This is a genomic window from Nostoc sp. JL23, assembly GCF_017115065.1.
In the GTDB taxonomy this organism is placed as follows: Bacteria; Cyanobacteriota; Cyanobacteriia; order Cyanobacteriales; family Nostocaceae; genus Nostoc; species Nostoc punctiforme_A.
Genome location: NZ_JABXKN010000155.1, coordinates 1 through 57671 on the forward strand (window position 1 = coordinate 1; position 57671 = coordinate 57671).

The 57671-nt window shown below is 42.1% G+C and carries 52 protein-coding genes, 1 tRNA gene and 1 CRISPR repeat array; of the genes, 22 read left to right on the forward strand and 31 right to left on the reverse strand.

Annotated features, from left to right (window positions below):
* From HWQ42_RS34630 to HWQ42_RS34650, 5 genes are all read right to left on the reverse strand, one after another.
* Positions 1 to 455, reverse strand: a 455-nt coding sequence (locus tag HWQ42_RS34630; RefSeq protein ID WP_292820503.1) for a restriction endonuclease subunit S, incomplete at its 3' end; no start/stop codon positions are given.
* On the reverse strand, positions 448 to 1515 hold the full coding sequence (locus HWQ42_RS34635; RefSeq protein ID WP_292820506.1) for a hypothetical protein: 1068 nt from the start codon (positions 1513 to 1515) through the stop codon (positions 448 to 450). The genes HWQ42_RS34635 and HWQ42_RS34630, both read right to left, overlap by 8 nt.
* The gene (locus HWQ42_RS34640; RefSeq protein WP_292820646.1) at positions 1516 to 2094 is read right to left on the reverse strand and encodes a Uma2 family endonuclease; all 579 of its coding nucleotides are present in this window, start codon (positions 2092 to 2094) and stop codon (positions 1516 to 1518) included.
* Positions 2094 to 3629 carry a class I SAM-dependent DNA methyltransferase gene (locus HWQ42_RS34645; RefSeq protein ID WP_292820509.1) on the reverse strand — a complete coding sequence of 512 codons (1536 nt, stop codon included), beginning with the start codon at positions 3627 to 3629 and terminating at the stop codon, positions 2094 to 2096. The genes HWQ42_RS34640 and HWQ42_RS34645 overlap by 1 nt, the downstream gene beginning before the upstream one ends.
* Positions 3630 to 3719: 90 nt before the next feature.
* On the reverse strand, positions 3720 to 4145 hold the full coding sequence (locus HWQ42_RS34650; RefSeq protein WP_292820512.1) for a MerR family transcriptional regulator: 426 nt from the start codon (positions 4143 to 4145) through the stop codon (positions 3720 to 3722).
* An 11-nt stretch (positions 4146 to 4156) separates the two neighbouring features.
* Here HWQ42_RS34650 and HWQ42_RS35685 point away from each other — a divergent pair, with 11 nt between their 5' ends.
* On the forward strand, positions 4157 to 4369 hold the full coding sequence (locus HWQ42_RS35685) for a hypothetical protein (protein ID WP_334812925.1): 213 nt from the start codon (positions 4157 to 4159) through the stop codon (positions 4367 to 4369).
* 36 nt (positions 4370 to 4405) lie between these two features.
* Positions 4406 to 6136, forward strand: coding sequence for a type V CRISPR-associated protein Cas12k (gene cas12k, locus HWQ42_RS34655; protein WP_334955285.1), 1731 nt, complete (start codon positions 4406 to 4408; stop codon positions 6134 to 6136).
* A gap of 459 nt (positions 6137 to 6595) precedes the next feature.
* Positions 6596 to 6927: a CRISPR direct-repeat array (repeat unit 38 nt; unit sequence AGTTTCAACACCCCTCCCAGCTAGAGGCGGGTTGAAAG).
* 464 nt (positions 6928 to 7391) lie between these two features.
* Here the strand turns inward: cas12k and HWQ42_RS34660 are convergent.
* The 7 genes from HWQ42_RS34660 to HWQ42_RS34690 form a co-directional block, all read right to left on the reverse strand.
* Positions 7392 to 7463, reverse strand: a tRNA-Lys gene (locus HWQ42_RS34660).
* A 63-nt stretch (positions 7464 to 7526) separates the two neighbouring features.
* A complete protein-coding gene (locus HWQ42_RS34665) occupies positions 7527 to 9665 on the reverse strand; it encodes a GAF domain-containing protein (RefSeq protein WP_292820515.1) in 2139 nt (712 codons plus the stop codon).
* 351 nt (positions 9666 to 10016) lie between these two features.
* Entirely contained in the window at positions 10017 to 10580 is a 564-nt protein-coding gene (locus HWQ42_RS34670; protein ID WP_292820518.1) for a hypothetical protein, read from the reverse strand.
* Positions 10580 to 11818: a glycoside hydrolase family 10 protein gene (locus HWQ42_RS34675; protein WP_292820521.1), complete on the reverse strand. Its 1239-nt coding sequence runs from the start codon at positions 11816 to 11818 to the stop codon at positions 10580 to 10582. The genes HWQ42_RS34670 and HWQ42_RS34675 overlap by 1 nt, the downstream gene beginning before the upstream one ends.
* Positions 11819 to 12060: 242 nt before the next feature.
* Entirely contained in the window at positions 12061 to 13533 is a 1473-nt protein-coding gene (glcD, locus tag HWQ42_RS34680; protein ID WP_292820524.1) for a glycolate oxidase subunit GlcD, read from the reverse strand.
* Between the two features lie 331 nt (positions 13534 to 13864).
* Positions 13865 to 14812 (reverse strand): WG repeat-containing protein, encoded by a 948-nt coding sequence (locus HWQ42_RS34685; protein WP_292820649.1) that lies wholly within the window; start codon positions 14810 to 14812, stop codon positions 13865 to 13867.
* Positions 14813 to 15700, reverse strand: coding sequence for a serine/threonine-protein kinase (locus HWQ42_RS34690; protein WP_292820527.1), 888 nt, complete (start codon positions 15698 to 15700; stop codon positions 14813 to 14815).
* Positions 15701 to 15828: 128 nt separating this feature from the next.
* Between HWQ42_RS34690 and HWQ42_RS34695 the strand changes: the two genes are divergently transcribed.
* On the forward strand, positions 15829 to 16536 hold the full coding sequence (locus tag HWQ42_RS34695; RefSeq protein ID WP_292820530.1) for a Uma2 family endonuclease: 708 nt from the start codon (positions 15829 to 15831) through the stop codon (positions 16534 to 16536).
* A gap of 55 nt (positions 16537 to 16591) precedes the next feature.
* Here HWQ42_RS34695 and miaA read toward each other — a convergent pair whose 3' ends face one another.
* Positions 16592 to 17497, reverse strand: coding sequence for a tRNA (adenosine(37)-N6)-dimethylallyltransferase MiaA (miaA, locus tag HWQ42_RS34700; RefSeq protein ID WP_292820533.1), 906 nt, complete (start codon positions 17495 to 17497; stop codon positions 16592 to 16594).
* Positions 17498 to 17748: 251 nt separating this feature from the next.
* Here miaA and gyrB point away from each other — a divergent pair, with 251 nt between their 5' ends.
* From gyrB to rpoD, 3 genes are all read left to right on the forward strand, one after another.
* Entirely contained in the window at positions 17749 to 19686 is a 1938-nt protein-coding gene (gene gyrB / locus HWQ42_RS34705) for a DNA topoisomerase (ATP-hydrolyzing) subunit B (RefSeq protein WP_099101209.1), read from the forward strand.
* Between the two features lie 297 nt (positions 19687 to 19983).
* Complete coding sequence (locus HWQ42_RS34710) at positions 19984 to 20613, forward strand: fasciclin domain-containing protein (RefSeq protein WP_292820539.1); 630 nt, start codon at positions 19984 to 19986, stop codon at positions 20611 to 20613.
* A 1523-nt stretch (positions 20614 to 22136) separates the two neighbouring features.
* Positions 22137 to 23306 carry an RNA polymerase sigma factor RpoD gene (gene rpoD / locus HWQ42_RS34715; protein WP_069073375.1) on the forward strand — a complete coding sequence of 390 codons (1170 nt, stop codon included), beginning with the start codon at positions 22137 to 22139 and terminating at the stop codon, positions 23304 to 23306.
* 131 nt (positions 23307 to 23437) lie between these two features.
* On the opposite strand, the gene HWQ42_RS34720 is transcribed toward rpoD, so the two are convergent.
* The 4 genes from HWQ42_RS34720 to gyrA form a co-directional block, all read right to left on the reverse strand.
* Entirely contained in the window at positions 23438 to 23623 is a 186-nt protein-coding gene (locus HWQ42_RS34720) for a chlorophyll a/b-binding protein (protein ID WP_292734986.1), read from the reverse strand.
* A 306-nt stretch (positions 23624 to 23929) separates the two neighbouring features.
* The gene (locus HWQ42_RS34725) at positions 23930 to 24238 is read right to left on the reverse strand and encodes a GNAT family N-acetyltransferase (RefSeq protein ID WP_292820544.1); all 309 of its coding nucleotides are present in this window, start codon (positions 24236 to 24238) and stop codon (positions 23930 to 23932) included.
* Complete coding sequence (locus HWQ42_RS34730; protein ID WP_292820547.1) at positions 24213 to 24395, reverse strand: hypothetical protein; 183 nt, start codon at positions 24393 to 24395, stop codon at positions 24213 to 24215. Before HWQ42_RS34730 ends, HWQ42_RS34725 begins: the two co-directional genes overlap by 26 nt.
* Positions 24396 to 24404: 9 nt before the next feature.
* A complete protein-coding gene (gene gyrA / locus HWQ42_RS34735; protein WP_292820550.1) occupies positions 24405 to 26915 on the reverse strand; it encodes a DNA gyrase subunit A in 2511 nt (836 codons plus the stop codon).
* A gap of 285 nt (positions 26916 to 27200) precedes the next feature.
* On the opposite strand from gyrA, the gene HWQ42_RS34740 reads away from it, so the two are divergent.
* The gene (locus HWQ42_RS34740) at positions 27201 to 27605 is read left to right on the forward strand and encodes a response regulator (RefSeq protein ID WP_289796406.1); all 405 of its coding nucleotides are present in this window, start codon (positions 27201 to 27203) and stop codon (positions 27603 to 27605) included.
* A gap of 184 nt (positions 27606 to 27789) precedes the next feature.
* Here the strand turns inward: HWQ42_RS34740 and HWQ42_RS34745 are convergent, their stop codons facing one another.
* A complete protein-coding gene (locus tag HWQ42_RS34745) occupies positions 27790 to 28683 on the reverse strand; it encodes a tetratricopeptide repeat protein (protein WP_292734998.1) in 894 nt (297 codons plus the stop codon).
* Positions 28684 to 28828: 145 nt separating this feature from the next.
* On the opposite strand from HWQ42_RS34745, the gene HWQ42_RS34750 reads away from it, so the two are divergent.
* The 6 genes from HWQ42_RS34750 to HWQ42_RS34775 all read left to right on the forward strand — a co-directional run bounded on the left by HWQ42_RS34750 (position 28829) and on the right by HWQ42_RS34775 (position 35821).
* Positions 28829 to 29455 (forward strand): TetR/AcrR family transcriptional regulator, encoded by a 627-nt coding sequence (locus HWQ42_RS34750; RefSeq protein ID WP_292820553.1) that lies wholly within the window; start codon positions 28829 to 28831, stop codon positions 29453 to 29455.
* Between the two features lie 366 nt (positions 29456 to 29821).
* The gene (locus HWQ42_RS34755) at positions 29822 to 30445 is read left to right on the forward strand and encodes a hypothetical protein (RefSeq protein ID WP_292735004.1); all 624 of its coding nucleotides are present in this window, start codon (positions 29822 to 29824) and stop codon (positions 30443 to 30445) included.
* Positions 30446 to 30543: 98 nt separating this feature from the next.
* Complete coding sequence (locus HWQ42_RS34760; protein WP_292820555.1) at positions 30544 to 32139, forward strand: efflux RND transporter periplasmic adaptor subunit; 1596 nt, start codon at positions 30544 to 30546, stop codon at positions 32137 to 32139.
* 155 nt (positions 32140 to 32294) lie between these two features.
* Entirely contained in the window at positions 32295 to 33575 is a 1281-nt protein-coding gene (locus HWQ42_RS34765) for an ABC transporter permease (protein WP_292735009.1), read from the forward strand.
* A gap of 44 nt (positions 33576 to 33619) precedes the next feature.
* A complete protein-coding gene (locus HWQ42_RS34770; protein WP_292725985.1) occupies positions 33620 to 34291 on the forward strand; it encodes an ABC transporter ATP-binding protein in 672 nt (223 codons plus the stop codon).
* Positions 34292 to 34408: 117 nt separating this feature from the next.
* Positions 34409 to 35821: a TolC family protein gene (locus HWQ42_RS34775; protein ID WP_292820558.1), complete on the forward strand. Its 1413-nt coding sequence runs from the start codon at positions 34409 to 34411 to the stop codon at positions 35819 to 35821.
* A gap of 277 nt (positions 35822 to 36098) precedes the next feature.
* Here HWQ42_RS34775 and HWQ42_RS34780 read toward each other — a convergent pair whose 3' ends face one another.
* Together HWQ42_RS34780 and HWQ42_RS34785 are read right to left on the reverse strand one after the other, a co-directional pair.
* Positions 36099 to 38363 carry a cation:proton antiporter gene (locus HWQ42_RS34780; RefSeq protein WP_292820561.1) on the reverse strand — a complete coding sequence of 755 codons (2265 nt, stop codon included), beginning with the start codon at positions 38361 to 38363 and terminating at the stop codon, positions 36099 to 36101.
* Positions 38364 to 38535: 172 nt separating this feature from the next.
* Entirely contained in the window at positions 38536 to 39354 is an 819-nt protein-coding gene (locus tag HWQ42_RS34785) for a class I SAM-dependent methyltransferase (RefSeq protein WP_292820565.1), read from the reverse strand.
* A 6-nt stretch (positions 39355 to 39360) separates the two neighbouring features.
* On the opposite strand from HWQ42_RS34785, the gene HWQ42_RS34790 reads away from it, so the two are divergent.
* Positions 39361 to 40122: a methyltransferase domain-containing protein gene (locus HWQ42_RS34790; protein ID WP_292820568.1), complete on the forward strand. Its 762-nt coding sequence runs from the start codon at positions 39361 to 39363 to the stop codon at positions 40120 to 40122.
* A gap of 76 nt (positions 40123 to 40198) precedes the next feature.
* Positions 40199 to 40879, forward strand: coding sequence for a Uma2 family endonuclease (locus HWQ42_RS34795; RefSeq protein ID WP_292820570.1), 681 nt, complete (start codon positions 40199 to 40201; stop codon positions 40877 to 40879).
* A gap of 92 nt (positions 40880 to 40971) precedes the next feature.
* On the opposite strand, the gene HWQ42_RS34800 is transcribed toward HWQ42_RS34795, so the two are convergent.
* Both HWQ42_RS34800 and HWQ42_RS34805 read right to left on the reverse strand, forming a co-directional pair.
* Positions 40972 to 41268: a hypothetical protein gene (locus tag HWQ42_RS34800; RefSeq protein WP_292820573.1), complete on the reverse strand. Its 297-nt coding sequence runs from the start codon at positions 41266 to 41268 to the stop codon at positions 40972 to 40974.
* Between the two features lie 187 nt (positions 41269 to 41455).
* The gene (locus HWQ42_RS34805) at positions 41456 to 41923 is read right to left on the reverse strand and encodes a VOC family protein (RefSeq protein WP_292820576.1); all 468 of its coding nucleotides are present in this window, start codon (positions 41921 to 41923) and stop codon (positions 41456 to 41458) included.
* A gap of 75 nt (positions 41924 to 41998) precedes the next feature.
* Here HWQ42_RS34805 and HWQ42_RS34810 point away from each other — a divergent pair, with 75 nt between their 5' ends.
* A complete protein-coding gene (locus tag HWQ42_RS34810; RefSeq protein ID WP_292820579.1) occupies positions 41999 to 42472 on the forward strand; it encodes a DUF4385 domain-containing protein in 474 nt (157 codons plus the stop codon).
* An 18-nt stretch (positions 42473 to 42490) separates the two neighbouring features.
* Here the strand turns inward: HWQ42_RS34810 and HWQ42_RS34815 are convergent, their stop codons facing one another.
* Positions 42491 to 42826, reverse strand: coding sequence for a hypothetical protein (locus HWQ42_RS34815; protein ID WP_292820582.1), 336 nt, complete (start codon positions 42824 to 42826; stop codon positions 42491 to 42493).
* Between the two features lie 224 nt (positions 42827 to 43050).
* Between HWQ42_RS34815 and HWQ42_RS34820 the strand changes: the two genes are divergently transcribed.
* On the forward strand, positions 43051 to 43245 hold the full coding sequence (locus HWQ42_RS34820) for a DUF433 domain-containing protein (RefSeq protein WP_292820585.1): 195 nt from the start codon (positions 43051 to 43053) through the stop codon (positions 43243 to 43245).
* A gap of 39 nt (positions 43246 to 43284) precedes the next feature.
* Here the strand turns inward: HWQ42_RS34820 and HWQ42_RS34825 are convergent, their stop codons facing one another.
* The 4 genes from HWQ42_RS34825 to HWQ42_RS34840 form a co-directional block, all read right to left on the reverse strand.
* Entirely contained in the window at positions 43285 to 45873 is a 2589-nt protein-coding gene (locus HWQ42_RS34825; RefSeq protein WP_292820588.1) for a tetratricopeptide repeat protein, read from the reverse strand.
* An 81-nt stretch (positions 45874 to 45954) separates the two neighbouring features.
* A complete protein-coding gene (locus HWQ42_RS34830) occupies positions 45955 to 46974 on the reverse strand; it encodes an aldo/keto reductase (RefSeq protein WP_292820590.1) in 1020 nt (339 codons plus the stop codon).
* Positions 46975 to 47085: 111 nt separating this feature from the next.
* Positions 47086 to 47421 carry a cytochrome c6 PetJ gene (petJ, locus tag HWQ42_RS34835; protein ID WP_292820593.1) on the reverse strand — a complete coding sequence of 112 codons (336 nt, stop codon included), beginning with the start codon at positions 47419 to 47421 and terminating at the stop codon, positions 47086 to 47088.
* A 55-nt stretch (positions 47422 to 47476) separates the two neighbouring features.
* Entirely contained in the window at positions 47477 to 47701 is a 225-nt protein-coding gene (locus HWQ42_RS34840) for a hypothetical protein (protein ID WP_292820596.1), read from the reverse strand.
* Positions 47702 to 47892: 191 nt separating this feature from the next.
* Between HWQ42_RS34840 and HWQ42_RS34845 the strand changes: the two genes are divergently transcribed.
* A complete protein-coding gene (locus HWQ42_RS34845) occupies positions 47893 to 48693 on the forward strand; it encodes a histidine kinase (RefSeq protein WP_292735058.1) in 801 nt (266 codons plus the stop codon).
* 174 nt (positions 48694 to 48867) lie between these two features.
* Here the strand turns inward: HWQ42_RS34845 and HWQ42_RS34850 are convergent, their stop codons facing one another.
* From HWQ42_RS34850 to HWQ42_RS34860, 3 genes are all read right to left on the reverse strand, one after another.
* A complete protein-coding gene (locus HWQ42_RS34850) occupies positions 48868 to 49227 on the reverse strand; it encodes a hypothetical protein (protein WP_292820599.1) in 360 nt (119 codons plus the stop codon).
* Complete coding sequence (locus HWQ42_RS34855; protein WP_292820604.1) at positions 49224 to 50249, reverse strand: GGDEF domain-containing protein; 1026 nt, start codon at positions 50247 to 50249, stop codon at positions 49224 to 49226. The genes HWQ42_RS34850 and HWQ42_RS34855 overlap by 4 nt, the downstream gene beginning before the upstream one ends.
* 962 nt (positions 50250 to 51211) lie before the next feature.
* On the reverse strand, positions 51212 to 51412 hold the full coding sequence (locus tag HWQ42_RS34860; RefSeq protein ID WP_292820607.1) for a heavy-metal-associated domain-containing protein: 201 nt from the start codon (positions 51410 to 51412) through the stop codon (positions 51212 to 51214).
* A gap of 258 nt (positions 51413 to 51670) precedes the next feature.
* On the opposite strand from HWQ42_RS34860, the gene alaS reads away from it, so the two are divergent.
* On the forward strand, positions 51671 to 54313 hold the full coding sequence (gene alaS, locus HWQ42_RS34865; protein ID WP_292820610.1) for an alanine--tRNA ligase: 2643 nt from the start codon (positions 51671 to 51673) through the stop codon (positions 54311 to 54313).
* A 75-nt stretch (positions 54314 to 54388) separates the two neighbouring features.
* Here alaS and HWQ42_RS34870 read toward each other — a convergent pair whose 3' ends face one another.
* Positions 54389 to 54631 carry a hypothetical protein gene (locus tag HWQ42_RS34870; RefSeq protein ID WP_292820613.1) on the reverse strand — a complete coding sequence of 81 codons (243 nt, stop codon included), beginning with the start codon at positions 54629 to 54631 and terminating at the stop codon, positions 54389 to 54391.
* Between the two features lie 139 nt (positions 54632 to 54770).
* On the opposite strand from HWQ42_RS34870, the gene trpB reads away from it, so the two are divergent.
* From trpB to HWQ42_RS34885, 3 genes are all read left to right on the forward strand, one after another.
* The gene (gene trpB / locus HWQ42_RS34875; RefSeq protein WP_292820616.1) at positions 54771 to 56006 is read left to right on the forward strand and encodes a tryptophan synthase subunit beta; all 1236 of its coding nucleotides are present in this window, start codon (positions 54771 to 54773) and stop codon (positions 56004 to 56006) included.
* 28 nt (positions 56007 to 56034) lie between these two features.
* Entirely contained in the window at positions 56035 to 57195 is a 1161-nt protein-coding gene (locus tag HWQ42_RS34880) for a class I SAM-dependent methyltransferase (RefSeq protein ID WP_292820619.1), read from the forward strand.
* Positions 57196 to 57294: 99 nt separating this feature from the next.
* Positions 57295 to 57576, forward strand: coding sequence for a hypothetical protein (locus HWQ42_RS34885; RefSeq protein ID WP_292820622.1), 282 nt, complete (start codon positions 57295 to 57297; stop codon positions 57574 to 57576).
* Positions 57577 to 57671 lie beyond the last annotated feature (95 nt).

The window sequence follows — 57671 nt, forward strand, 5'->3', positions numbered from 1 at the left end:
TTAGAGTTAGTGTAACTATCTATGTAAAGTTTTGTATCAGTATTCAACATTTCTGAATCTAGATTGAGATAGTAAAAAAGAAAATCTCTATTAACTTGGTTTCTATTGTAGTCAACCAAAAAAAAGTTATTGTGAAACACACCCTCAACGCCAGTAATAATTTTTCCAGTAGCTCCTGTTCTCGTTACTAAAACATCATCTTGATGGCAAATAACTCTATCACCTGGAGATTCTATAAAATCTAATAGGTTAGAATTACCAAGGTTATTTAAATATTCAACTGTAATATAAATATATCTACCATGTTTATAATCTTTAAACCTGTTGGAAATAGCAATTTGAAGACCTTGCCTGACTGTTGAAATTTCTTGAAATGTTACAATTTCCCAATCCTTCGGAATTCTCCCCAAAGGCAAATCCTTAAACTCTTCATTCTTAAGCAAAACCTCACGCATACCCCAACCCCTGCAAAAACTCATTCAACTTCTTCACTGCTGCATCCCGTTCCGCCTCAATATCTTGCAACGTCACCCGATATTTATCCCACCAATTCTCTACCGCCGCAATTACCTGCTGACGATGTGCGGTAACATATCGCTCTAATTCAGCAATTAACCCATCTTTAAAAATTCCTAACACCAAATCCTGACAATCTTCATCAGTCAATGCAGCCCGCGCAGCTTCCAAACGCTTCACCAACTCATTCTTTAATGTCTTTAATTCTGCTTTTTCTTCCCTCAACTGCTTACCAATTTCCTTATAGGGTTCCAGTTGGGCTTCTATTTCGGCAATTTCCGCTTCATTCTCTTCAATGAAAACCTCAAGTTCAGCAATTTTATCTTTATTTAATAAAGGTGTCTTCTTTAAAATCTTGAGTTCTTTCTTCGGCTCTTTAATCGAATTTTTTATATACTTAAGGTCTTTCTCTAAATCCTTGACAATATTAACCGCTTCTGATTCTTCACCTTCTTCAGCATCTGCCTCAGCTTCCTCTCCCTGCTCAAAAGCTGACTTTTGCTGTTCTAACTCCGCAATTTTCGCCTCAGCTTCAGCAATGTCTTGTAAATAATCCGGCATCAACCGCCCGACCAATTTATGATTTAGAGGGTCAAATTTTGCCTGCTTTTTCTTCTCGTCATCATCTTGCTCTAAAGCATCTTTAATCGTATCTACCCAACTATCAACTAAACCACCAAAACCTGACTCTGATAAACTTCTCAGTTCATACCTCTGTTCATTCCACCAACTAGCAACCACACCCGCCACTTTAAAGCGGTCAAGTAATCCCACAGGTTGCAAACTATCCACAAAAGAACTAAAAAACTCAGCGCGGAGTTCCATCACCTTTTTAGTTTTTGGCAACTCACCCAAACTAGTCGAGTGTACTTGCCACCAAGCAGCAAATACACTATAAAGTTTGCCTTCTTGCTGCTGCACACCAGCATCAGATTCTATAAAAGTTTTAATTTGAGAACGTTCTGTAATTGTAGAAATAAAATCAAGATAATCATTCATCTATGTAAAAATCTGCTGTAAATTTAATACAAAACCAGGGAGAACATCTTCACCCGATAGACTCGTAGGAGATTGTAAAACTTCTGGTGCAAGATTTGGGCGATAAATGATTACTTGTTTATCTTTAGGATTAATTAACCAACCCAGTTGTAAGCCATTTGCTAAGTATTCCTGCATCTTAGCTTTAGTATCTTCCACATCATCAGTTTCAGAAACTAATTCCACTGCAAAATCAGGACACAAAGGGATAAATTTCTTTCTTTGTTCTGGGGTAAGAGCATTCCATTTTTCTATCCTTACCCAAGAAGCATCAGGCGAACGAGTTGCCCCATTTGGCAGTTTAAACCCAGTAGAAGAATCAAAAGCTTTTCCGAGGTTATTTTGATTGCTCCAAAACCATATCTGACCTAATAAATCAAAATTACGGTTTCCCGTTTCTCCCCCAGTGGGTGACATGATAATTAATTCCCCTTCAGCAGTTAACTCTAGTCGTAATTCTTTGTTCACAGCGACAATTTGTGCAAATTCCTCATCAGTAAATTGCAGGTTAGGAGGTAATTGTAAGGTTACAGTCATAATTAATTGCGCTCCACAAAAATCCTAGTTGCATCAAACCCATGTGCAGCTAATAGCGAAGATTTAGCCTCTACCTCTACTTTAGGAATTCCCCCCAACAAATGCGCCCGTACATCGTGCGGTTCTGGCGGTGGCGCGTTGTCAGCATAGCGGCGGATATTGCAGTTGTAATCGTTATCGCTTAATCCTTCTTTAGTTACTACTGCTGAATATCCTGGTAAAGACAGAAAATTTTCAAACACCCAGGAAATTTTTTCAATATGCTCAGGACGCAAATAATTTTGAGCGCGACCTGCATAATATTCAGCATCAGCATTAATAAACAAAACTTTTCCGTGGCGTTCAACAGGTTTTGCCCCTTGTGGACACATCACCAAAATACAGGCGGGGATACCTGTGCCATAAAACAAATTGGGTGGTAAGCCAATCACCGCCTCTAATTGATCGTTTTTAATAAAACTCTCCCGAATTTTCTTTTCTTCTCCGCCGCGAAACAGCACCCCATGCGGCATTACCGTCGCCATCATCCCATCAGTTTTGAGAACAGCTAACATGTGCTGGGCAAACATCAAATCTGCTTTTTTACCCGTCTCAGGACAATAACCATGCGTAAAGCGTCCAGAAAATTGCATTCCCTCGCGGCTATAGTTTTGAGAAAAAGGCGGATTACTGATTACTCTGTCAAAGCGAATTAGTTCACCGTCAGCAATATGCAAGGGATTAAACAGAGTATCGTCATTATGTATATCTGCATCTCGAATGCCGTGCAGCAGCATATTAATTTTGCAAATTGCCCATACGCCACCGTTATTATCCTGGCCATATAATGCTAAATTTCTGGCATCACGACGGCATTCTTCTACATATTGCTTGGACTGAATTAACATTCCCCCAGAACCACAACAGGGATCGTAAACTGACATCCCAGGTTGAGGTTTTAACAGACGCACCATCAACTGCACTACTTCACGCGGCGTATAAAACTCGCCCCCTTTTTTCCCGGCTGAATCTGCAAACTCTTTAATCAGGTACTCGTAAGCCGCACCCAGCAAATCAGGAAATACAAAATCCTCATTTCGCAAACGATATTTATTGAAGTGTTTAATCAGTTCGCGCAATTTGACATCAGGAATCCGATTTTTACCAGCTTGACGATTAAAATCAATATGTTTTAATACACCTGTCACCGCTTCGTTACTTTCCTCAAATGCCGCCAAAGCATCATTTAGCCCTTGTCCAACGTTTTTATGTAGCTCATCACGAATATATGCCCACCGCGCTTTTTCTGGTACAAAAAAGGTTTCTTTGTAAGTGGTGGGGTTTTCTGCCCTCATGTTTGCTTCTTCTTGTGTCCGTCCCCTTTGCAAATTCTGCTGCAAAATCTGCTCATACTGCGGCTCAAATACATCCGAGGCGCGTTTTAAAAAAAGCATCCCGAAGATGTATTCTTTGAAGTCCGAAGCATCCATTTTTCCCCGCAGAATATCAGCAGCAGAAAAAAGATGACGTTCTAGTTGCGGCAGCGTGAGTTTGCCCATAGTAGATGCTGAGATTGCGACACTAATGCTTTGCCAGTATATCTCTTGTTGAGAGACACTCCAACACACTTCCAAATTGCTGAAGTCAAATCATTTCAATTTGCTGGCTATACCCTCGTATATGGTATCCAACCATACTGGAATTACAGGTTGACCTGCTTTTATTTGGGCGATGGCTTGTTCTAATTCAAATTCTACAAGTTCGAGCGATCGCTTGTGATTGTCTCGTTGGAGCATCCACCGCGTACCTTTCCCAGATTCAAATAATTCTGGTTCCTTGTCTTTCAATGTTCTAAGCGTAGTATTAGCAACATCAAAATTTAGTCCCATAGACAAAAAATATAACATTGCTGCCAGTTCCATCAAATTCGGCTTTGAGTAATAAATACTACGCCCTATTCCAGTTTCACCGATAACAGGCATAACTACACCTTTTTCTCGCCAGTATTGGAGCTGGCGCAGAGTGCAGCCTGTGATTTCAGCAGCTTGTTTACTCGTAAAAAAAGTTTCCTGCATGAAATCATTTTATGCACAGCATTTCACTAGACATATATGGTATTATTGAACATAATATGTTTTTAGATTTAAAATCGATGAGTCAAAACACGATTCAGTGTCGTCTTGTCGCTAGTGTTGTTACTCGCCAACAGCTATGGAAGCTCATGGCAGATAACAACACTCCACTGATTAATGAATTACTGCTTCAAGTAGCTCATGATCCTGATTTTGAAACCTGGTGACAAAAGGGAAAAATACCTACTGGGATAGTCAAGCAACTGTGTGCAGTACTCAAAACCGACTCTCGCTTTATTGGTCAACCAGGACGGTTTTACACGAGTGCGATCGCTAGAGTTAACTACATCTACAAATCTTGGTTAGCACTGATGAAAAGGTTGCAGTACCAACTGGATGGTAAAAATCGCTGGTTGGAAATGCTCAAAAGTGATACTGAATTAGTAGAAGTCAGTGGTGTTAACTTAGAAAGCCTTCGTCTCAAAGCTGCTGAAATTCTGGCTCAAGTTACACCCCAGTCAGATACGGTTGAACGACAACCAGCCAAAGGAAAGAAACGGCAAAAAAATAAAAAACCAAAAGATTCGGATAGCGATCGCACTGTCTCCAAGAGCCTATTTGAGGCTTACAGCAACACAGAAGATAACCTAACTCGTTGCGCTATCAGCTATTTGCTTAAAAATAGATGCAAAGTGAGTGAGAAAGAAGAAGACCTAAAAAAGTTTGCCCAGCGTCGGCGCAAAGTAGAAATTCAAATTGAACGTCTCACGGAACAGCTAGCTGCTCGAATTCCTAAAGGAAGAGATTTAACCGATACGAAATGGTTAGAAACTCTCATTATTGCCACTCAAAAAGTTCCTAGCAATGAAGCTGAGGCGAAATCATGGCAAGACAATTTATTAAAAAAACCTAGTAGAGTACCTTTTCCAGTTGCTTTTGAGACCAATGAAGATATGACTTGGTTCAAAAACAAAGATGGGCGTATCTGTGTAAAATTCAATGGTTTTAGTGAACATACTTTCCAAATATATTGTGACTCTCGTCAACTCCATTGGTTTCAACGTTTCTATGAAGACCAGCAAATCAAACGAATCGGTAAAAAACAGCACTCCAGTAGCCTATTCACTCTCCGAAGTGGACTTATTGCTTGGCAAGAAGAGGAAGGCAAAGGCGATCCTTGGGATGTTAACCATTTAATTCTCTACTGTTCTGTAGATACTCGTCTGTGGACAGATGAAGGAACAAACCTAGTCAGAGAAGAAAAAGCAGAAGAAATTGCTAAAATTCTCACCAAAATTAAAGCCAAGGACGACCTCAATGACAAACAGCTAGCTTATATAAAAAGGAAAAACTCCACATTAGCCAGAATTAATAACCCTTTTCCTCGTCCCAACAAACCCTTATATAAAGGTCGCTCTCATATTCTTGTTGGTGTTAGCTTTGGTCTAGAAAAGCCTACAACAGTAGCAGTAGTTGATGGCTCTACAGGTGAAGTGCTTATTCACCGGAGTATTAAACAAATACTTGGTGATAATTACAGACTGCTTAATAGACAGCGACAACAAAAGCACTCCTTATCTCATCAACGCCAAATAGCTCAAACGCTTGCTGCACCAAATCAATTCGGAGAATCAGAGTTAGGGCAGTATGTAGACAGATTGATAGCTAAAGAAATTCTAGCGATCGCACAAACATATAAAGCTGGTAGTATTGTCCTCCCTAAGTTGGGCGATATGCGAGAACAAGTTCAAAGTGAGGTTCAAGCCAAAGCTGAACAAAAATCAGACTTAATAGAAGTTCAAAAAAAGTATGCCAAACAGTATCGAGTTAGTGTTCATCAGTGGAGTTATGGCAGATTGATTACAAGCATTCAAAATCAAGCAAAAAAAGCTGGGATTGTTGTAGAAGAGGCAAAACAGTCAGTTAAAGGAAGCCCGCAGGAGAAAGCGAAAGAATTAGCGATCGCAGCTTACCATTCCCGCAAAATAAACTGATTGACAAAATACCGAACCTTGATAATAGAATAAGAAAATTCAACAGCGCCGCAGTTCATGCTTGTTACAAGCCTCTGTGCTGTGTAAATTTGGGTTAGTTTGACTGTTGTCAAATAGTCTTGCTTTCTGACCCTGGTAGCTGCCCACCTTGATGCTGCTGTCCCTTGCGGACAGGAATAAGGTGCGCCCCCAGTAATAGAGGTGCGGGTTTACCGCAGTGGTGGCTACCGAATCACCTCCGACCAAGGAGGAACCCACCTTAATTATTTTTTGGCATGGTAAAGCGGGAGCGATTTTCCTGGGGTTGCTGCCAAAAGTTTAAATCGCTTGTTTAATAAGGTTTATAGCCTTTAAGGTGTCAGTTGATTTACTTTTTTAAGTGTTAACTGACGGGCGATTTTGGGAGACGTGACAAAAATGCCTTCATAACTATTGGTAAATCAAGGGTTTGAAGCGCAGAGTTTCAACACCCCTCCCAGCTAGAGGCGGGTTGAAAGGAACTTCTGCTTAATCAGTTACGACTTTACCTATAAGTTTCAACACCCCTCCCAGCTAGAGGCGGGTTGAAAGGGGCAAGGAGCGGGTTCGCCAAATTCAATATCAAGTTTCAACACCCCTCCCAGCTAGAGGCGGGTTGAAAGCCAAAAGTTAACTGTAAGGAATTGTATGATTTGCTTGTAGTTTCAACACCCCTCTCAGCTAGAGGCGGGTTGAAAATTAACATACTGCCACCAGTCGTTACCTTGCCCATCACGCTTTCAACACCCCTTCTAGCTTGAGACGGGTTGAAAAAAGTCATTCACAATCGGATTGAGAAGTGAAGATCGATTTCAACACCCCTTTGGATAGAGACGACGGGTTAAAAGATTAAAAGATTTATATCTTATTTTTCAGATTAGCTACAAAAGTTTTGTTAAAAAGGGTGGGTTGAAAGGACTCTTAATCTATTGGTCGTAAATGTTTTGGAGAAAAAATATTTTCTAACAAGGTGAGATTAAACGCATAGTACGTTATGAATTCTTCCTGCAATCGCCAACTGTGGGTATCTTGCAAAAGCATTGTAGGCGGTTTCTTTAAAGTGAGATATAGGTGGAATAATATTATAGGAAAGTTACATCCTAGTTCTCTAAAGTGCCATTAATTTCTCAGAGAGGATATTAATCTCTTAACAATGACATTAATTAGTTAAAAGTGACAATAATCTGTTAACAGTGACAAATAATTAGTTAATGTACATCTGAAGGGCTGAAGAGAGTGGGTGACGAGGGAATCGAACCCGCAACCAATAGATTAAGAGTCTACTGCTCTACCGTTGAGCTAGTCACCCACACGAATAACAATCGTAGCATAACCTCTGATAATTTAGCTAGTGCTATGCCCAAAAAAGTAATTAAAAGGGGAATTTGACGGTGAAGGTGGTTTCACCTGCCGCACTCTCTACATCAATTGAGCCGCCTAAATGTCTGACCATTTTTTGCACTAATGCCAATTCCAGCCCCGTGCCGCTATGTTTCCAAGGATCGTGTTTGGAAAGGTGATAGAAAGGTTCAAAAATCCGCGAGAGTTCATTGCTGGTAAGCTCTATTCCCGAATTGGTAATATTAAGCTCGACTGTATCCCCGATCAACTGAGCAGAGACTGCGATCGCTTCCCCAGCAGGAGTGTATTTACAGGCATGGTTGAGCAGTTCGGTGACAATCCGCTCCAAATCAGTGATATCTGTCTCCAAAGGGGGCAGCGCCCGATCTACAGTCAAGCTTAACTGCTGTCGCTGGCAGATGGTGAGGTCTCGAAAAGACTCTATAATCGGGTGAAGCCAGCTTTGAAAGTCAATGGCAATCAAGGTTGGGGGATCGGGTTCGGCTTCGAGATATGTGAGTGTAAGTAGGTCGTTAATTAACTTGCTTTCTCGCCCACACTCGTTATGCAGAATCTGCAAGAGTTGCGGCACTATTTCTATCTCTGATATTTCTGCTGGTGTGAGGACACTTTCGAGAGTTTGGACTGCAAGGCTAATGCTTGTTATTGGTGTCCGCAGTTCTTGGGATAGGGTTCTGAGAAATTGGTTTTTGAGCCGATCGCTTTTTTCTAGTTCTTTTACCTGTGCCTGGTTTTGTTTGTAAAGCTGGGCTTGACGAATGGCGATCGCACATTCATTTGCTACCTGTTGCATTAGCTCAATTTCAAATTCGTCAAAAGCCTCTTGTGATGGTCTTGTCAACCAAATATTTCCCAAAATCCCTTGAGTATCAAAAATTGGACAAGCCATCTGGGACATAACTAGCAACTTTGGTTCCCATCCCGGTACAATTTCCAAAAATTGCAATGGTTGTTTTTGCAACAGCGACTGATAAACTTCAAGATGGTCGGCAATCTGTTTAGTTAATCCTTGGCACTGAGATAAATTAATACTGTATTCGTAAGCAATAGTAACTAGAGTTTGACAGGTACTATAGAGTTCAATTTGGCAACGGTCAAGGTTCAGTAACTTTGCTAATTCCTGGGTAAGTGTCTGCAATACCTGAGTTTGATCCAGACTGTCGCGGATTTGTTCGGTCATACGTCGCACCAAGGCTTCAAAGTTGCGCACCTGCTGCAACTGACTAATGTGCTTCTGCTTCTGTAACTCCATCTTGGCTTTGAGATCCTGGAGTTGCTGATGCAGTTCTGCCTGTTGGACTGCAATGCCGATTTGAGTAGCTAACTGCTTGAGTAAGTCAGTTTCTGTTTGCTGCCATTGACGCGATTCACGGCAATCCTGGGCAATCAACAGCCCCCACATATCTTGCTTTTGGAAAATTGGCACGACGAGATTGGCTCTTATCTGCAAAGATGTCAGGAAATCTATATGGCAAGGATGCAATCCGGCTGCATAAATATCTTCGACAACTTGAATGCAACCTCGCCCGTGGTGTTCTCGATGTTTGCCATTCAAGCAGGGATCGGTGATGTTTTTGCCCAACAGTGAATCGCTAGCTATAGTTGATTCGGCAATGATTACTCCACTGCCATCAGCCTCGAAGCGATAAATCAACACGCGATCGCAATTCAAAAATTGCCGCAGTTCAATTGTAGTCTGATGCAGAATTGTCTCTAATTCTACAGATTGGTGAATCCGTCCAGCGATCGCTTCTAGCAGTTGTTCTCGTTCAACCTGGAGTCCAACTGCTTGTTCTGCTTGCTTCACAGGGGTAATATTAGTACTAGTACCAATCAATCGATAAACCTTGGAGTTAGCATCTTTTAGTGGGGTGAGAGTCGTACTCCACCAAGTGGGAACTCCCTGGAATTGCAAACATTGTTCGTAAGAAATAGTTGTGCCAAATTGCACGCAGTCCACATAATGTTGACGCACCTTTGCAGCATCAATAGCAGAGAGAATATCCTCTGGCTTTTTGCCCCGGAGATCGTACATGCTTAGTAGAAACTGCTCGCTACTACTTTTTTCATCTACTTCTGTGCCAAAAAGAATTTGAGGTGGTGATAATTTTGTCAACTCCATAGTTGATTCCACTGGATTTATATTCATGCGAGAGTCCCACTCTTATATTACTGACTCTTCTAGGCGCTCTCTTGTCGTTAAGCTTGTAGTAGATGCACTATTAGCGCCTATAGCAAAGTATTGTCAGCTGTTGCTCATCGAAATTTTGATCTTTCTCTACTTCTTGTCAGAAATCTAGGAAAGCTAATAGGAGTCAGCTTAACAAAATCCTGCTTTTTGAAGGTGAAAATACATTTGCAGGTTAGGGCAAACTTACTGAAATTTTTTAACGGTTTTTCAAGATTTTTGCATATATCTAAGTGCAAACTTCAGTATACATGAATTAAAGTTATAATTCTTAATAATAAGAGAGACGCGATCGCTCGCGTCTGTGGCAACTTACAATCGCAATTTGTGAGCATTAATTCCTGTGAGGATACCAACTAGTAGCCAAGTGATGCCTAAGCCGATGACTTCACCTAAAAATAACTGGCTTAAGTAGCGCCAGATCGTTCCCACAGCAGAACCCACAGGGACAGCAACAGCCCAACTTGCCGCAGAGACAAATATCCATCGCCACGCTATAGGCTGGGGAATTGCTAACCATTGTGCCAATCCGATCCCCAAGCCGCCAAATGCTCCATAAACTGCCCCTGACAGGATTCTCAGAGGAAGAATCTGAGTGCTAGGTACAATCCAACCCACAGCACCAATACCGATCGCAGTAATAATACTCCAACCCAAAAGACTTGACAAAATCCACCTGATACAAAATATAGGTTGTTTGAGTAGACAACCTTGAGGAAGTGCGATCGCAAATCCGCCAATAGCAGCCTCTACCACCCCAATATCTGGCTTTTCGCCGACTTCAATTAAGAGTAAACTCAATAAAAATCCGCCAAAAGTAGCTAAAGTCCACAGCAACGTAAAGCCAAATCTAGTATTTTTAGGCGCGAATGGCATCAAAGTTTCTTTGTTTGTAATAGTCTGACAGTTTTTGCATTAAACATCTCAAAAAAACCTTTGCGTCGCTGTTGGGGTGATTCCGGTACGATGTAACCCCACAGACTCTCCCAGTAGAAAAAGGAGATACCATCAAAATTGCGATCGCGTACTACCTGAACCTGTTCTCTAACTTGTGCCATTTTTACCGGATTACCTACCGTTCCTGTTGATATCCCAATACCTACAGGAATTAGACTTTGAGCCAATTTTATCGATGGTAGTTCTAGTTGAGCGATAAAAGACTTTTTGTCATTTCGATACACCTGCAAAATTAACTCATTAACTAAACCTTTTTTTACCCAATTTTCCCAATCTTGCAAATAGTATTTATAAGCAAAAGCTTGATAGTTGGGAGACAGAGATATTTTGATTTTGGGCTTAACTGCCTTCACAGCTTGATAGATTTCTGCCATAAAATCAGTAATTTTATCTGCCCGCCACCGCATCCATTCTGGGTTAAAAGGGTCATTAGGGGGAGTTTTACCTTGATGTTCTTGCTGGTATAGTTCAATAGTGAAGCGATCGTAGCCGAACTGTACAGGCATCCCAAAATGGTCGTCAAGTTGAATACCATCCACATCGTAATCCCTGACTACTTCTAAAATTAACCCTTGGATAAACTCTTGTACTTGTGGATGTAAGGGATTGAGCCAAGCTTGTTTAGTGATTAAAAGATTGTCGATTTCTTCTGGTGGGGCATCTTGAATAGAGTTAATACCTTCTTGCCCAATTGTCAACCAGTCAGGATAACGCCTGGCTAATTGTGAATAATGCGGCGTCATGAATCCGTATTCAAACCAGGGAATGACTCTCAAATCTTTATTTTTGGCAAGTGTTACTATCTTTGCTAAAACATCCTGTCCACCGTGCATGAAGTTGAGCAAAGGTTGAGTTTCTGAACCTGTAGTTATTTTGGCTACAGCACTTTTGTAAAAAGTATGTCCTCGGTTCCAAACTACAGGATAAATTGTATTAAAGTTGAGAGTCGATAATTGATTTATGGCACGGTTAATACCCCAAGGGACAAATAGTACACCACTAGCAACATTAGTAAGCCAGACGCCGCGAATTTCTGTAGTTAAAGGACTAGTTTTTTGGGAATAAACTGGCAGTGAAGAGGGTAAAAAACCTGTTAAAGCGACTACTAATCCCAAACACAGCAAGTAAGCAACACAACGGCGAGCAACCCGATTCATTTGTAAGCGTGACCTAGTGCGATCGGAATATATATATAACTACAAAATAAAGTTGTAATCCTCCGGATGATGTAAAGAAATGATGATTCAAAATTCAGAAGTCAGGAGTCAGAATATTTGAAAGAATACGGAGCCAGTTTTGGTAATGAATATACTTAACGATACCAAAACCTAATAACTAACTTATGACTCCAAACTCCAAACTCCAAACTCCTGAATTCTGACTCCTGAATTCTTTCTTCTTAAAATCTTTCCACACCTTCAAATTGCTTGAGTGCCGATGCATTTGCTGCTTCACCACAAGTCCGTGGTGTGGGGAATATCTTTTCAGGATTTGCTAACCCTTTAGGATTAAAAACTTGCCGCACCCATTGCATAGTTTCTAAATCAACTTGGCTAAACATCTTTGGCATATAGCACCTTTTCTCTGCACCGATGCCATGTTCACCAGAAATACTACCACCGACTTGAACACAAAGGGTAAGAATTTTTCCACCCATTTCTTCTACTTGCTCTAATGCACCAGACACAGAATTATCATAAAGAATTAGCGGATGAAGATTGCCATCTCCAGCATGAAACACATTAGCAACACGATAACCATATTGTTTACTTAATGCCTCAATCTCATGTAAAACATAAGGCAACTGAGTCCGGGGAATTACACCATCTTGTACATAATAATCTGGACTTAAATGCCCCGCCGCAGCAAAAGCAGCTTTGCGTCCTTTCCATAATTTTAACCGAGTTTCTGGGTCAGTAGCAGAAGTGACATTCCGCGCACCATTCTTTTTACAAATTTTAGTAACTCGCTGTTTATTCCCTGCAACTTCCACTTCTAAACCGTCAATTTCTATTAGTAAAATAGCAGTAGCATCGCGGGGGTAACAATTAGTTGCTACAACATCTTCAACTGCATTGATGCTGAAGTTATCCATCATTTCCATACCACCAGGAATAATGCCAGCGCTGATGATGTCAGAAACAGTTGCCCCGGCAGCTTCAATACTGGTAAAATCTGCCAATAGTACACAAATTGATTCTGCACTTTTGAGAATTCGCAAAGTAATTTCTGTAGCAATACCTAAAGTACCTTCGGAACCAACAAAAACACCTGTTAAATCATAACCAGGCATTTCTGGGATTTGTCCACCTAAATCAATGATTTCACCTTCCGGCGTAACAATTTTTAATCCTAAAACGTGGTTAGTAGTAACACCGTATTTAAGACAATGTACGCCACCAGAATTTTCGGCAATGTTGCCTCCAATAGAGCAGATAATTTGACTGGAAGGATCAGGAGCGTAGTAAAATCCAGCACCACTAACGGCTTGTGTTACCCAACTATTAATCACCCCTGGTTGTACAACTGTCCGTTGATTTTCTAAATCAATGCTGAGGATTTGCCGCATTAATGAAGTGACAATTAAAACAGAATCTTCCACTGGTAAAGCGCCACCAGATAGACCAGTACCAGAGCCGCGTGCTATGAAAGGTATAGAATATTGATTGCATATCTTCACCACTTGGGCAACTTGTTCTGTAGTTCTGGGTAAAACCACCACAGCAGGACGTTGGCGATAGCCAGTTAAACCATCGCATTCATAAGTAATAAGTTCTTCGCGGCGTTGCACCACGCCATTTTTGCCAAGCACAGCCTCGAATGCTTTGAGAATGGGTTTCCAGTTACGTTGTTTTTTATCTTGGGTAAGCATAGTTTTTTAAAGTTCAAGGTAGATGTTGCAGGCTGGTTAGTATAGCTGTAATTACTATTGTTGCAAGAATAGCAGTCAAGGGTGAGTAAAAGGCGATCGCTACCTGTCTTCTGAATTCAGTTTAAGGAGTCGGAGGCGATCGCATTGCTTGTATTTATTTGTTTAGGGTACGGACTAAGGTGAGGTAGGATAACTGAGCGGTTACAATTAGCCCTTACAACGTCATATAGGAATCTTGTTTGATTCCTGAATAAGATTTCAGATAAAGCCCTGATAAAACGGGCTTTTCAGTCTCAGTATTTTTTCAAAAATACAATCAGATTTCTATATATTAATAAACAAACTTTCCTATCTTGTTTATATAATGCTCTCGTCCACCAATCGAAACCCATGCCATTCCTTCAGAAAAATCATTAACGCCATCAAACTGGACTGAGATTACTATCTTTCCTGTCTTATCAATATAGCCCCACTTTTTACCAATCTTAATCCGTGCCAGCCCTTCAGAAAAATCCTCAGCTTCATCAAACTGGGCTGAGATTATTAGCTGCCCTCTTTTGTCGATATAGCCAAATTTATTACCCATCTTAAACCGTGCCAGCCCTCCACAAAAGTTATGAGCTTTATCAAACTGGGGTGGGATGACTAGCTGCCCTATCTTATTTATATACCCCCGTTTGTCAGCAATCTGAACTAACGCCAATCCTTCAGAAAATTCCCAAGCATCTTGAAATTTAATTGGGATAACTAGCTGACCACTCTTACCGATGTAGCCTAACTTATCGCCCATCTTAACTATTGCCAACCCTTCGGAAAAGCCCCAACTATCATCATACTTGGGCTGGATAACAATTTGTCCATTTTTATTGACATAACCAAATTTACCGTCAAATTTGACTTTTGCTAAACCTTCATAAAAGTCATCAGCATCATCAAATTGAAGTGGGATAACTAGCTGCCCTGTTTTGTCAATATAGCCAATTTTGTTGTCAATCTTGACTACTGCCAATCCTTGGGAAAAGTACCAAGCATCATCAAATTGAAGTGGGATAACTAGCTGCCCTGTTTTGTCAATATAGCCAATTTTGTTGTCAATCTTGACTACTGCCAATCCTTGGGAAAAGTACCAAGCATCATCAAATTGAAGTGGGATAACTAGCTGCCCTGTTTTGTCAATATAGCCAAATTTGTTGTCAATCTTGACTAATGCCAATCCTTTAAAAAAGTCCCAAGCAGTATCAAATTGGGGTGTGATGGCTATCCGCCCCGTTTGGTCAATCTAACCATACTTTTTATCAATCTTTATCCGTTTTAATGAGATAATAAGTGATGATGAAAGTAAGCCAACATGCTTTAAGGCTTGCAAAGCCTCACCTGCATTTGAGTAGCGCTGGTGAGAACTATACCGCACCATTTTAGTCAAAATTTCTACCAGTGTGTTGCTTACTTGGGCTTGTTCTTGCCAAATCACCTCTAATGTATCCGAATCTATTCGTAATTCCTGCGGCGATACTCCAGTTAAGGCTTGAATTGCCGTCATTCCCAGTGCGTAAATATCACTGCATAACTTGGGATGCCCATGAAGCTGCTCACTTGGCATATAGCCGCGAGTACCAATTGGAATTGTGCTGCTGATTTTACCTTGAGCATTCACCCCCAAAGTGCTAATTTCTTTGACAATCCCAAAGTCTATTAAAACAAGCTTGTTATCTAAATATCGCCGCATCAAATTTAATGGCTTAATATCTCGGTGAATCACATTATGTTGATGGACAAAAGCTAACACCTCCAAAATTTCTTGTAAAAGTTGAATTACATCAGCTTCACTTTGCGGTTTTCCTGAAATGATTTCATTACTCAGGTCATGCCCTTCAATGAATTCCTGGACAATATAAAATTCTCTATTTTCCTCGAAGAAGTCATACAGTTCAGGAATTTGCGGATGTTCTTTACCCAATTTGAACAGAATTGCTGCTTCTTTCTTAAACCTTTCTTCTGTATCTAAGTCTGGCGTCGGGGGTCTGGTCAGCCGTTTGATGACACATTTATACTTGGGGTTGACAGGTAAATCCTGTGGGTATTCAGCCAAATAGGTTTCCCCAAATCCACCCGCTCCTAATTTTTGGATAATTTTGTAACGCTGTTGCAGTATGTATCCAATCATCATGCTAATGCTAAAGACCTTTATCTGTAGATTTTGACACAACCTAACCGTTATTGTAGGTAAACGACTACGCACTCTCTCATGCCCAATCAATTAACCTAGAGATAACGCTTTTAATACTGAATAAAGTCATGGTTCAGCAAGTTCTAATCAATGATGATGATTACTATGTGCCAGATGCCAACCAGCTAGTCACTGAAGATGATACACCTGTGGACAATTTTGCTTCTGAAAAACAACAACGCCTCTTAGTTGGTTCTCTTTACAGTTCTCTACAGCAGCAAAGTTTTTTAGCAGCAGCGAATGTTGGCATCTACCATACAGATGGTCAACCCGCAATTGTACCCGACGTTTTTCTCAGCTTAGATGTGCAAGTACCTCAAAATTGGTGGGAAAAACAAAATCGTTGTTATATGGTTTGGCGTTTTGGCAAACCTCCAGAAGTTGTCCTCGAAATTGTCTCTAATAAAGAAGGTGATGAACTTGGTAAAAAGCTGAAAATTTATGAACAAATGCGGGCTAGTTACTACATCGTATATGACCAGAATCAGCAATTAGGAGAAAAACTACTACGCGTTTATGAACTTAGAGGAAGGCGCTACTTTGAAACTTCAGAAAATTGGTTAGAACAAGTTGGTTTAGGTGTAACTTTGTGGGAAGGGAAATTTGAAGATAGACAAGATACTTGGTTACGCTGGTGCTACCAAGATGGTACTGTTTTGCTGACTGGAGATGAACGCGCCGAACAGGAACGACAACGTGCCGAACAAGCAGAACAACGTACCCAACTACTAGCAGATAGGCTACGGGCTATGGGCGTAAATCCCGACAATCTGTAGAACACTCACTGTAAAGGCGCAAAGTTTTTTGCGTCTTTGCATGAGTTTATAATTCTCACGAACTTGTGCAGCTTATAAACTCATTTATCCGATACCAAACCTTCTCTAATAAATCAGGATCATCCGCATCAAACCATTCAATTTGTGGATATGCTCGAAACCAGGTACGTTGTCGCTTGGCAAATTGTCGGGTATGCAAAACTGTTAATTCTTTAGCTTCATCTAAAGAAATATCCCCAGCCAAATATTGTTTAATTTCTTGATAGCCCAAAGTATTCAACAAAGACAAATCAGCGCCATATTTTTGACAAAGATACTCCACTTCAGCAACCAAACCATTTGCTATCATTTGCTCAGTACGCTGTTGAATACGAGCAAGCAACTTTTCGACATCGCAATCTAAGCCAAGTTGCAAAATTGGATAGTTCGGTGGATTCTCCCCTTGCTGTTCCGAAATTGGATGCCCAGTCACGTAAAATACCTCTAATGCTCGTAAAGTCCGCACTAAATCGTTACCATGAATCTTTTGTGCGGCAATCGGGTCAACTTGTTGTAACATTGCGTAGAGTTGTGGTTGACCTAGAGATTCAAGCTGCGATCGCAATTCCGTTTGTGGTGCAACTCTCGGAATTTTCATTCCTTGGACAATGGAACGGATATATAAACCAGTACCACCAACTAGCAACAGTGGTGTAACATCAACAGAAGCAATTAACGCTTGTGTTTGTTCCTGGTAGTCTGCTACTGTCATCGTGTCTGTTGGAGCGCAGATATCTATTAGATAGTGCGGCACCAATTTTTGTTCAGCTATAGTTGGTTTTGCCGTCCCAATATCAAACTCACGATAAACTTGACGAGAATCAGCACTGAGAATTACAGAACCCAACCGCATTGCCAAAGCCAAAGCCAAACCAGATTTACCCGTTGCCGTCGCCCCACAAATCACAATTAATTTAGTCATTAGTCATTAGTCATTAGTCATTTGTTATGGGGCATTGGGTTAAGGTATTGATTATTCTTTCTCCCGCTACTCCCCCTGCTCCCATGCCCCTCTGCTTCTTTGCCCCTCTTGCACGGTAGTGCAACCCCAGTATAAACTTCTCTTGAAAATGCCCTACAGACGCCAGCAAGGCTTTTGTGTTACAATTTTGGAGTGTTTTTACTTTTATTTGCCTTTAGGCGATTTTAACCCCACGCATCAGGAGAGTTTACATGACGAGCAGTTACAGTGCCGATCAGATTCAAGTTCTGGAAGGTCTGGAAGCCGTCCGCAAAAGACCAGGAATGTACATCGGTACCACTGGGCCGCGAGGACTCCACCATTTAGTTTACGAGGTGGTGGACAATTCAATCGATGAGGCTTTGGCGGGTCATTGCACTCATATAGAAGTGGATATCAACGCTGATGGTTCGGTGACTGTAACAGATGATGGTCGCGGTATTCCCGTCGATACTCACTCGCGCACCGGAAAATCGGCTTTGGAAACCGTAATGACGGTACTGCACGCCGGTGGTAAGTTTGGCGGCGGTGGTTACAAAGTTTCTGGAGGATTGCACGGGGTTGGTATTTCTGTTGTTAATGCCCTCTCTGAAGTTGTAGAAGTTACGGTTTGGCGAGATAAAAAGGTTTATCTCCAACGCTATGAACGCGGTATCCCAGTTACTGAACTGCAAACCAAGGCTTACAAAGAAGCTAGAACTGGAACTTCTGTCACCTTCAAGCCAGATACCCAAATCTTTACAACTAGCATTGAGTTTGATTACATTACTTTATCAGGTCGCCTACGGGAATTGGCGTATCTGAATGCAGGTGTCAAAATTACCTTTACTGACCACCGTCTAGAACTACTAAAAAGCGATACACCGAAAGTAGAATCCTACAATTACAAGGGTGGCATTAAAGAATATATCGCGTACATGAACCGCGAGAAGCAACCACTGCATGAAGAAATTATCTATGTGCAGGGAGAACGCAACAACGTACAAGTGGAAGTTTCCTTGCAATGGTGTACTGATGCTTACACGGATAATGTTCTAGGTTTTGCTAACAATATTCGCACGGTGGATGGTGGTACGCACTTAGAAGGGTTGAAAGCAGTTCTGACGCGGACTTTAAATGCGATCGCCCGCAAGCGCAATAAAATTAAAGAGAATGAACCTAACCTCAGTGGCGAACACGTCCGTGAAGGTTTGACAGCCGTAATTTCCGTTAAAGTCCCCGACCCAGAATTTGAAGGACAAACCAAGACTAAACTCGGTAACACCGAAGTACGGGGAATTGTGGATTCTTTAGTGGGAGAAGTCCTCACTGAGTATCTAGAATTTCATCCTGCGATCGCAGATTCAATTTTAGATAAAGCTATCCAAGCTTTCAAAGCCGCAGAAGCAGCGCGTCATGCACGGGAATTAGTTCGACGCAAATCCGTACTAGAATCTTCGCCATTACCTGGTAAGTTGGCAGATTGCAGTTCTCGTGACCCTAGCGAATCTGAGATATTCATCGTGGAAGGGGACTCAGCAGGTGGGAGTGCAAAACAAGGACGCGATCGCCGTACTCAAGCAATCTTGCCTCTACGCGGTAAAATTCTTAACATTGAAAAAACCGACGACGCTAAAATCTATAAAAATAACGAAGTTCAATCGTTAATTACAGCACTTGGTTTAGGTGTTAAAGGTGATGAATTCGATTCCACCCAACTGCGTTATCACCGCATAGTCATCATGACGGATGCTGACGTAGATGGAGCGCACATCCGGACTTTATTGTTAACATTCTTCTATCGATATCAACGAGCGCTCATCGAACAAGGCTTTATTTATATTGCTTGTCCGCCGCTGTTTAAAGTAGAACGGGGACGTAATCATGAGTATTGCTATAGCGATCGCGAAAAGAATCAAGCGATCGCCAAATTTCCGGCTAACGCCAACTATACCATCCAACGCTTCAAAGGATTGGGTGAAATGATGCCACAACAACTCTGGGACACCACTATGAACCCAGAAACTCGTAAAATGAAGCAAGTCGAAATTGAGGATGCCGCCGAAGCCGATCGCATCTTTACAATTTTAATGGGCGATCGGGTTGCACCCAGACGAGAATTCATCGAAACCTATGGCTCTAAACTCAACTTCACCGATCTAGATATCTAATATCAGCAGTCCTAAATCATTCCTAAAAAACAAGATCCCCGATTTTTCAAAGAAGTTGGGGATCTTTAACTTTGAAATATTACTTGACATTCCTGCAAAAGATTTTGCTAAAGAATTTATATCCAAAATTTCTGTAAAAACTACCTCTTTTGGATGATGACAAGCTATGTAATTTATAAATTTATTGTATTAATATTTTTGATGCTACAAATTATGTCGTTAGAGTAAGTGACTATATCTACAAATTCATTAACTATTATTAATAATTCCTTATTTAACTGGATTCTACACAAAGCTATGAAAGCGAGCAAAGGCATAGTAGGAAAAGCATTGTTCAATATTATTGGCATCGGTAGCTTAGTTGCTCTGTCTGCCTGCGCTCAACCTGTTGCAGAAACTCCTACAGCAACTGTCCCTTCAACAACTGTCCCGCCGGTCACGCCAACTCCTACTGCCACTATTGCCACCCAAAATTTAGCAGAATTGGCAAAGTCAGCAGCTAGTCAAGGACAGTTCAAAACTCTCATCCAAGCAGTGCAAGCTGCCGGATTAACTGAACAATTGGCTGCACCAGGCCCTTATACAGTATTTGCACCTACTGACGCTGCGTTCTCTGCTTTACCAAAAGCTACTCTAGACCAACTCTTACAACCAGCAAACAAAAAACAATTAGTCAAGCTTCTGTCCTACCACGTCATACCTGGGGGAATTACCTCCCAGCAATTGACATCTGGAGAAGTTAAAACAGTTGAGGGTAGTCCCGTTAAAATCACAGTCGATCGTGCCAGCAACTCAATCACAGTCAACAACGCTAAAGTGAGTCAGCCAGATATCCCAGCTAGCAACGGCATTGTGCATGTAGTTGACCAGGTACTTCTGCCACCTAATTTCTCTGCAAGTCTAAACACCACCCCAACACCACGGTAGTTCAGCAAAGTTCATAGTCTCCAGTTTTCAACTTTGAAAGCCACCGTGATTTTGAACTAGTTGCTAACAATCAATTAAAAATTTAAGTTGACTTATCACTTGTGTGACAAGTCAACACTACAAAAAATACAAATATTCCAAGTTTATCGCTTGATTAACCATATAATTTGCTGATTGTCAAGATTGTCGAAACAATCGAGCATTGATTGTTAGCAAAACTACCAACTTTATTGGAAAGTTAGTTCAGATAATACTCTTTACTCTGACTCGCTGATTAATTTGAACCACCAGCTAGAAACACATTTGTTATGCTTTAAGAAAATAACTGAATATCATCTATCTAACAGCAATTAATAAGTACTTTGAGGATTTATCATCACAAGATGACAGAAACTTACCGAAATAAAAGTATTGAAATTTACAATTGATTTACGCAAAAAAGCTTTGTAGCTAAATCATCAGGTAATTTGCTGGGTTCTCTGTGTTCGAGGTAATAGCTGTTGGAAATACACACCATAAGCCTGAAAACTTGTTAATATCTTCATGTAGTGCCGTGGCGATCGCGATCGTATCGTATGTATCTAATGTACTTTTGCCTAATATAAGATGAGATTGGCAAGTTCACAGGACAAATTGTTTTTGAATTGATTAAAATATCCTTGTATACAATAAGAAAAGTTTGTCAAGTTTCATAGGGCTGAAATCGCCACAGTGCGCTAACGTGTGAATAAGACCGAATTAGTAAACCTAAATTGATCTCCGATCAGGTCGATTCTGCCACCGCCTCAACTCCTCAGTTAAGGTAGTTAGTACGCAGAAGGTTAACTGCTTTTAGGCAAGCACCACCACCGTTGTTGTATTTACCCAAGGACAAGACCCGTTTTAGTCTAAGGGATGCTTAATTTATGAAGGAAATGTAAAAATGGGTAGGTTAAGACTAATAGTCTGAGTTAACATAAAATGCACTCTTTCTCAGTAATTAATGTTGTGTAAAATACATGAGATTCCGCAGGAGCAAGCGTACTTACTTCCTAATGTAATAAGAGCGTCACTGCGATTCCGAAAAGTGGAGAAAAAATTTCAGGGTATAAATCCCGTTTTCAATGTCTTTTTGGTGAAAGTAGCTAAAAGTTACTTAATGAATTCATGATTAATACACAAAAAGAGTGCAATTTCTGTGAAACAGGCTACAATCGGAAGAGTCTTTATACGAAAATCTGCCAATAGTCTGAACTCATTTGTATAGAGTGGCAATTTTTTTGATAAAGGCAAGTATTTTTTTTGACCAGTTAGTTGAAAGCAATATGTGATAGCAACACATATAACATTTACTAAAGTGAGCAAGTCACCTTTAGTATTTGCTTAAACTAAAGTAAAAACCCTCCTACGGAGGTGTAAAATGTCCGAAAATATCTCTGGCAAATCTGCCAAAAAACTTATTTTCGGTTGGCAATTGGCTCGTTTAAAAGAGCAGTAAACACATCTTGAGTAATTGATTCTGCAAGGAGCATGAGGAACGCGGCATGAACCAGGCTAACAACGTACTCGAAAGCATATATCAGCCTGACCTAGAAATAATAAATCAGCCTGAGCTCGAGTTAGAAGAACTCTTAATAGACGACGAAGAGGACTTGCTGATCATCGATGAAGGTGACGAGGAATTTTTAGAGCCTCAGTCTGATGAGGACGACGCAAAGTCTGGAAAAGCCGCTAAATCGCGTCGTCGGACACAAAGCAAGAAAAAGCACTATACCGAAGATTCAATTCGGCTTTACTTGCAAGAAATTGGTAGAATTCGTCTGTTGCGGGCAGACGAAGAAATTGAATTGGCTCGTAAAATAGCCGATTTGCTGGAATTAGAGAGAGTCCGCGAAAGACTCTGTGAGCAATTAGATCGCGATCCTCGAGATAGTGAATGGGCAGAAGCAGTACAACTGCCACTACCAGCCTTTCGTTATCGCCTCCATGTTGGTCGTCGGGCGAAAGACAAGATGGTGCAATCTAACCTCCGTCTTGTAGTTTCAATTGCTAAGAAGTACATGAATCGTGGTTTGTCGTTCCAGGACTTAATTCAGGAAGGCAGTCTCGGTTTGATTCGTGCCGCTGAAAAGTTTGACCACGAAAAAGGTTATAAGTTTTCTACATACGCTACATGGTGGATTCGTCAAGCAATTACCCGCGCGATCGCAGATCAATCCCGCACAATTCGTCTTCCAGTTCACCTTTACGAAACCATTTCTCGGATTAAGAAAACTACCAAGTTGCTATCTCAAGAAATGGGTCGCAAACCCACTGAAGAAGAAATCGCCACTCGGATGGAAATGACCATTGAGAAGTTGCGGTTCATTGCTAAATCTGCCCAGTTACCTATCTCATTAGAAACGCCTATTGGTAAAGAAGAAGATTCTCGATTGGGCGATTTTATTGAATCCGATGGTGAGACACCAGAAGACCAAGTTTCCAAAAATCTTCTGCGCGAAGACCTTGAAAAAGTCCTCGACAGTCTCAGCCCGCGCGAACGCGATGTTCTCAGACTACGTTACGGCTTGGATGATGGTCGGATGAAAACCCTTGAGGAAATCGGCCAGATTTTCAACGTCACCCGCGAACGGATTCGTCAAATTGAGGCGAAAGCACTTCGCAAGTTACGCCACCCAAATCGTAACAGCGTTCTCAAGGAATATATTCGGTAGTCAATTAGTCAATAGTCATTAGTGAATAAACAACTGACAAATGACAACTGACGAATGACAAAAAAATGAAACCTGGTAGTGAATTAGCACTCCAGGTTTTTTTATTTATAGGTCATCTTGAATATTAAAACTTACAGGATGCCCCAAAAATGTAGGAAGCCTTGACCAGAAAAAACTTCAACCAAAACGGCAGCTGAAAAGCCAATCATTGCCAACCGACCGTTCCAAATTTCTGCTTGTGGGGTAAAGCCCCAACGCCAAGCGTTGCGATCTTCAATTACAGGAGTAGTGACTTTTGTTGTGCTTGCATTTGTCATGGTTAGAACTCCAAACTTAATTCTTAAGGTTTATTGCCTTATGTAAACTAATATAACAAATATTTTGAGAAAGGAAACATTTTTTATACTTTTGTTTCCATACCTTGACATGAATAAAAATAACTATTTATACAGATTAAAACATCAGCCTTCAGTGAGATTTACTGACGTAAAAGAAATGTTATTTAAACTTTTAGCTTTATAATCATCTCATACTGTTGAAATTAATTATCAACTATTTTAGCTAAACTGCTTGTTTTTAAATATATTTTGCATTTAAAAATAAAAAATTCCTGATAATTAAAGTCAATACCAAACAATTTCCATTTCTTTTGCAGTCGAGACAAAACTAAGCTTCTCGTAGACGCGTTTACCATCCTCGGTGGCGTGAAGCCAGAGGCGTTTTGCCTCAGTTGCTCTCACAAAGCTGATAATTTCCTTTAATAATGCTGTTGCAATTCCCTGTCCTCGCCACATGGGAATTGTATAAACGTTCATAACGTAGGCTTCTAAGCCTGAGAGATTGCCATTGTAAGGGGGTCGTTGAAAAAATACCAAGCCGGTAGTGGCAATAATTTGACTATCCACTTCAGCTACCCAAGCTAAAACACTCACCCGACGGCATTTTTTCGCTAAGATATTTTCGAGTTGCTTCAGCTAGGTTTGTAGTGTCAGAGTCTCCTTTAATCTCGCCAGCCTCCCGCAAGAGTTCGAGACGCAGCTCGATTAGCGCCTCTAAATCCTGCAAGTTGGCTTGTCGCAAGTTAAACATCACCCTAATTTACGATCGCACTTCAGCAACCGTAATGATTTTTTCATCGCGGTTGAGTTGGAGGATGCTTTCACCTTTAACATCTCTACCTAAGAGCGGCACTGTTTCCACAGGTATTCGCACTACCCGCTCTTTATTCGTCACTAAAGCTACTTCGCCAGATGCGATCGCCATGACCATACCAGCTAAGTTGTCAGTTTTGCTGGCAAACTTCAGCGTTTGCGTCCCCAAATCACCGCGATTAGCCGCTCTCAACTGACTCGCAGCCATCCGCTTGGCATATCCTTCTTGAGTAACTAGCAGCAGTTGGTCATCTTTACCGACAGTCACACAGCCAACCATTTGCTGATTTTTCAATAAGCGAAATGCTTGTAAACCCATCGCTGTGCGACCCATGACCGGCAATTGTTCATCATTGACTGCAAAGCGCAACATTCGCCCACCAGAACTAGCTAAAATCAGATGCGCTCCTGGAGCGGTGAACTGGGTAAATGACAATTCATCATCGTCTTTAAGCTTCAAAATCGTGATGCCGCGCCGAGTCAGGTTAGTGAATTCTCCCAAAGACAGACGCTTGATTCGTCCTTGTTTTGTTAAGAGAATCATCTGTCTAGTTTCGAGATTTTCCGGTAGCAAAAAGCGGCTGACCACAGCTTCTTGAGCGCCTTGAGCAGTATTACTGAGCATGGTAATCAAAGGTTTTCCCCGTGGAGAACGCCCAGTAGTTGGGGGAATTTCTCCCACATTCACCGGATACACTTTGCCGCCACCAGTTAGTATTAGCAAGTCTTTCCCTGTGTCAGTTAAAACAGTTTGGATAATAAAGTCATTATCGTGTAGACCATTTTCAGCTTTTGACTTTCTCCCAGATGGCTGAGTGCGGCGGACATAACCCCGTTGGGTAAATTCTAAAATTGCTTCTTCTACTGGTTCCGAAGATTTAAATTCCTCCTCCTCTGCCCCTCTGCCCCTCTGCCCCTCTGCCCCTCTGCCCTTCTGCTCCTCTCCCTTAGACTTCTGCTCCTCTCCGATTTTCGTTCGCCGGGGATCGTTGTACTTGCGCTTGAGCGATCGCAAATCTTTTTTCAGCGCCTTGAGTAATTCGCGGCGATCGTTGAGTAATTGCTCCAATAAGCTAATTTGTCCACTGATCTGCTCAAATTCTTGCTGCAAATTTTGCTGTTCTAAACTAGTGAGGCGGCGCAATGGCATAGCGAGAATTGCATCTCCTTGTACCTCACTCAAATCCAGTTGGCTACAAAGATTAATTTTTGCCGTACTTCCATCGGGAGCTTGGCGCAAAATTTGAATTACCTCATCCAAATTAGACAGCGCTTTCAGCAAACCTTCTACCAAATGCACACGACTTTGGGCCTTAGCCAACTCGTAATTGTAGCGACGGTTCAGCGTCTCTTCCCGGAATTTCAAAAACTCCTGCAACAGTTGACGCAAACTTAACTGGCGGGGTTGTCCATCCACTATGGCGAGGAGAATTGCCCCAAAAGTCATTTGTAAAGCAGTTTGGTGATATAAATGCTGGAGAACTTCTTGGGGATTGGTATCGCGTTTGAGTTCAATTACCACCCGCATCCCTTCGCGATCGCTCTCATCCCGAAGATCGGAAATTCCTTGCAAGCGTCCTTGATTTACTAAGTCCGCGACCTTCTCAATCCAGGCAGCCTTATTCACTTGATAAGGCAATTCTGTAATGATAATTGCCGTCCGGCGCTTGCTTCCCCTAGCGGCTGGAATTTCTTCCAGAGTTGCGACTCCCCGCAACAGAATTCCACCTTTACCTGTGGTGTATGCTTCCCGAATTCCCGCTTCACCAACTATTTCCCCACCAGTGGGAAAATCTGGCCCTGGAATTAGCTCAAATAATTTTTCATCTGGCAAATCTGGGTTGTCGATTAGGGCAATTAACCCATCGACAACTTCCCCCAAGTTGTGGGGTGGAACATTCGTCGCCATTCCCACGGCAATCCCAGAACAGCCATTGAGTAACAGAAACGGCAACTGAGCAGGTAAAACCGTTGGTTCTTGCTGGGAATTATCGAAGTTCCCGACAAATTCCACAGTTTCTTCACCAATTTCTGTCAGCATTCCCTCATGGCTGATGGGTGCAAGGCGCGTTTCTGTGTAGCGCATCGCCGCTGGCGGGTCATTATCGACACTGCCAAAGTTACCATGTCCTGCTAGCAAGGGATAGCGGCTAGAAAAATCCTGCACCAGCCTGACTAAAGCATCGTAAACTGATTGGTCGCCGTGGGGATGGTATTTACCCAACACATCACCCACTACACGGGCACATTTTCGATAGGGTCTATCTGGTACTAAACCGAGTTCGTGCATTGCATACAAAATGCGCCGATGCACTGGTTTTAAGCCATCACGCACGTCTGGTAGCGCTCGCCCGACAATCACGCTCATGGCATATTCTAGATAAGACCGTTGCATCTCGGTGTGCAGGGCTGTTGGAATTACCTGTCCCGTTGAGAGAAGGTTTAACTGTTTTGCCATGAGTTTTTTCCCTGAAATTTAACTACACAAAAGCCGATGGAACTCAACACTGCGGCAACCACAGCATAACGGATTAAATGATATTCATAACAAAATTTTGATAGTCACAGAAGAAAAAGCAGTAGTATCATCCTTGATGACTAAAATGCACATTGACTATTAAAAAGGATGCACACGAGTATAATCTACATAAACTTAGTAGCCATGATACTTACCATGATTGCAAATCTTTAATTTTGTATTCTGGAATTCTTGAATCTCCTCACCTCTATAACTAAAATTCTCATGAAAACTGTTTTAATTGTCGAAGACGATCTAATTAATGCTCGTGTTTTTTCCAAAATTTTGTCCAAGCGTGGTGGCTTGGGTGTAAAACACACTGAAAATGTCGAAGAAGTCATCAAAATTGCCCAATCAGGAGAAGCCGACCTGATTTTGATGGATGTTTCTCTCTCCAGAAGTGTTTACCAAGGCAAATCCGTTGATGGAATCAAGATTACACAAATGTTAAAATCCGATCCAAAAACAGCAAACTTACCTGTGATTCTGGTGACAGCACATGCTATGGAAGGCGATCGCGAGAATTTTCTCAAGCAAAGCGGTGCTGATGGCTACATTTCTAAGCCAGTTGTTGACCATCAACAGTTCGTTGACCAAATCATCGCACTTCTACCCACAGACGAGAACTAAGAATTAACGACTATTTCAGGAATACTCGCCCGCCAATGTTTTTGGGCGACTAGTTCCTGTATTTATCTAGTATAGATGTACTACGAAAAGATACTATTAGGCAAGTGGCAATAAGAGAGTTAGGAGTTATGAGTTGAAATATTTAACTCCCAACTCCTAACTTTTAACTCCTAACTCCCCACTCCTATTGAGTAGGCTGTTTTCTAGGCGTAGGCGCTGATGATGAGTTTTCTCGTTGCTGTATGGCTGCTTGAATACGTGGTAATTCTAGGAATTTTTTCGTATCAGACAGTAGACGATCGCCCCAGAGATTTTCTTTGAGGAAATTTAAATTAGCATAGCGCGAATCGATACGGAGTGCAGTTTCTCCCAAGGTTAGTCCTTGTTGGCGATCGCCTTTAGTATACAGTGCCACGGCTAAGGCCAATAAAGGTTCTGCGGCTTGTTTATCAAGGGTTACAGCAGATTGCCATCGCTTAATCGCTTCGGGGATATTACCTTGTTCGTAGTTGATTAAGCCAATATTGTTGAGTGCGGGCCAGAATTTTTTATCTTGGGAGACAGCTTTATCGTACTGTGCGATCGCATCTGGCAATTTACCCAGTAAAAAGTAAGCATTACCCAAATCAAATAAACCCTCTGGATCGTTGGGTTTTAATTTCAAACCATCTTGATAATTGACAACAGCAGCCTGGTAATTTTTCTGCTGAAAATTAGCTGAACCCAAAGCAAACAGAATATCACCATTTTTAGGGTTGATAGATTGTGCTTTTTTCAGACTAGCGATCGCTCCGTCAAACTCTTTCGTTTGCAGTTGCAATCCACCTAAGAGCAACCATACTTTATCATTCCCAGGAGCCAGTTGACTAGCCAGCCGCGCTCGTGGCAAAGCTAATTCAACCTGTTGAAACTGAGCTAGTTGAGCCGCCTCTTGTGCCAAGCTCAACCCCTGCTTCTCTAACTTTGTCGCATCTAGTTGCAGTGTATGGGGTATTAATGCCTGCGCGTTAGCGGCTTTTGGCATACTCCACAAACTACAGACCATTAAAAGAGAAATCAAACGAACATGTTTAGGCACATTACCGCCTTTAAGCCACTAATCAAAGAATCTTTCAGCTAGCTTAAACGATCTGCGCTCTTGACGGTAGCAAAATCTTACGTCATTAGTTCTTGACATACCCATAATCAAACCAATAAATTAATAAGTAATCACTCACTTATTTATGGCTCGGATACCCAGAATCACCAATCAGCAAATCTTAGAAGCCGCTCGACAAGTTTTCCTACAACAAGGATTTGGTGCTTCAACATTAGAAATTGCTCACCAGGCTGGTATTTCTGAAGCTTCAATTTTTAAGCGATTTTCAACGAAAGAAGAATTATTTTTTGCAGCGATGGGAATTCCAGAAAAACCCCTCTGGGTGAGCGAGTTGGAATCTCTTTGTGGTAAAGGCGATCTCAAAGAAAACCTCATCAAGGTTTGTCTCCAGATTATGGAATTCCATCGTGAGGTGTTGCCTCTGATCGTAATGCTGCGATCGCGAGGGAATGCACTCCCAGAATTTGGAGGTAAAGAACCAAGACCCATGCAAGATGTCAAAGCACTGACTGCTTTCCTAGAGCGTGAGATCAACCAAGATCGGCTTCGCCCTTGCGATCCCCAGACAGTGGCTCATATCTTACTAGGATCGCTGATGAACTACGTTTTTGTAGAGCAGATATCGTCTCAAGTCAGTATACCAACTACCGAATTACCATTAAATTCTGGCGATCGTGCCACAGAAGTATCAACATTTGTCCAGAATCTTGTGGATATTGTTTGGCAAGGAATTGCACCAAGCCAAGCTTAAGTGGGGATGAGGGAGCAGGGGAGCAGAATTATTGATTAATTCCCAATGCCCAATGCCCAATACCCAATACTTCTCTACTAGATGCTACGCGTAGCTTGCTTCCCCGGAGGGGTACGCTCAGTACAAGTGCCCAATGCCCCACTCCCTATTCAAAAAACTTATGACTTTGGTCATACATCAGTCTGGAATTACTAATGACTTTGGTCATACATCGGTTTAAAGATTTTGAGCAATAATTGTAATGTATGAATTTATACGATGAGGTAAATATTAGACATCTTGATGCCAAAACAAAAGCAACTGTCTAAATTGCTGAATTTGAACCTAATCATAATAGAACTTTAATCTAAATAAGGAATCAATTCCATGTTGAAATCAAATCGTTTATCGATAGTTTTAGCTGCTACTGCTGCCCTGCTCGTTGTTCCCACTCTCTTGACTGCGCCTGCAAATGCTGAGACGAAAGCCCACGTTGTTGCTCAAAGCGATCAAGGTCGGGATCGCGACGGCAGATCCAACTATAGAGAAGACAGAAACGCTGGAGACAGGGGCAATTGGAACCGCGATGGCAGATCCAACAATACTGTAGAAATCAGAAATTCTAGAGACAGGGGCAATTGGAACCGCGACGGCAGATCCACCAATACTGTAGAAATCAGAAACCCTAGAGATCGGGATAATTGGAACCGCGATGGCAGATCCAACAATACTGTAGAAATCAGAAACCCTAGAGATCAGGATAATTGGAACCGTGACAACCAATCCTATAACAGAGTAGTCAGACTTGGTAATGGTGATATCAGATATCCCAATGGGCAAATTATTCCTGCTAGATCCATAGCCCGATTGCGTAATCAAGGTTACTTCCGACTTCCCAACGGGGATATTCTTCTTCCTAATCAGGAAATTGTTCCGGCTGGGAGATTAGTTAGAGTGCGTGATGATTACTTCAGACTTCCTAGTGGATTGGTACTGCAAATAAACCTTTAAAACACTAAAAACTCAAAATCATTGTCGGTATAAGGCTACCAGGCTATATTAGCCGTGAATAACTAGCTCGGTAGCCGTTCCTTATAGATAAAATGGATATGAAAATTGATACACCAAATACCGTAGATTCCTCAGTTTTAGTTCCAGAGGTAAAGAAAAAAAAGGGCAGACGTAATTGGCTCTCTTGGCTAATTGCTTTTTGCCTTTTGGGTGGAATTGGCTATGCCGTTTATTACCAAGCAACGGTTGTTTCCCGTCAACAAGCTAGCCGTCGGGTGCTGACAAAGCCTGTAGAAAGACAGAGTTTAACAATCACAGTTTCAGCGAACGGAACGATAAAACCTGAGCGGTCAATTAACCTCAGCCCAAAAAATTCCGGCATCTTGAAAAGCCTGCTGGCGAAAGAAGGAGATATCGTCAAACAAGGACAGATTGTCGCTTACATGGATGATTCCAACCTGCGGGGGCAACTTACCTCTGCTCAAGGACAATTGGCACAAGCCGAGGCGAATTTGCAAAAAGCGATCGCAGGCAATCGTCCTCAAGATATTGCTCAAGCACAAGGAGTATTAGACGAAGCCCAGGCGAATTTACAAAAGGTACAAGCAGGTAATCGCTCTCAAGATATTGCCCAAGCACAGGCACGTTTGCAAAGCGCTCAAGCCGCCCTTCGCCAAGCAGAAGATGATTTTGTCCGCAATCAGCAACTTTACAATGCAGGCGGTATTTCCCTTCAGACTCTTAACCAAAACCGTTCCAATCGTGACAGCGCCCAAGCTAACGTAAATGAAGCACAGCAAGCACTGGGGTTGCAAAAGGCCGGGTCACGTCCAGAAGACATCGAGCAAGCACAAGCTGTAGTGAAGCAGAGACAGCAAGCTTTGGCACTTCTGAAAGCCGGAACGCGCCAAGAAGATATTAATGCAGCCCGCGCCCAGGTAACATCGGCTCGTGGTTCGCTGCAAAACATCCAAGCCGAAATCAATGACACGATCATTCGCGCACCCTTTGATGGGGTAGTGACAAAGAAATTTGCCGATCCCGGCGCTTTTGTGACACCTACAACTGCTAGTAGTGAAGTAGCTTCTTCTTCTTCTTCTTCAATCTTGTCTTTAGCTTCCACAAATGAAGTCGTCGCCAATTTAGCGGAAACAAATATTTCCAAAATCAGCCTTGGTCAAAAAGTCTCGATTAAAGCAGATGCCTACCCAGGAAAGACCTTTGAAGGTAAAGTCAGCCAAATTGCTGCCCAAGCAATAGTAGAGCAAAACGTCACCAGTTTTGAAGTGAGAGTATCACTTTCAGATCCTCAAAGACTACTGCGGTCTGGGATGAATGCAGAAGTAGATTTTCAAGTCGGTCAAGTTCAAAATGTTCTAGTAGTGCCAACAGCCTCAGTGGTGCGCCAACAAAATGCCACAGGTGTATATGTGGCTGGAGCAGATAACAAACCTATCTTTACTCGCATTGAGACTGGCGTTACCGCGAATAACTTTACTGAAGTTAAGTCTGGATTGACAGGAAACGAGAGAGTATTGCTCAGTTTCCCACCAGGATCGCGCCCGCAATCAACACCACGAGGAGGAGTTCTGCCTGGTCTTGGAGGAGGCGGTGGCGGTGGCGGTGGCGGTGGCGGTGGTCGTTCAGGCGGTGGTGGCGGTGGTGGTAGTCGTTCAGGCGGTGGTTCCCCTTAAAGTGAGTTTTAACAATAAAGAATTCAGGAGTCAGGAGTCAGAATTCAGCATGAATTCAAGTTTGACTGGCGGGTAAATATGTGGGTTTAATTCCTCCACTAATTGATTCTGAATTCTGGATTCTGAATTCTGCATTCTTCTTTAAATAAAACATTATGTTTAAGAGATTTAAGGGCTTTTACAAAGCTAAGAATACCCGCACAGTACCATTGCTGGAAATCTTGACAATGGCGGCAGAGACTTTGTGGAGTAACAAATTACGCACAGGTCTAACTATGTTGGGTGTGATTATTGGGATTTCTTCAGTCATTGCCATTACTTCTGTCGGTCAGGGAGTGCAAAAGGGTGTAGAGCAACAGATACAAGCATTGGGTACAGATGTGATCCAAATCTTGGCTGGTGCGGCAAGAAGCGGGAATGTCCGTCAAGGAGTAGGTTCTAGCAGTACCTTAACTTGGGAAGATGCCAAGGCGATCGCTACACAAGCGCCATCAGCACAGATGGTTTCTGCTTATCTCCAACGGACTGCTCAAGTTGTCTATGCAGGACAAAACACCTCAACAACTATTTATGGCACTGATTTGAACTACCCAGAAGTCAGAAATACTCACCCCCAACAAGGGAGATATTTTACCCAAGAAGAACTAGATACTGCCGCACAGCTTGCCATTCTTGGCCCTACAGTTCAAAAAACACTCTTTGCACAGGGTGTAAATCCGATCGGTGAGAAAATTCGGATTCAGGGAGAGGCTTATGAAGTAATTGGGGTGATGGAACCTAAAGGCGCTCAGGGGCCGATGGATCGAGATGACCAGATTTTTATTCCTCTAACTAGTATGTCGAAGAGACTTGTTGGGAATAATGCTTTGGTGGGCGTTTCTGTAAGTGGAATTTTAGTCAAAGGCGCTAATCAGGAGCAGTTAGAAGCCGCTCAGTTTCAAGTTACCAATCTCTTACGGTTGCGTCATAACATTTATCCGCCACAAGCTGATGATTTTCGACTGACCAATCAAGCTGATATTGTTAGTACCTTTACTAGTATTGTGGGTTTATTTACAGTAATGGTGGTAGCGATCGCAGGAATTTCCTTAGTGGTTGGTGGAATCGGTATTGCTAACATTATGCTAGTTTCCGTGGTTGAGCGGACGCGAGAAATTGGGATTCGCAAAGCCGTAGGAGCCACCAATTCGGCAATACTTAATCAATTTTTAGCCGAAGCGATCGTGATTTCCATTGTTGGCGGATGTATTGGGATGGCAACTGGCGTTTTATTAGCCTTTATAGCTGCAAACAGTTTCAAATTTCCCTTTGTAATTTCTTTCTGGTCGATCATTGCTGGCTTTGGACTCTCATTGAGCGTTGGCTTAGTCGCTGGGGTGATTCCAGCACGGAATGCATCTAAATTAGATCCAATCAACGCTTTAAGAAGCGACTAAATAATTCGTAATTCGTAATTCGTAATTCGTAATTCCTAACTCTTATGCCAACAATGATTTGGATGGAATCTATTACAAAAACCTACTACTTAGGAGAAGTTAGTGTTCCGATCCTCAAGGGAATTGAACTCTCTATTGAGGAAGGGGAATATGTCTCAATTATGGGTGCGTCAGGTTCAGGTAAATCCACGCTGATGAATATTTTGGGATGTCTGGATCGTCCGACAACTGGAGACTATATTTTTGAAGGCAGAAACCTGACGACTTTTGATGATGATGAATTAGCCTATATCCGTAACCAAAGGATTGGTTTTGTTTTCCAACAATTTAACCTATTGGCGCGGGCAACAGCGTTGGAAAACGTCATGTTGCCAATGGTTTACGCTAACTTGCCCAAGCCAAAACGCCGGGAAAGGGCATTAGAAGCCTTAGAAAAGGTGGGATTAGGGGGACGCATCGCTAACCGTCCCAGTCAACTCTCTGGCGGACAACAACAACGGGTTGCGATCGCTCGTGCTTTGGTCAACCGACCTGCATTAGTTTTGGCAGATGAGCCAACAGGAGCTTTAGATACTGAAACCTCCCATGAGGTAATGAGTTTACTGACTGAACTTAATAACCAAGGGATCACAATTGTGATTGTCACTCATGAACCTGATATTGCTGCTCAAACCCAAAGGATTATCCGAGTTCAGGATGGTTTGATTGTCGGCTAATTTGTTAAGATCAACCCTTTGAGGAGGAATTTAAGATTAAAATCTCTGTAGGTCAATCAGGATGAAAACTTTTGATTATATCCTCAAAAAAACCTAATTAATTACTATATCTAGATTATGAATTTCAGCTTATTCTTCGTGCATTTTACCTGGGTTTCTGTCGCGCTCACGATTCTTTTTCCAAATGCAGCAAGTGCAGCAACTCCGCTAAAAGCACAGAATTCCTCAAGCTCTGTACAAGTTCCCGATCGCCTCAACCCCAGTCCCAATCCTCTGCAATTTCCGACTAAACCGGAGGAAGTAAGGATTCAGGGAACTGTACCAATCAGTTTGGCACAAGCTTTAGAACTCGCAAAACGCAACAATCGAGACTTACAGGTAGCTATATTACAGCTAGAACGCACTCGCTCGGCGCTACGCGAGTCTCAAGCTGCCTTATATCCTACTCTTGGTATTAACAGTAGTGTGACTAATAGTGGTAATGGTTTTAGTAACAACTCATCTCAAGGCAGCACCTCTTTTAATGGTTCAGCACAACTGAATTATAATCTCTATAGTTCTGGGAACACAGTAGCGGCTATCAGAGCCGCAGAGGAACAGCTACGGATAGATGAATTAAATGTTGAAAGTCAGTCTTTGATAATTAGGTTGAATGCCACCACTCAATACTACGATTTGCAACAAGCAGATGAACAAGTCAGAATTAATCGATCTGCTGTGCAAAATGCCCAGGCTAGTTTGCGGGATACTCAAGCTAGAGAACAGGCTGGAGTGGGGACGCGGTTCGATGTGCTGCAAGCTCAGGTGAATTTAGCAAATGCCCAACAACTACTTACTAATGCGATCTCACAACAGCAAATTGCCCGTCGTCAGCTTGCCACGTTGTTAAGTTTATCGCAGTCAGCTGAAATCAGTGCCTCAGATCCCGTACAATTAGCGGGTCTTTGGCAGCAGACGGTAGAACAAAGTATTGTCCAAGCGTTTCAAAATCGTCCAGAGTTGCAACAGTATTTGGGACAACGTAATATTTACGAGCAACAGCGACGGCAGGCACTTTCACAGCTAGGACCGCAAGTTAGTTTAGCAGCCAACTACAACCTGTCAGATCGGTATAATGATGGCATCAGCATTACTGATGGCTATTCATTGGGACTTAACGGAAATCTCACTTTGTTTGATGGCGGAGCAGCAAGAGCAAGGGCGGCTCAGTCGAGAGCTAATATTGCGATCGCAGAGACTCAATTTGCTAACCAGCGCGACCTAATTCGCTTTGATGTAGAACAGTATTATGCTCAATTGCAATCCAATTTAAATAATGTGCAAACTTCTAGTGTGGCTTTAAATCAAGCCAGGGAAGCTCTGAATTTAGCAAGATTGAGGTTCCAAGCTGGTGTAGGCACTCAAACAGAGGTAATTGATGCTGAAAATGATCTGACAAGAGCAGAAGGTAATCGCGTCGCAGCTATTTTGGATTACAATCGCGCTCTAGCTAATTTGCAAAGATCGGTAACATCTAGGGCTTCGCGCTAAGACCAAATTATTAGACATCTGGTGAAATTAAATATGCGTTATCCAGAACTTTTGTAGAGACATAGCACTGCTACGTCTCTACATTCTTTTTTGCAATGTCTATGAAATAAATGTATAGCTGTAGTCAGATATGTTAGGACAGTGTTGATTGCTCAAAGCTTTAAAGCAACTGGGTTTATACTCAGAACTTAGCACTCAGAACTCAGCAATGGCTCAACGCCCCGCTACCGCTAACAGAACTCAGAACTCAGCACTCATTACTCATCACTCAGCAATCTTATGGCGCAGTAATTACTGCTACTGGGCAATGGGCTTTACTCAGAATTGCATCGACTCTATGACCGAAGAAAACGCGACCTGTAACCATGCGGATATTACTCCCTAGAATAATTAGGTCAACCTCCTGAGTTTTGGCAAACTTGAGGATTTCCCTTTCTGGGCTGGTTCCTTGAAGAATATAGGTTTTGACATCAGCACCCAGATTGCGGCCAATGGCTGCTTGCTGTTCGAGCATATCGTGAGCAATTTCCTTCACTGGAGCTAGCGATCGCTGTTCGTAAAGAATATACTCAACCTGTGGCAAATTAATCACGTTAACGATCATCACTAATGCCCCGGTTTGAGCTGCGATCGTACTTGCCATTTCTACGGCATTTTTACTATATTCTGTCCCCACCGTTGGCACCAAAATCTTTTTCAGCTGTTGTTGAGGAATTTTGCATATCTCGTCTTTCGGTTGGGGTAGATGCGACTTCACCACCATCGTTGCACAAGGCGCTTCTTGGACAACCCGATCGACAAGCAAATTAAACAATGCTTTCTGGGGGCGGATCTGTTCCGAAGCTCCCAGTACAATTAAGTCATAGTTTTTGTTTGCTTCATTCAAAATTACCTCCGCTTTATTACGCCCCGACTCCGTTTTTGTTTGCAAGGTGGTATCAGCAGGTAGCTGCATTTCCTCAGTGACAGCAGCTAGAGCTTGCTCGGCAGCAGTATCTTTAACCTGGGTTGCCTCCATCCGGCGTGCTTTGCTTTGAGGTTGCTTATCACTCAGGGCATATAAAGATGTAACTTCTATTGAGTTTTGGTGAGCCATGTAACCGACTAGTTGCGCCGCCAGTTGGATGTTGGGACCACCACTAGTAGGTATTAAGATACGGTGAATCTGCTTGATAAAGCTGCGGCTATCCTGTTCTTCTTGTTCCAAACGTCGAGCTTCCTCTTCACCCATAACCACTTTTGATAAAGTCCAGCGCAGCAGGGGTGGAGCCATTAGGGAAGTGACGATCGCTACCATGACAATAATCGAATACATCTGGGGATTCAGCACTCCCAAAGATAAACCAATGGTGGCAACGACGATTTCCATCGCCCCGCGAGCATTCATCCCGGAACCCATCGCCAAACCTTCCCAATGACTCAAGCCACCCGCACGAGAACCAAGGTAAGCACCTGTAAATTTACCAACACAAGCGACAGCGAGAACAATCAAGCCAAATATCAACGTTTGAGGGACTAACAGAGCTAGCAAATTAACTTTCAAGCCGGCTGAAGCAAAGAAAATTGGCGCTAGAAAGGCTGCTGTGAAGACTTCTAGCATGTGTCCAGCTTCATTGCTAAAGCGGCGGGATTGGCCTGCTAGAATCCCCATTACAAAAGCACCTAATGCCGCTTCTAGACCTAATCCGTGGGTAAGTGCTGCTGCCGAGAGCGCAAGAATCAGCACAACCGACATACTAGCGGCGATGCCGCCAACGTAGTCATCAACCCAGCGCAAAATCTGGTCTACAATGGTACGCCCAATTGTAAAGGCGATCGCTAAAAATAATATGGCCGCGCTTACAGAGTGGAAAATTGTCCCCAGGTCAAATTTGCCACTACTAGCTAAACCTGAAACCACAGAAAGTAAAATCCAGCCGATGGTGTCATCAGTCATCCCAGCGGCTAAGGTAACTTGACCAATGTCACGGCGAATCAGATTTAAGTCCATCAGCACCTTTGCAATCACTGGGACTGCCGAAATACTCATTGCTGTGGCGATAAACAGACTAAATACCAGTCGCTTTTTTGGGTCGGCTAAAAAACTATCTGGTAATAGCCAGCCCAGCCCAAATCCAGTGATAAAGGGGATAATAATTCCGCCCAGTGAAATCAAAAGAGCCGTTTTACCCTTACGAAGAATCAGCTTGAGATCCGTCTCCAACCCAGTCACAATCAGCAAAAATAACACACCTAACCAAGAAATCACCGAAAGTAAATTAGACTGTTCTTGACTTTTGGGAAAGATGTGCGCCTGTAAGTCTGGAAGGAGCAAACCAAATAGAGAAGGGCCAAGCAGCACACCCGCCAGTAATTCTCCAACAACAGGCGGTAGGTTAATTCGGCGCATCAACTCACCTAATCCCCGCGCTACGAAAAGCAACAGTGACAGTTGTACTAGCACCAACAGCAGTTCATGATGACCGAGAGGTTTAATTACACCGTCACCTACTACTTTCTGTGCAGCGAGTACAGGCACTAATATCAGGGACAGGTTTTGCATATAAGCGTCCAAAGGTTGGATTACAAATTTTTTAAGAGGCTGTTTAAGTAAATCCTGAAAATATTTACTTCCACATCGGTCTAGAAGCTTAAACTGTGATTGTCATTATTAACCGCAAGATTATCATGCGCGATCGCCCGAAGCTGTCAGTTCAGGAACAAAGCTCATCAACTTATTTTCGAGCGCGAACAAAGAACTTTGTAGTGTCTATCCAAAGACCTCGATCGGTTGCTAGTTTCTCAATTTCTGCTTTGTACTCAACTTGCAATTGATTTAGTTGTTCTGGTGATAATTTTGACAACAGAGGATTGCCTTTAAAATTTATATTAATTACTGTCATTGATAATCTGTTATCACTAAGAGGGTGATAACGTCCTGATGGTTCAATCTTAATTTCGATATCTCTAAAACCTGCCTGATTAAGCAATTTCCGACATTTTTCTGGAGTTCCCAGTGGTTCAAGGATATGTGGTAGCGATACACCCAAAACTCTAGCGCAGATCCTCTGCTGAAGAGATGCCATAATAGCAGTTTCGGGAGGACAGGTAAATGCCACATACCCTCCTGTTTTCAAGTAGCCGTACCACTTTTGCAAAGTAGCAAGGATATCAGGAAAAAGTACAATTGCCTCACAGCAAAAGACAACATCAAAACTACTATCAGTAAAGTTGAAATATTCTGCATCTGCCTCAATCAACTCGATATTTTGTAATCTTGCTGCTGCAATCTTAAGTCTTGCTTGATGCAACATTCCAGGGGTCATATCAATCCCAATAACGGAGCCATCTGAACCAACTTTTTCAGCAGCGGGTATCGCAACTAAACCTGTTCCAGTCGCCACATCAAGGATTTTCTGTCCCGAATGTAGTGGAACAAATTCAAGTAGAAGCTTGGCTTCTAGAGGATGGCGAGTGTCTTTCTCATGGTCATAAGTCGTTCTACTACCATAAAATTCTTTTAGTTGCTGCTTATAACTATCTTGATCAGTCATAACCAAATGTCAAATTTTCTCCACTTTATAGTAACTCTTGTTGCGATCTTGAGTTGTTCGCTGCTGAACCCAACCCTGACAGCACAAGCCGCATCTTCATCCACCACTGTTTACGAACAACGGATAATCCACAGTCCAGATGGTATTGGCAAATACTACATGGGGCGCGAAATCGCCCAAGTTATGGGATACACTGGCGCCGGCTGGCTAGAACGTCCCAGTCGAGAGCGAGAAGAACAGCCAAGTAAGGTAGTCAGCCTCCTCAATCTGAAACCTAATGATGTGGTGGCGGATATTGGCGCTGGTACAGGTTACTTAAGCTTTCGTATCGCGCCGTTATTAACAGCAGGTAAGGTGTTGGCTGTAGATGTTCAGCCTGAAATGTTGGAAATTATTGAGTTATTCAAAAAAGAGAAAAATATCACCAATGTTGAGCCGATTTTAGCCACTTTTACTGACCCTAACTTACCATCTGAAAGTATCGATTTAGCCTTGATGGTAGATGCTTATCATGAACTTGAGTATCCCCAAGAAGTGATGCAAGGAATTGTGAAAGCACTTAAACCAGGTGGCCGGGTGGTACTGGTTGAGTACCGGGGTGAAAATCCCTTTATTATGATTAAAGGTCTGCACAAGATGACTCAAAAGCAAGTCCGTAAAGAAATGCAAGCTGTTGGTTTGGTTTGGCGGGAAACTAAAAACTTGTTACCTCAACAGCATTTAATGGTATTTGAGAAACTTGATTCTAGCGATTTATTAACAAAATGAGGCTTGGGTAGTATTTCCGTAGAAGAATATGTACCAAGCCATAATAAAGCAAGACTCTTTGCCAGAGCAGAAAATCATGGTCAACCTATCACTCAAGCAACGAATTCCTCCTTTAGAAAATGGCGATCGCCTGACTCGCTACGAATTTGAGCGACGCTATCAAGCAATGCCCCGTCATCAAAAGGCAGAATTAATTGAAGGAGTTGTATATTTGGCATCCCCATTACGCTTTGAAAGTCATGCTGAACCACATGGTCATCTAATAGGTTGGCTGGGAGTTTATGAAGCATTAACTCCTAGTGTGAAATTGGGAATTAAGCCAACAGTCCGATTAGATCGAGACAATGAACCGCAACCTGATGGAGTGCTATTAATCACACCAGCATCTCAAGGACAATCTCGTTTGAGTAATGATGATTACATCGAAGGTGCGCCAGAACTCGTAATAGAGATAGCGGCTAGCAGTGTTGCTATTGATTTACATGATAAGAAAAAAGTCTATGGTCGTAATGCGGTAAAAGAATACATTGTTTGGCAAATATTTGAAAACAAATTAGATTGGTTTCGCCTGCAACAAGGAGAATATGTCTCTTTAGAAGTGGACGCAGATGGAATTATCAAAAGTCAAGTATTTCCTGGTTTGTGGTTATCAATGCCCGATTTACTTGCTGGCAATATGCAGCAAGTCTTGGCTGTGTTGCAGTTGGGATTAAATTCGCCAGAATATCAAAGATTTGTGCAGCAGTTGTCTAGTTAGAATTTAGGAGTCAGAATGGGTTACGCCCCGCTGCGCTAACAGGAGTCAGAATAGTTCAAGAATCAGGAAAAAATTTGATGACTATTTTGGCATCAGTCTATTTTTTGGGGAATAAGACTGGCGCTTTTGGTTACACTATCCCAAACAATCCAGTTAAAAGAATTATCTAAATCATCAGGGCTGTTTGAAACTTTAAAATATAGCTTTTCTTCACGTTTTCTTTCAATGGCAAAGTCGGCATTTTGAGCATAAGCAACTATAAAACCTTTGTCTCGCAAACAATACATCGCCCAGGCTTTCAATGATTGCTTGTATGGTTCGTGTGGAATTGGCGGTTTTGTGATTGTGTCTTCAATTACTTTAAATAATTGTGTAAGTTTTGCGGTCATAGTAAATTAAGTAGTGTTTTTTAAAGAATTATTGCCACTTTTGGCACATAGGATTTCTCAATTTTGTTTTATCCCTTTGAGTATTTTAAAACATTATCATACCCAAATTTTTTTCAGATTTAGTACAAAATCAGGTAAAACACTTTCTCCAGAAATAGTTTGAGGTGATTTACTGACAAATAATTATTTAATGGACATCTGGATCGCAACGAATTTCAATCATAAAGCCATCTGGATCGTAAAAATACACTCCTCTACCAGTAGGACGAGTGACAGGACCATGTGCGATCGCTATTTTATTTTCTCTGATTACTGTCACCGCGCGATCGAATAACTGCGGATCGATGTCAAAGGCGAGATGGTAGGCTCTGGTGAAGGTCTTTTCTGGGTCTGGATTTGGTGGTGATAATTCCGGTTCCCCAAATAAATCCAAAATTGTACCATCGGGGGTGATGAAGTTGGCTACTTTCCCAGATGCGACAAGTTCCACCAGGGTTGCGGGTACTTCGTCGCCTGTGAGTTCATGCAAACCCAGGATTGTGCCATAAAAGTAGCGGGAAGCTTGCATATCCTTAACGTTGAGGGCAATGTGATGCACTTTACGCAAATTTCCTGGCGCAAGGACACTGTTCATGGATTGGGTGCTAGATAGCATAATCAACAAAATCTCAATACTTAGATAGAAGTTGAACTTTTTTTTAAAGTTTACTATTCCTAATAAAAATCTATCATGGCTTTTGATTATTCTTTAGACTTTAAAATTATTGATTTTCGCCAACATCCTGAACTCTATCGTGTTGGGAAGGGTGAGCAGGGTGTACTTTTGGTTGAACCATACAAATCAGAAATCCTTCCCTACTGGCGATTCAAAACTCCTGAGATTGCTAGAGAGTCGAGTGAAAAAATCTATGAGATGTTTCTTGATTATTTAGATAAAGATGATTTTGTCGGCGCAGATATGGCACGAAAGTTTATCCAAATGGGCTATACTCGCTCTCGCCGTTATGCTAATCATAAAAGCGGCAGGAAGTATAAACAAAATTCCGAAGATTCAGGTTCCAAAAAAGAGATTCTTCCCTATGAAGTAGATCCCGTGAAAGCGGAATCAGCAGCAATATTTAAAGCGAAGTGGGTAGAAGCAAAGACAAATGAGAAATATCAAGAGCTTTTAGCCAAGCATAAGCAGATGTACGAAGTAGACTAGCTGTCTGTCAAGTTTAAGTTATTTTTGTGAAGAATCTCCGTGTTGCTCTTGAAGACTTGTGAATGAGCCTCTGAACTCCTTTAATGAGTCTTTTAACTCCATTAATGAGCCTTTTAACTCCATTAATGAGCCTTTGATCTCCTTTAATGAGTCTTTGAACTCCATTAATGAGCCTCTGAACTCCTTTAATGAGTCTTTTAGCTCCATTAATGAGCCTCTGAACTCCTTTAATGAGTCTTTGAACTCCTTTAATGAGTCTTTGCTCTCCTTTAATGAGTCTTTGCTCTCCTTTAATGAGTCTTTGAACTCCTTTAATGAGTCTTTGATACTCGTGAACGTGTTATCTATTGCCAATTAATTTTAGAGTAGCGCGATCGCATTTCCCCACTTAGCAATCTAACAATAATCATAGTTCCCTAAGCGATCGCATCTGGCAGTGTGATATTTAGGGATTGCATAAACTGGTTATATTGTCGTCAATTAATTTAAGATTAACGCGGCGATCGCATTTCCCCTTCACCAAGCCAACAAAAATCATACTGTGCAACAATAGCTGTAGCTTAGTGGGAGTACAAACTATGGACTGGAAACAGTACATTCATTCAGACCCCAAAATTCTGCTGAGTAAGCCGACTGTGAAAGGAACTCGTTTATCTGTAGAGTTCTTATTGGGTTTGTTTGCTGCGGGATGGACAGAACAACAAGTGCTAGAAAATTATCCTACTCTCACCTCAGAAGCACTAAGGGCGGTATTTGCTTTTACAGCAGAGTGAATTTTTGACTTTACGGTGTAATTGTAATCGCATTTCCCTTTATTCACCCATTGAAACTTGACTGCGGTCAAACAACCACCTATCACCGACTATCTCCTCTAGGCGTTGATTGAGTCGGGGGAGGAAATATTCTGGATCATTTAGCCGTTGCTGGCGAAACCAAGCAGTATTAGCTTCTTGTCTGTCAATCCCTTGGGCTTCTGCCAATGCTATTATCATCCTGCCACCAAGAATCTGGAGTTCCTTAAACAGGGGATGATCTTCGTCTAGCTGATTGCACAAAAACAAAGTAGTTGTTGTTAGCAAGGCTTGAAGTTCATTTCCTTGAGGTAAAGCCTGATAGAGATGAGCGAATATGGTCATTGTATTTGGTAAGGGTACTTGAATATTGAGACAGAGCCAAGTTGCTTGAGCAAAGTAAATTAAACCTTTGCTTTCATCTGCTTCACCTAAATTAGTTATTACTGTAACCAAATGCCTATAAGCTCGAATCTTTACAAATAGCTGGAGTGCTTGTAGATTTAAATCTAACTGTCTGTCTTTATCTCCTGTCTTGCCTGCAATATAAGCAAGATTTGTCAGAATTTCGGCTTGAGATATAACGTCACCAATACTCTGACTTATTTTTAAAGATTCGTGCCACAAAGACACCGCTCGTTCAATGTCTCCTAAATCAGCGATTGCTTTTGCTATGTTGTTCAGTGTGGTAGATTTGTTACTGAAATCGCCAACAGATTCTAATAGCTCTAAAGTTTGCTGGTATAAGAAAAGCGCTCGTTCAATATCTCCTTTTTCAGCTATTACTCCTGCCATATTGTGGAGAGTTATAGCTTTTCCTCGGACATCACTAATGCGCTCACTTATTTCCAAAGACTGCTGGTACAAGAAAAGCGCTCGTTCAATGTCTCCTTGTTGGGCTATTACCCATGCCAAATTGCCCAAGGTTCCAGCTTTTTCCGTGACATCATCATCAGGGCAAAGGTTTAAGGCTTGCTGATAATGAACAACAGCGTTTTCAACGAAGCCTAAAAAGTACTCAGCACGAGCGATGGTTCCAAAGATACGGTAGTCTTGAAAAACTGCCAAAACTTGCTGGCATAGCTGTACAGCTTCCAAAAAGCGAGACTTGTTTACCCAATCAGTAGCAACGATATCGCTAACTTTGGCAGCAACCTCCTGTTCTTCAGCTATTAGTCCTAAACGCAAAACCTCTAATGCTTGTTCGTCTGTACATGACTGATTAGACTCCTCCCACCAAACTTGATAGATTTTCTTTACCGCTTGCTGTCGCGTTGCTTGCCACTCGGCATCACTCAATACTGGTTTCAGCAAGGCTTCTAATATTGTCGTTACCCGGTAATTAGCTGGCTGGGTGGGTTGAGTGCTGGCGGACTCGACTAGGCTAAGGCTGATAAGCTTTTGAAGAGGTAGAAGTGTGGCGGTAATGGCATTGATGATTTCAACAGTAACAGGCAGATGAAACACACTCAACCGTGCAAGAAACTTTTGTTCTTCAGGTTCCAAGGCATCCAGCAGAGTTTGTGCCAAAATATCTTCGCGGAATTTCTGCTCAGTCGCCTCCAGCCGATTCAATAATTCATCCGCCGCTATTCCTGGTTGCTGAATAACCTCTAACAACCACTTCAGCAAGCGGGGATTACCATCGGCAATGTGGATAATTCGCTGAGTTTTTAACTGTTGCCTAACTTCTTTATCTAAAAAAAAACAGATTTTATCAATATCACTGCTGCTCATCCCTGCCAAAGATTCCAAATGCAGACGATGAGGTGGCAAAGTGTCTTCTTTCAAATAGCGACAGGTGACAATCAGCCGACTTTCTGCCCCGGTTTCTGCCAACGCCCCACAAATCGCCCTTAAAATCTCATACACTTCCGCCGTCATCCGCAATGAGCCATCCTCAATATTAGCTGTGGGGATATTTTGCTCAAAGTCATCCAGCACCAGCAGTAAGGGTTGTTTGTGAATGTTTTCTATTGCTTCAAAAAAGTTTTGCAACCGTCCTTTCAGAGATATCTTTGGTTCGTTCAAAAGTGCGGGCACACCTGCAAACCGCTCAAACTTATTAGAAAGCTTATTCAGCAAACCCCACTCATCCAAAGGGCCAATCAGCACGACTCGCGCAAAATTGGGACGCTGCGCCTCCACACGCGTACACAACCGCGCCGCCAAGGTACTTTTTACTTGAGTTTGACGCTGCTGCACAGAACGTACTGGTAAGACGGAAAGATTCTGGCGTTCTATTAAAAACCCTGCACCATCATGCAGCAATTCCCAAGGCAAATGTGCCAATCCCAACGCCACCCGTTCTGTTTCTGGGTTCAACCCCTGTGCTTCGCTGGTTTTAATCAAATCTAGAAGAATTGTTTGCTCATCCGCCTCATCCAGCGCCCTTCTCAGCCATCCTTCTTTACCATCCAGCCATTGATAAAGTTGCCGTCCCAACTGAGTGAGATAGGGTAGATAATCTTTTTGTTGAGTGTAATAATTTTGCTCACACAAATCAATGAGTGCTGCCAACTCTGCTTTATCCAGGCGACGTGAGCCATAATCACAGCGCAGTTCAAAAGTTTGCTGTTGACTGAGGGCGAAGGCAAAGTTTAGCGGCATGGTTTGCAAGGGTAGATTGCACAATAACCTTCACCGTATTATCAGGAAATTCAATCGTCAACAAAGCCAACGCCTTAATGGTTATCGCCGATACTCGTCGCCGCAATCGCCGATTAGCTGGTACAAATCGCGTGACTGGCGAGATACTGCATTGATGCGATCGCGATCGTCTTCATCTAAACTAAAACTAAATACTTTGGCGTTATCTTCTATATGTTCAGATACACTAAGTCTGGCACCAACTATCACACCACCCACAGTTGGCCGATCTAAAATGTAACGCACTGCCACGTTGGAAATGCTTACCCTATGCTTATTAGCAATTTCCTTCAGGATAGCCAGCAATTCTTGAAATAATTGCCAACCACCCCAAGCATCGATCATATTTTTATATTTTTTCAAACTAGCAGTAGATAGATCAAATCCTTTTGGTTCCGGTTTACCCAAATAGTTTTCTGATAACAAACCGCCGCATAGTGTACCGTAAGTAAAAAGCTTAATGTCATGCTGCTGACAAAACTCCACCATATTAACTTCAGGACGGCGGTCAACCAGAGAAAATTGTACTTGATTAGAAACAATTTTGATGCCTGCTTCAGTAATAATCTTTAAGTTTTCCGTGTCAAAATTAGTTAAACCTAGATGCTTAATTTTACCATCAGTCTGAAGTTCTGCCAGATATTTGAGGGCATCCAGGTAATTTTTATCCTGATATTCCCACCAATGAAATTGCATCAAATCTAACGATTGCACATTCATCCTTCTCAGGGAAATATCAATATTTTCTTCGACGAGTTTCTTCGTCATTTTGCCTGGACGAGGTACCCATTTTGTAAAAGCTTGCACCTGAGATAAAGCATCTTTACCACGAGTATCAATTAGTTGGCAACGAAACTCACCAATAAAGTCTTCCGCAGGGCCATAATGATCTGCTAAATCCCAAGTGGTAAAGCCAGCATCTAAATATTTGAACATAGTCTCAATAGCGGCTTGGGGATTGATCTGTCCGTGTCCGCCGGAGACTTGCCACATCCCATTTAATATGCGGCAGATGTTCAAATCGGGAGTAAATTGGAGACGACTAGCTGCGGGTAAGTTCATTTTCAATTTATGAGTGAAAAGTTAGGAATGGGAAGACTTAACAATTACTAATAGATAAATCATAACTGATAATTTTTAATTCCTAACTTCTCACTCCCAACTCTTAATTTTTTAACGCCAGCCTTTTTCAGCTTGTTCGATAACGTAAGCAGCAACGTCTTGAATTTGCTGTTCAGAGAGACGCTCTTTGTAGGCTGACATATTATTTTTACCATTGGTAACTATAGATGTAACTGCCTCTATGGAATCCATACCATACTTTTTCAGGGCTGGCTTTTTGAGATTTTTACCACGCCTAATTATGTTGCTGCCATTGATATGACAACCAGCACAATGAACACTAAATATTTGTTCACCGTTACCTGTGTCTGTTGCACTAGCAGGCAAAGTAAAAGTACTGATTAATAACAAAAACGTTACTAATACTAATTTAAGTAGTTTTTTCAATTAACTTCTCCAGTTTTGGACATACTAATTGTAGGCATAAGTATCATAACCAATACTAGAGTGATTCAAAGTCAGTTGTAAATCCGGCAAAACTTGCACAATCTTCTTGAAAAGACTCTGCATCACTAACATCCTCAATTTTATAAGACATAATGCGCGTACCATCTGGCATTTTTTTGGAACCAATCAATTCACCTTGATATTTCTCTGCGATCGCTTTAAAATCAACACCATAGAGTTTCCAGGCATCACCCGAACAAGTAATATTTACTCGCCACATATTTCACTCCTGATTACTACCACTAAATATTCATCATCTCACAAATGGGCAACATGCTACACATCACCTCTTTAGGGCTAGAATTTTCTATCTAAAGGAAGTACCGAGCCAGATATGGCTACGCCATAATGTGGATGTAGGAACATTTCTAGAAAATTTTATCCAAATTAGTTAAACCCCAAGAGTTGAAAATGCCTAACAATATCAAGCAACAAATTCAAGCCGACTTGCAACAAGCGAAAGAAACTGGACAACTAAGAACTGATCGGATTCGAGAAATTGTAAAATCCGCAGTTTCTCAAGTAGCTTCGGAGTTTAAACAAGGTTCTAGTGAAGTTCGTGGCATTGTGAAAGATGCAGTTTCTGCTGTAATTGAAAACTTTCAAGAAAAAGGCGGCGAACTCAAAGATGAAGTGACAGCTTCCATTGAAGGAGCGCTGGAAGGTATTAATAGCAAAAGACACGAAAGCATTGCTCAAACTCAAACAGATATAAAAAGGCTACAAGCTCAACTGGATGGTGAAGAAGAACAACTCCAACAAGAGGTTGATGTAATTTTGGCAGAAATTGAAGAGACGGGTAAGGAAAAACCTGCGAGTACCAAAACTGCAATTGATTCTGCTGTCAATGCGATTAAAGATAGTGAAGAAGTAGGATTGTTAAAAAAACGTTACGCCCAACTGCAAGCGCAGCTAGCCATTGTCCGAGCTAATATGGCTGCACGCTACGGCGGACGTAATATGGAGGTTCAAGATTATCTAGATGAGGCTAAACACTGGTACGATAAGGCTCGTCCTCAAGCAGAATCTATGGCTGTACAGGTAGGAGAGAAGCGATCGCAGTTAGAAGATAAACTGGGTGAAGCTGGTACATCTCTAGCCAGAAAAGAGCGCCAAATCAAACAAACATTGAGAGAGTTACTCTTAACGGCGGCTGACTTATTCAAAGATAAGGAACCTGCTACCAAAGAGCGGGAGACTATTCATAAATAGGCTAGACTGCTTTTCACAAAAAGCTTGATACATATAGAATTTTAGTAGGGACACGACATTGCCGTGTCCCTACTAACATATTTATTTGTATAATTTCAAATACTCAACTTTCTTAGGGTGCGTTAGGACATATTTTCAAACTACTCGTTTTGCCCCATAACTTTTTAGATCCCCCTAAATCCCCCTTAAAAAGGGGACTTTAAGAGATTCTTTGCCCCCCTTTTTAAGGAGGGTTGGGCAGGGTGGTTTCATACAAAGAAAGAAAAAACCTTTTGGATTTGATTGGAAGACAGCACGTTGAGCTTGAGGGATAGTGCGAAAACCAAGAAATCTGGCAAGAGTGATGAAAAAATTATGTAAGATTGCCCAGTTAACTGGAGCATTACCACCTCTTCGCAGTGGAAAGTTTTCTGAAAAAGTCACATCGCGAACCCAATGGAGTCGGTTTTCAATTCCCCAATGTTTCTGGGTGTCGGTTAAAGCATCTTTAGCCGACATGATCTGACTACAAATATAGAACTGATACCAATTCACGAAGAAACAGCTTTCAAATGTGAGCCATGATGAGATAAGTAGTTGGAGTTAATCACCCGATTACGCCCAGAAGTTTTAGCCTGTAACAAACATTGATCGGCACGATATAGCAGACTCTCTCCTTTCTCATCATCCTCAGCTTGCAGAGAGGCTGTACCTAAACTAATGGTGACATTAATTGTCAGTTTATTGTTGAGTGCAAATGGTTCGTCGCTGACTACGCGATTGAGACGACGGGCTACTAATAGTGCTTCATCATCAGTAGTGTTAGCTAGAAGAATTACAAATTCTTCGCCACCATAGCGGAATGCTGTATCTTGACAGCGCAGATTGTGGCGCAAACGCTGACATAAGATTTGCAAGATGCGATCGCCTACTAAATGTCCATGAGTATCGTTAACTTTTTTGAAATGATCTACATCCAGAATAATCAAACTCAAGGAAGTTTTTTGAGTCCTAGCTCTTTGAATTTGCCTGGGCAAGTCCCATTCTAAAGCACGACGATTATTTAATTCGGTCAACGAATCTGCTAAGGCGATCGCAGATAACATATCATTTGTCCGAATCAAATCTCGGTATTTTTGTGCTTTCCGCAAGCCAACTGTCAATTGAGCAAGTATTAGTCCATGATTGGCTGTCAACTCTGCCAAGCTATAATCTGTTTTTTCTTCAATCAGATGCCAAATATATGCATCGGCTCCTTGCTTTAGGGCCGCAGCACTCATCTCTAATTCCCTATGCCAACCCTTATTTTTATCAGCCATCTGCTGGGAACGATCCTCGAAAAGAATACAGTATATCCACGATAGTTTTGTCTGATCTTTCAACCAACCGCAGAGTTCCATACTGCCATCTAGGCTAGCCTGCACCAGGATTATATCGGGGGGTGTTGTTTTAATCCAGGATACTGCTTGATTCAAATTGTCTATAACTTCTACACTAAAAGCAGTCGTATAACGGATCTGATCTGGAAGTGTGGTAATAAAGTTATTTTTTCCAAAGATCAGAATAGAAATATTCATTGCTTTACTTTTAATCCTATTTAAATTTTAAATAAATTAACTTGAGTAACTACTGCTATTGTCATCTAATACTAAATATAATGTTTTAGGCTAAATTATATTTTTTGATATATTGTTTTTTTGAAAGTCGATTATACAGCGAACTTCCAAGTCAAACCTCCTTTTAAGATTTTATATTTACGACTACAGCGTCTGAAATATTGATTTCTAACAACTAATGTCTTCTTTACAGTTTATTTTTAAAACAGTAAAAATACTGAATATTATTTAGATATATAAAAACTATTGCTGGAGTTTCTTAAGTACGATTTTCCTGATAAAATGACCGAAATCAACACTTTTTAATAACCATTGCATCAGATAAATTAATTTATTCCTAAGTAGAAAAATAAAGAAAATATAAAATTTTTTCATTTGATTATCAAATTCAAATTGTTATTGTGTAATTCAAAATTTAACTTCCCATAAAGTATAAAAGCCTTTTTGTTTGCAGAGTAGGCTTTTATAAAATGTAGAGAAAATATTTAAATCGTAAATACAATATACAACAAAACTACATTGTACTATATACAGCAACTCTTTAGAGCTAGCATAGCCTACAAATCAAGACAGAAATTGTCAAGGTAAAATTTATAATTTAAGTGAGAATAATCCCAAGTCAAACAATACCTTAGCAGGAGAAATAAAATATTTATGCCTACCCTTTCTCTGTGTTTGTCTATTTCCTTAATTCACATCTTTTTTTTATTTGCGGCAACATCATAAAGCTGGAAAACAAAGCTAAATAAAAACTTGATGTCAAAACCTGCCCCTAATGGGGGTAAATAAAGATATTAAAATCTAAACTTACAGCAGAATTCAGAATTTAGGAGTAAAACACGCTTTATACCTGGGTAACAGACTTAGCTTGTGTACCACCTCACCAACTTCAAACCTGCTGTATGTGAAAAGTTAGAATCCAATCAATAACCTTCTACAGCGTAACCAGCAGCAACAATTACCTGTTTGATTGATTCCTCAGAAGCTGCGGATTCAACAGTGACAGTTTTAGCGTTAACATCGATATCCACCTTGGCATCAGGTTGCATAACGTGGATAGATTCAGTAATTATATCTGCACATCCCTCACAAGCAATATTTGATACTTTCAGTTTTAGTGCCATTTGTTACCTCAGTATGGGAATTTTAAAGTATTTCTTAATGATTAATTTTAAGCATCGAGATGCGATGACGTATCCTACCAGAGTCAGGTTATGGTGTAAAAGCATCCTAATGACTGCATTTTGCTCACCCACTGGCAGAATTCGCTGGCAGTAATATGAAACAAAATGCAAGAATATATAAAGCTATTTATGAAAATACACTTACCTAGTGCCGCTACGCCCAAGTCTAAAGTCTAGAGTCTAAAGTTAAAAACATCTATGTCTTCAAATCCCCACTACCTAAGCGGTAACGAAATTCGCAACATATTTCTCGACTTCTTTGCCCAACGGGAACACCAAATTCTCCCAAGTGCCTCCCTCGTGCCAGAAGACCCAACCGTGCTGCTAACGATCGCGGGGATGCTACCATTTAAGCCAATATTCTTAGGGCAGCGCACACCAGAATTTAAGCGGGCTACGACTTCGCAAAAGTGTATCCGCACTAACGACATCGAAAACGTCGGACGCACCAAACGGCATCACACCTTTTTTGAGATGCTGGGCAATTTTAGCTTTGGTGATTATTTTAAAGAACAAGCGATCGCTTGGGGTTGGGAAATATCCACCCAAGTCTTTGGCTTTTCCCCCCAAAATCTCGTCGTCAGCGTTTTTAAAGATGATGATGAAGCTTTTGGTATTTGGCGCGATCAAATTGGTGTGCCGGTAGCGAGAATTAAACGCTTGGGCGAAGACGATAACTTTTGGGTATCTGGCCCGACTGGCCCTTGTGGCCCTTGTTCCGAAATTTATTACGACTTCCACCCAGAACGCGGTGACGAAAATATCGATTTAGAAGACGATTCCCGGTTTATCGAGTTTTATAACCTCGTCTTTATGCAATATAACCGGGATGCGTCAGGCAATTTAACGCCGCTGCAAAACAAGAATATCGACACCGGCATGGGTTTGGATAGAATGGCGCAAATTCTCCAAAAAGTGCCCAATAACTACGAAACTGACCTGATTTTTCCAATTATCCAAACAGCAGGACAAATTGCTGGTGTTGATTACCACAGCAGTGATGAAAAAATCAAAACTTCCCTAAAAGTCATTGGCGATCATATTCGCGCTGTCATCCACATGATTGCTGATGAAATTCGCGCTTCGAACGTGGGGCGGGGTTATGTGCTGCGGCGATTAATTCGGCGGGTGGTGCGTCATGGGCGATTAATTGGGATTTCTGGCGAATTTACTACCCAAGTTGCCGAAACTGCGATCGCTCTTTCGGAATCAGCTTACCCCAATGTGCGCCAACGAGAAGCAGCAATTAAAGCTGAGTTGCAGCGGGAAGAATCGAATTTCCTCAGAACTCTGGATAGAGGCGAAAAACTGCTAGAAGAAATCATCCAAGAGGTGAAACAGCGAGGGGAAACTCAAATTAGCGGTGAAAGTGCATTTACTCTTTATGACACCTATGGATTTCCCCTCGAACTGACTCAAGAAGTTGCCGAGGAAAATAATCTGACAGTCGATGACGCGGGATTTGATGCCGAAATGCAAAAGCAGGTGGAACGTGCCAAAGCGGCACATGAAACCATCGATTTAACTGTACAAGGTTCCCTCGACAAACTAGCAGAACACATTAAAGTCACCGAATTTATAGGCTATACCCAACCTGCTGCAACTGCGAAAGTCGAAGCGATTTTGGTAGAAGGTGTTTGCCAAGAGGAAGCGGAAGCAGGGACAGAAGTGCAAATCGTCCTTGACAAAACGCCATTTTATGCTGAATCCGGGGGACAAATCGGCGATCGCGGTTATATCTCTGGTGATGGTATCTTAGTTCGGGTAGAAGACGTGAAAAAAGAATCTGATTTCTTTGTTCACTTCGGACGCATCGAACGCGGTACACTGCGCGTAGGCGATAATGTTACAGCCCAAATTGATCCAGCTTGTCGCCGTCGCGCCCAAGCTAACCATACCGCAACGCACCTATTGCAAGCGGCATTGAAAAAAATTGTTGATGAGGGCATATCTCAAGCAGGTTCCCTGGTTTCCTTTGACAGGTTGCGCTTTGACTTCAACTGTCCCCGCGCTTTGACAACAGAGGAAGTCCAACAAGTTGAAGAACAGGTAAACACTTGGATTGCTGAGGCTCATGCTGCCAAGGTGGAAGTATTACCTTTAGCAGAGGCGAAAGCTAGAGGTGCTGTTGCCATGTTCGGCGAAAAATATGGTGAGGAAGTGCGGGTAATTGACTTCCCTAGCGTATCAATGGAACTCTGCGGTGGAACCCATGTCAGCAATACTGCTGAAATTGGCGTCTTCAAGATTATCTCAGAAGCTGGCGTAGCTTCTGGGGTGCGGCGGATTGAAGCCGTTTCGGGGCCAGCAATATTAGATTATCTGAATCTGCGGGATAAAGTAGTTAAAGATTTGAGCGATCGCTTTAAAGTTAAACCCGAAGAATTACCAGACAGAATCACAAGTCTGCAAAGCGAACTGAGAAATAGCCAGAAGGAATTAGAAACCTTAAAGGTACAGCTAGCGATCGCTAAATCAGACAGCTTGCTACAAACGGCAGAAACCATAGGCGATCATAAAATTATTGTCGCCCAATTAGAAAATGTTGATCCAGAATCATTGAAAACCGCAGCCGAACGCTTGTTGCAAAAAATCGGTAACGGTGCAGTGGTACTGGGTTCTGTTCCAGAAGAAGGGAAAGTGAGCATAGTTGCAGCTTTTAGTTCAGAAGTGAACAAAAAAGGTTTGCAAGCTGGTAAATTTGTGGGTGCGATCGCTAAAATCTGCGGCGGCGGCGGCGGCGGAAGACCAAACCTAGCTCAAGCTGGCGGACGCGATGCAAGTAAATTACCAGATGCATTGGCACAAGCGGAAAGTGATTTAAAGTCCGCTTTGGGTTAATCTCTTCCTGACTTTTCGCGTCATCTGGAAAAGAAGAGGGCGAAACCTAATCCCATTCCCGACGCGGGAAGAAAACTACAGTGTACTCACAAGTTTCTTGACCTGCAATGACATTGTTTCGGCTGACAATGCCATTGTTTTGACTGACAATGCCATTGTTTTGACTGACAATGCCATTGTTTTGACTGACAATGCGATTGTTTTGACTGACAATGCGATTGTTTTGACTGACAATGCCATTGTTTCGACTGACAATGCGATTGTTTCGGCTGACAATGCGATTGTTTCGGCTGACAATGCCATTACTCTCGTTCCCATCTTCTGCATGAGAATAAGAAAAGCTTCACCAAGCTAAGTTTTTGGGACTATTATTCTCCCATTCCCAATTCTCCATTCCCCAGATACGCCCCAGACTTTTCTATAATAATTAAGTCATTCCCGTCATCAAAAACAGCCTGTGACTACCACTCCCCTCTCTCCAAGTTCAACTGCTCAGGTTCCAGATACGCTAGGCCGCTTCGGACGCTTTGGCGGTAAGTATGTACCTGAAACGCTCATGCCTGCCCTGGCTGAATTAGAAACAGCTTATCAGCAATACCGCAATGACCCTGGTTTTCAAGCAGAACTACAGCAGTTGTTACGAGACTATGTAGGACGTGCGACACCATTGTATTTTGCTGAACGCCTGACTGCTCATTATGCCCGACCCGATCGCACCGGGCCACAAATTTACTTAAAACGTGAAGATTTAAATCACACTGGCGCTCATAAAATCAATAATGCCCTTGGTCAGGTATTGTTGGCGAAACGTATGGGTAAGCAGCGGATTATTGCTGAAACCGGTGCCGGACAACATGGAGTTGCTACAGCCACAGTTTGCGCTCGTTTTGGGCTGGAATGCATAATTTACATGGGTGTTCAGGACATGGAACGCCAAGCTTTGAATGTTTTTAGAATGCGGCTGATGGGGGCAGAAGTGCGGCCAGTGGAGGCGGGAACCGGAACTTTGAAGGATGCTACTTCCGAAGCCATCCGAGATTGGGTAACAAATGTGGAAACTACCCACTACATCCTGGGTTCAGTTGCAGGGCCCCATCCTTACCCAATGATGGTACGTGATTTCCATGCAGTAATCGGCGAAGAAACCCGCGCCCAAGCAATGGAAAAGTGGGGTGGATTACCTGATATTCTCTTGGCTTGTGTCGGTGGTGGTTCCAATGCGATGGGGCTATTCTATGAGTTTATGAATGAGTCTTCCATACGCTTCATTGGGATTGAGGCAGCCGGAGAAGGTGTCAATACCGAAAAACACGCAGCCACCTTGACAAAAGGGAGCATTGGTGTATTGCACGGAGCGATGAGCTACCTACTGCAAGATGAAGATGGGCAAATCATTGAGGCACACTCAATTAGTGCGGGGTTAGATTATCCCGGCGTGGGCCCAGAACATAGCTATTTAAAAGATACTGGTCGCGCTGAATACTATAGTGTGACGGATGCAGAGGCTTTGGCGGCATTCCAGCGATTATCGAAATTGGAGGGGATTATCCCAGCATTGGAAACAGCCCATGCGATCGCTTATCTCGAAACCCTCTGTCCCCAGCTAACTGGCAGTCCTCGGATTGTAATTAACTGCTCTGGACGTGGTGACAAAGATGTACAAACGGTAGCCAAGTTGTTATATCCAGCGTAAATATAGCTCAAATTTCTGGGAGGAAGCAATGATGGCTCAACAATTCCAACACGCTATGCTACCGCAACCCACTCACGACGAGTTGGCACGCCAAAACTTTGTGCAAACTATGAAAATGCACATTTTCAAGAATGTCACTCCTGGTAATAAAGAAATTTATGAAAAACTAGCCAAGCCGAAGTTTGAACAAGAACATCAGCGCCCTCCCCAGAATCGTTATGAAATTCGGGAAGTAATGCAGCACGAACCCTATTACCGCTGGACTAGTGCCCTGAAGCGCATTAACCAGGAAATGTTATGGGATGCTGTAAATGCCAACGTTGACAGACAACTACCAGAATTGATTGAGCGTGCCAAAGATAAGGGTGGTGAACTGGGTACTTTAACCCTAGATCCAAATTTTCAAATACCTAATTATCAAAAGGCTGTAGACATTCACTGTATGCCCGGAGGATATCACAGTGAATTCACTGCTGATGATGTCGCAGCCGGTGCAACCTACGATCGCGGCGCTTACGTTTATGGACTCGGTTGGTTAGGGCCGCTCAACGATGATATGGGGCTATCTATAGTCCAAAACTACCTTTTAGCAGAGTTTCCCAACTTTCGACCGAGAAAAATCCTTGATATGGGATGTTCTATTGGCAATAGTACATTACCTTATGTGGATGGTTTCCCAGATGCAGAAGTCCATGCCATCGATATAGGTGCATCTATGCTGCGTTACGCTCATGCAAGAGCCGAAGCCTTGGGAAAACGGGTACACTTCTCTCAGCAAAATGCCGAACATACTAACTTCCCTGATGAATCATTTGATTTAGTGGTTTCTCATATTTTGCTGCATGAAATTCCCCCGGCATCTGTGCGTAAAGTTATGCAAGAGTCTTATCGTTTACTGGCTCCTGGTGGCATGATGATCCATGTAGAAGCACCCTTGTATCGTCACATGGATGTTTATACACAGTTTATTTATGATTGGGAAACCGCTAACAACAATGAACCTTTCTGGAGTGCTGTACGTGATTTAGATTTGGTGCAGCTAGTTAGTGAGGCTGGTTTTGCAGCAGATAAGATATTTGAGAAATTTGTCGCGAATGGGGCATGGAAAGCAAAAGAAATTAATGGTATGTTTCAAAATCGTAACTCAGGCAGGCAAGGCACTTGGTTAGTAGTTGCTGCAACTAAGTAAGCAAAGAAAGTTTCGTAATTCGTAATTGAGAAAGTCAGATTTGATCTGGCTTTCCTCGTTTTGTATGTCTAGTCTTATTTTTGGAGAATTGGTATTAGGATGACAAAAATAGCCAAGGGTAAACGACCTGTTTACTTAGAAAATCCGCAAACTGATAAATTGCTAGCGATCGTTATGGCTTTGGCTGGTGAGGTGTCCGTGCTGCATGAGCGGCTAGACACCATTGAACGGTTGCTAGAGGTGAAAGGTCTTTTATCGGCTAGTGAGATTGAAGCTTACGAGCCTGATGTCAAAGTAACCAAGGAACGAGAACAGTGGCGTGCAGAATATATTGCACGGGTGTTACGCGTGGTACAGGAAGAGTTAGAACCCTTCAAATAAAGCTACCTGAAATCACGTAGAGATTTTACTGAAGAAATCCAGCCATTTTTATCCCACCTTCCGCACCCCCAAGTGTCACAAACGGTTTTTACTGA

Excerpts from the sequence above, each read along its gene's own strand:
- HWQ42_RS34795 (WP_292820570.1), top strand. The coding sequence starts at position 40,199 with ATGGTCAACCTATCACTCAAGCAACGAATTCCTCCTTTAGAAAATGGC.
- HWQ42_RS34665 (WP_292820515.1), bottom strand. The coding sequence starts at position 9,665 with ATGAATATAAATCCAGTGGAATCAACTATGGAGTTGACAAAATTATCA.
- HWQ42_RS34690 (WP_292820527.1), bottom strand. The coding sequence starts at position 15,700 with ATGATGATTGGATACATACTGCAACAGCGTTACAAAATTATCCAAAAA.
- alaS (WP_292820610.1), top strand. The coding sequence starts at position 51,671 with ATGTCTTCAAATCCCCACTACCTAAGCGGTAACGAAATTCGCAACATA.
- HWQ42_RS34650 (WP_292820512.1), bottom strand. The coding sequence starts at position 4,145 with ATGCAGGAAACTTTTTTTACGAGTAAACAAGCTGCTGAAATCACAGGC.
- HWQ42_RS34730 (WP_292820547.1), bottom strand. The coding sequence starts at position 24,395 with ATGTTTAACTTGCGACAAGCCAACTTGCAGGATTTAGAGGCGCTAATC.
- HWQ42_RS34645 (WP_292820509.1), bottom strand. The coding sequence starts at position 3,629 with ATGGGCAAACTCACGCTGCCGCAACTAGAACGTCATCTTTTTTCTGCT.
- miaA (WP_292820533.1), bottom strand. The coding sequence starts at position 17,497 with ATGACTAAATTAATTGTGATTTGTGGGGCGACGGCAACGGGTAAATCT.
- HWQ42_RS34750 (WP_292820553.1), top strand. The coding sequence starts at position 28,829 with ATGGCTCGGATACCCAGAATCACCAATCAGCAAATCTTAGAAGCCGCT.
- HWQ42_RS34775 (WP_292820558.1), top strand. The coding sequence starts at position 34,409 with ATGAATTTCAGCTTATTCTTCGTGCATTTTACCTGGGTTTCTGTCGCG.
- gyrB (WP_099101209.1), top strand. The coding sequence starts at position 17,749 with ATGACGAGCAGTTACAGTGCCGATCAGATTCAAGTTCTGGAAGGTCTG.
- HWQ42_RS34675 (WP_292820521.1), bottom strand. The coding sequence starts at position 11,818 with ATGAATCGGGTTGCTCGCCGTTGTGTTGCTTACTTGCTGTGTTTGGGA.
- HWQ42_RS35685 (WP_334812925.1), top strand. The coding sequence starts at position 4,157 with ATGCACAGCATTTCACTAGACATATATGGTATTATTGAACATAATATG.
- HWQ42_RS34635 (WP_292820506.1), bottom strand. The coding sequence starts at position 1,515 with ATGAATGATTATCTTGATTTTATTTCTACAATTACAGAACGTTCTCAA.
- HWQ42_RS34805 (WP_292820576.1), bottom strand. The coding sequence starts at position 41,923 with ATGCTATCTAGCACCCAATCCATGAACAGTGTCCTTGCGCCAGGAAAT.
- HWQ42_RS34765 (WP_292735009.1), top strand. The coding sequence starts at position 32,295 with ATGTTTAAGAGATTTAAGGGCTTTTACAAAGCTAAGAATACCCGCACA.
- HWQ42_RS34780 (WP_292820561.1), bottom strand. The coding sequence starts at position 38,363 with ATGCAAAACCTGTCCCTGATATTAGTGCCTGTACTCGCTGCACAGAAA.
- HWQ42_RS34740 (WP_289796406.1), top strand. The coding sequence starts at position 27,201 with ATGAAAACTGTTTTAATTGTCGAAGACGATCTAATTAATGCTCGTGTT.
- HWQ42_RS34830 (WP_292820590.1), bottom strand. The coding sequence starts at position 46,974 with ATGAACTTACCCGCAGCTAGTCGTCTCCAATTTACTCCCGATTTGAAC.
- HWQ42_RS34670 (WP_292820518.1), bottom strand. The coding sequence starts at position 10,580 with ATGCCATTCGCGCCTAAAAATACTAGATTTGGCTTTACGTTGCTGTGG.
- glcD (WP_292820524.1), bottom strand. The coding sequence starts at position 13,533 with ATGCTTACCCAAGATAAAAAACAACGTAACTGGAAACCCATTCTCAAA.
- HWQ42_RS34770 (WP_292725985.1), top strand. The coding sequence starts at position 33,620 with ATGCCAACAATGATTTGGATGGAATCTATTACAAAAACCTACTACTTA.
- HWQ42_RS34870 (WP_292820613.1), bottom strand. The coding sequence starts at position 54,631 with ATGGGAACGAGAGTAATGGCATTGTCAGCCGAAACAATCGCATTGTCA.
- HWQ42_RS34710 (WP_292820539.1), top strand. The coding sequence starts at position 19,984 with ATGAAAGCGAGCAAAGGCATAGTAGGAAAAGCATTGTTCAATATTATT.
- HWQ42_RS34810 (WP_292820579.1), top strand. The coding sequence starts at position 41,999 with ATGGCTTTTGATTATTCTTTAGACTTTAAAATTATTGATTTTCGCCAA.
- HWQ42_RS34825 (WP_292820588.1), bottom strand. The coding sequence starts at position 45,873 with ATGCCGCTAAACTTTGCCTTCGCCCTCAGTCAACAGCAAACTTTTGAA.
- gyrA (WP_292820550.1), bottom strand. The coding sequence starts at position 26,915 with ATGGCAAAACAGTTAAACCTTCTCTCAACGGGACAGGTAATTCCAACA.
- HWQ42_RS34820 (WP_292820585.1), top strand. The coding sequence starts at position 43,051 with ATGGACTGGAAACAGTACATTCATTCAGACCCCAAAATTCTGCTGAGT.
- HWQ42_RS34755 (WP_292735004.1), top strand. The coding sequence starts at position 29,822 with ATGTTGAAATCAAATCGTTTATCGATAGTTTTAGCTGCTACTGCTGCC.
- HWQ42_RS34840 (WP_292820596.1), bottom strand. The coding sequence starts at position 47,701 with ATGTGGCGAGTAAATATTACTTGTTCGGGTGATGCCTGGAAACTCTAT.
- HWQ42_RS34855 (WP_292820604.1), bottom strand. The coding sequence starts at position 50,249 with ATGAATATTTCTATTCTGATCTTTGGAAAAAATAACTTTATTACCACA.
- HWQ42_RS34845 (WP_292735058.1), top strand. The coding sequence starts at position 47,893 with ATGCCTAACAATATCAAGCAACAAATTCAAGCCGACTTGCAACAAGCG.
- HWQ42_RS34860 (WP_292820607.1), bottom strand. The coding sequence starts at position 51,412 with ATGGCACTAAAACTGAAAGTATCAAATATTGCTTGTGAGGGATGTGCA.
- HWQ42_RS34785 (WP_292820565.1), bottom strand. The coding sequence starts at position 39,354 with ATGACTGATCAAGATAGTTATAAGCAGCAACTAAAAGAATTTTATGGT.
- HWQ42_RS34720 (WP_292734986.1), bottom strand. The coding sequence starts at position 23,623 with ATGACAAATGCAAGCACAACAAAAGTCACTACTCCTGTAATTGAAGAT.
- HWQ42_RS34885 (WP_292820622.1), top strand. The coding sequence starts at position 57,295 with ATGACAAAAATAGCCAAGGGTAAACGACCTGTTTACTTAGAAAATCCG.
- HWQ42_RS34800 (WP_292820573.1), bottom strand. The coding sequence starts at position 41,268 with ATGACCGCAAAACTTACACAATTATTTAAAGTAATTGAAGACACAATC.
- rpoD (WP_069073375.1), top strand. The coding sequence starts at position 22,137 with ATGAACCAGGCTAACAACGTACTCGAAAGCATATATCAGCCTGACCTA.
- HWQ42_RS34695 (WP_292820530.1), top strand. The coding sequence starts at position 15,829 with ATGGTTCAGCAAGTTCTAATCAATGATGATGATTACTATGTGCCAGAT.
- HWQ42_RS34880 (WP_292820619.1), top strand. The coding sequence starts at position 56,035 with ATGATGGCTCAACAATTCCAACACGCTATGCTACCGCAACCCACTCAC.
- HWQ42_RS34760 (WP_292820555.1), top strand. The coding sequence starts at position 30,544 with ATGAAAATTGATACACCAAATACCGTAGATTCCTCAGTTTTAGTTCCA.
- HWQ42_RS34790 (WP_292820568.1), top strand. The coding sequence starts at position 39,361 with ATGTCAAATTTTCTCCACTTTATAGTAACTCTTGTTGCGATCTTGAGT.